This window comes from Brevibacillus brevis, from assembly GCF_900637055.1.
Taxonomy (GTDB): Bacteria; Bacillota; Bacilli; order Brevibacillales; family Brevibacillaceae; genus Brevibacillus; species Brevibacillus brevis.
In genome coordinates this window covers 722,501-780,171 of the sequence record NZ_LR134338.1, presented here as the reverse complement: position 1 = coordinate 780,171, position 57,671 = coordinate 722,501, and the positions used below count along the sequence as shown (strand labels likewise).

Annotated in this window: 52 protein-coding genes and 1 rRNA gene (2 of these 53 running past the window's edge); 7 read left to right on the top strand and 46 right to left on the bottom strand. The window is 49.6% G+C overall.

The annotated features are described in order from the left end of the window. The 18 genes from EL268_RS04105 to coxB form a co-directional block, all read right to left on the bottom strand. Positions 1 to 434 carry the beginning of a branched-chain amino acid ABC transporter permease gene (locus EL268_RS04105; protein ID WP_106656170.1) on the bottom strand. 445 nt of this gene lie to the left of the window's left edge, so only the first 434 of its 879 coding nucleotides appear in the window; its start codon is at positions 432 to 434; the stop codon falls past the left edge of the window. 134 nt (positions 435 to 568) lie between these two features. Next, positions 569 to 1,396, bottom strand: a complete 828-nt coding sequence (gene paaX, locus EL268_RS04100; protein ID WP_016741468.1) for a phenylacetic acid degradation operon negative regulatory protein PaaX — start codon at positions 1,394 to 1,396, stop codon at positions 569 to 571. A gap of 172 nt (positions 1,397 to 1,568) precedes the next feature. Further along, complete coding sequence (locus EL268_RS04095; RefSeq protein ID WP_106656169.1) at positions 1,569 to 1,991, bottom strand: thioesterase family protein; 423 nt, start codon at positions 1,989 to 1,991, stop codon at positions 1,569 to 1,571. Positions 1,992 to 2,018: 27 nt separating this feature from the next. Beyond that, the gene (locus EL268_RS04090) at positions 2,019 to 3,218 is read right to left on the bottom strand and encodes a thiolase family protein (protein ID WP_106656168.1); all 1,200 of its coding nucleotides are present in this window, start codon (positions 3,216 to 3,218) and stop codon (positions 2,019 to 2,021) included. A 33-nt stretch (positions 3,219 to 3,251) separates the two neighbouring features. Beyond that, entirely contained in the window at positions 3,252 to 4,451 is a 1,200-nt protein-coding gene (locus EL268_RS04085; RefSeq protein ID WP_106656167.1) for a thiolase family protein, read from the bottom strand. Then, entirely contained in the window at positions 4,448 to 5,203 is a 756-nt protein-coding gene (locus EL268_RS04080; RefSeq protein ID WP_106656166.1) for a 3-hydroxyacyl-CoA dehydrogenase family protein, read from the bottom strand. Before EL268_RS04080 ends, EL268_RS04085 begins: the two co-directional genes overlap by 4 nt. Next, positions 5,187 to 6,044 carry a 3-hydroxyacyl-CoA dehydrogenase family protein gene (locus tag EL268_RS04075; RefSeq protein ID WP_106656165.1) on the bottom strand — a complete coding sequence of 286 codons (858 nt, stop codon included), beginning with the start codon at positions 6,042 to 6,044 and terminating at the stop codon, positions 5,187 to 5,189. The genes EL268_RS04080 and EL268_RS04075 overlap by 17 nt, the downstream gene beginning before the upstream one ends. 22 nt (positions 6,045 to 6,066) lie before the next feature. Beyond that, on the bottom strand, positions 6,067 to 6,846 hold the full coding sequence (locus EL268_RS04070; protein WP_106656164.1) for an enoyl-CoA hydratase-related protein: 780 nt from the start codon (positions 6,844 to 6,846) through the stop codon (positions 6,067 to 6,069). A gap of 9 nt (positions 6,847 to 6,855) precedes the next feature. Further along, positions 6,856 to 7,629, bottom strand: coding sequence for an enoyl-CoA hydratase-related protein (locus EL268_RS04065; RefSeq protein ID WP_106656163.1), 774 nt, complete (start codon positions 7,627 to 7,629; stop codon positions 6,856 to 6,858). A gap of 33 nt (positions 7,630 to 7,662) precedes the next feature. Beyond that, positions 7,663 to 8,991 (bottom strand): phenylacetate--CoA ligase PaaK, encoded by a 1,329-nt coding sequence (gene paaK / locus EL268_RS04060; RefSeq protein WP_106656162.1) that lies wholly within the window; start codon positions 8,989 to 8,991, stop codon positions 7,663 to 7,665. A gap of 56 nt (positions 8,992 to 9,047) precedes the next feature. Next, positions 9,048 to 9,833 carry an enoyl-CoA hydratase-related protein gene (locus tag EL268_RS04055; protein ID WP_174769457.1) on the bottom strand — a complete coding sequence of 262 codons (786 nt, stop codon included), beginning with the start codon at positions 9,831 to 9,833 and terminating at the stop codon, positions 9,048 to 9,050. Next, positions 9,833 to 10,234: a PaaI family thioesterase gene (locus tag EL268_RS04050; RefSeq protein WP_016741459.1), complete on the bottom strand. Its 402-nt coding sequence runs from the start codon at positions 10,232 to 10,234 to the stop codon at positions 9,833 to 9,835. The genes EL268_RS04055 and EL268_RS04050 overlap by 1 nt, the downstream gene beginning before the upstream one ends. 93 nt (positions 10,235 to 10,327) lie before the next feature. Further along, entirely contained in the window at positions 10,328 to 10,789 is a 462-nt protein-coding gene (locus EL268_RS04045; protein ID WP_106656161.1) for a PaaI family thioesterase, read from the bottom strand. Positions 10,790 to 10,791: 2 nt separating this feature from the next. After that, entirely contained in the window at positions 10,792 to 11,091 is a 300-nt protein-coding gene (locus tag EL268_RS04040; protein ID WP_007723387.1) for an EthD family reductase, read from the bottom strand. Between the two features lie 704 nt (positions 11,092 to 11,795). Next, on the bottom strand, positions 11,796 to 12,113 hold the full coding sequence (locus EL268_RS04030; RefSeq protein ID WP_106656160.1) for a cytochrome C oxidase subunit IV family protein: 318 nt from the start codon (positions 12,111 to 12,113) through the stop codon (positions 11,796 to 11,798). A gap of 3 nt (positions 12,114 to 12,116) precedes the next feature. Then, entirely contained in the window at positions 12,117 to 12,743 is a 627-nt protein-coding gene (locus tag EL268_RS04025; protein ID WP_106656159.1) for a cytochrome c oxidase subunit 3, read from the bottom strand. Continuing rightward, on the bottom strand, positions 12,743 to 14,587 hold the full coding sequence (gene ctaD / locus EL268_RS04020; RefSeq protein WP_106656158.1) for a cytochrome c oxidase subunit I: 1,845 nt from the start codon (positions 14,585 to 14,587) through the stop codon (positions 12,743 to 12,745). The genes EL268_RS04025 and ctaD overlap by 1 nt, the downstream gene beginning before the upstream one ends. 71 nt (positions 14,588 to 14,658) lie before the next feature. Continuing rightward, complete coding sequence (gene coxB, locus EL268_RS04015) at positions 14,659 to 15,687, bottom strand: cytochrome c oxidase subunit II (RefSeq protein ID WP_106656157.1); 1,029 nt, start codon at positions 15,685 to 15,687, stop codon at positions 14,659 to 14,661. A gap of 336 nt (positions 15,688 to 16,023) precedes the next feature. Here coxB and EL268_RS04010 point away from each other — a divergent pair, with 336 nt between their 5' ends. Next, positions 16,024 to 16,860 (top strand): oxidoreductase, encoded by an 837-nt coding sequence (locus EL268_RS04010; protein WP_106656156.1) that lies wholly within the window; start codon positions 16,024 to 16,026, stop codon positions 16,858 to 16,860. Between the two features lie 53 nt (positions 16,861 to 16,913). On the opposite strand, the gene EL268_RS04005 is transcribed toward EL268_RS04010, so the two are convergent. From EL268_RS04005 to EL268_RS03980, 6 genes are all read right to left on the bottom strand, one after another. After that, positions 16,914 to 17,264, bottom strand: coding sequence for a DUF2512 family protein (locus EL268_RS04005; protein WP_106656155.1), 351 nt, complete (start codon positions 17,262 to 17,264; stop codon positions 16,914 to 16,916). Positions 17,265 to 17,311: 47 nt separating this feature from the next. Further along, entirely contained in the window at positions 17,312 to 17,539 is a 228-nt protein-coding gene (locus tag EL268_RS04000; protein ID WP_106656154.1) for a hypothetical protein, read from the bottom strand. 27 nt (positions 17,540 to 17,566) lie between these two features. Further along, on the bottom strand, positions 17,567 to 18,748 hold the full coding sequence (locus EL268_RS03995) for a Ger(x)C family spore germination protein (RefSeq protein ID WP_106656153.1): 1,182 nt from the start codon (positions 18,746 to 18,748) through the stop codon (positions 17,567 to 17,569). 35 nt (positions 18,749 to 18,783) lie between these two features. Beyond that, complete coding sequence (locus EL268_RS03990; protein ID WP_106656152.1) at positions 18,784 to 20,292, bottom strand: spore germination protein; 1,509 nt, start codon at positions 20,290 to 20,292, stop codon at positions 18,784 to 18,786. A 141-nt stretch (positions 20,293 to 20,433) separates the two neighbouring features. Then, a complete protein-coding gene (locus EL268_RS03985) occupies positions 20,434 to 21,078 on the bottom strand; it encodes a SurA N-terminal domain-containing protein (protein WP_106656151.1) in 645 nt (214 codons plus the stop codon). 109 nt (positions 21,079 to 21,187) lie between these two features. Then, the gene (locus EL268_RS03980) at positions 21,188 to 21,607 is read right to left on the bottom strand and encodes a hypothetical protein (RefSeq protein WP_106656150.1); all 420 of its coding nucleotides are present in this window, start codon (positions 21,605 to 21,607) and stop codon (positions 21,188 to 21,190) included. A 218-nt stretch (positions 21,608 to 21,825) separates the two neighbouring features. On the opposite strand from EL268_RS03980, the gene EL268_RS03975 reads away from it, so the two are divergent. Beyond that, on the top strand, positions 21,826 to 22,569 hold the full coding sequence (locus EL268_RS03975) for an ABC transporter ATP-binding protein (RefSeq protein ID WP_106656149.1): 744 nt from the start codon (positions 21,826 to 21,828) through the stop codon (positions 22,567 to 22,569). Continuing rightward, entirely contained in the window at positions 22,566 to 23,705 is a 1,140-nt protein-coding gene (locus tag EL268_RS03970) for an ABC transporter permease (protein ID WP_106656148.1), read from the top strand. Before EL268_RS03975 ends, EL268_RS03970 begins: the two co-directional genes overlap by 4 nt. A gap of 313 nt (positions 23,706 to 24,018) precedes the next feature. Here EL268_RS03970 and EL268_RS03960 read toward each other — a convergent pair whose 3' ends face one another. Continuing rightward, positions 24,019 to 25,743 (bottom strand): methyl-accepting chemotaxis protein, encoded by a 1,725-nt coding sequence (locus tag EL268_RS03960; protein WP_106656147.1) that lies wholly within the window; start codon positions 25,741 to 25,743, stop codon positions 24,019 to 24,021. Positions 25,744 to 25,856: 113 nt separating this feature from the next. Then, positions 25,857 to 26,621 carry a class I SAM-dependent methyltransferase gene (locus EL268_RS03955; RefSeq protein ID WP_106656146.1) on the bottom strand — a complete coding sequence of 255 codons (765 nt, stop codon included), beginning with the start codon at positions 26,619 to 26,621 and terminating at the stop codon, positions 25,857 to 25,859. A 290-nt stretch (positions 26,622 to 26,911) separates the two neighbouring features. On the opposite strand from EL268_RS03955, the gene EL268_RS03950 reads away from it, so the two are divergent. Then, entirely contained in the window at positions 26,912 to 29,035 is a 2,124-nt protein-coding gene (locus EL268_RS03950) for a multicopper oxidase family protein (protein WP_106656145.1), read from the top strand. 60 nt (positions 29,036 to 29,095) lie between these two features. Here EL268_RS03950 and EL268_RS03945 read toward each other — a convergent pair whose 3' ends face one another. The 9 genes from EL268_RS03945 to EL268_RS03905 all read right to left on the bottom strand — a co-directional run bounded on the left by EL268_RS03945 (position 29,096) and on the right by EL268_RS03905 (position 42,738). After that, positions 29,096 to 31,936: a VWA domain-containing protein gene (locus EL268_RS03945; protein ID WP_106656144.1), complete on the bottom strand. Its 2,841-nt coding sequence runs from the start codon at positions 31,934 to 31,936 to the stop codon at positions 29,096 to 29,098. Further along, entirely contained in the window at positions 31,926 to 33,800 is a 1,875-nt protein-coding gene (locus tag EL268_RS03940) for a vWA domain-containing protein (RefSeq protein WP_106656143.1), read from the bottom strand. The genes EL268_RS03945 and EL268_RS03940 overlap by 11 nt, the downstream gene beginning before the upstream one ends. Positions 33,801 to 33,816: 16 nt before the next feature. Then, the gene (locus EL268_RS03935; protein WP_106656142.1) at positions 33,817 to 34,698 is read right to left on the bottom strand and encodes a DUF58 domain-containing protein; all 882 of its coding nucleotides are present in this window, start codon (positions 34,696 to 34,698) and stop codon (positions 33,817 to 33,819) included. Then, positions 34,695 to 35,678, bottom strand: coding sequence for an AAA family ATPase (locus tag EL268_RS03930; RefSeq protein WP_106656141.1), 984 nt, complete (start codon positions 35,676 to 35,678; stop codon positions 34,695 to 34,697). The genes EL268_RS03935 and EL268_RS03930 overlap by 4 nt, the downstream gene beginning before the upstream one ends. A gap of 30 nt (positions 35,679 to 35,708) precedes the next feature. After that, complete coding sequence (locus EL268_RS03925; protein ID WP_106656140.1) at positions 35,709 to 37,430, bottom strand: coiled-coil domain-containing protein; 1,722 nt, start codon at positions 37,428 to 37,430, stop codon at positions 35,709 to 35,711. Between the two features lie 3 nt (positions 37,431 to 37,433). Further along, the gene (locus tag EL268_RS03920; protein ID WP_106656139.1) at positions 37,434 to 38,294 is read right to left on the bottom strand and encodes an ABC transporter permease; all 861 of its coding nucleotides are present in this window, start codon (positions 38,292 to 38,294) and stop codon (positions 37,434 to 37,436) included. Next, positions 38,291 to 39,217 carry an ABC transporter ATP-binding protein gene (locus EL268_RS03915; RefSeq protein WP_106656138.1) on the bottom strand — a complete coding sequence of 309 codons (927 nt, stop codon included), beginning with the start codon at positions 39,215 to 39,217 and terminating at the stop codon, positions 38,291 to 38,293. Before EL268_RS03915 ends, EL268_RS03920 begins: the two co-directional genes overlap by 4 nt. Beyond that, positions 39,214 to 41,589 carry a DUF7408 domain-containing protein gene (locus EL268_RS03910; RefSeq protein WP_232030248.1) on the bottom strand — a complete coding sequence of 792 codons (2,376 nt, stop codon included), beginning with the start codon at positions 41,587 to 41,589 and terminating at the stop codon, positions 39,214 to 39,216. Before EL268_RS03910 ends, EL268_RS03915 begins: the two co-directional genes overlap by 4 nt. Positions 41,590 to 41,772: 183 nt before the next feature. Continuing rightward, a complete protein-coding gene (locus EL268_RS03905) occupies positions 41,773 to 42,738 on the bottom strand; it encodes a proline dehydrogenase family protein (protein ID WP_106656136.1) in 966 nt (321 codons plus the stop codon). 127 nt (positions 42,739 to 42,865) lie between these two features. Between EL268_RS03905 and pdxR (EL268_RS03900) the strand changes: the two genes are divergently transcribed. Further along, positions 42,866 to 44,302, top strand: a complete 1,437-nt coding sequence (pdxR, locus tag EL268_RS03900) for a MocR-like pyridoxine biosynthesis transcription factor PdxR (protein ID WP_106656135.1) — start codon at positions 42,866 to 42,868, stop codon at positions 44,300 to 44,302. 108 nt (positions 44,303 to 44,410) lie between these two features. Here pdxR (EL268_RS03900) and EL268_RS32640 read toward each other — a convergent pair whose 3' ends face one another. The 9 genes from EL268_RS32640 to pdxR (EL268_RS03860) form a co-directional block, all read right to left on the bottom strand. Beyond that, positions 44,411 to 44,557 carry a hypothetical protein gene (locus EL268_RS32640; RefSeq protein WP_164724429.1) on the bottom strand — a complete coding sequence of 49 codons (147 nt, stop codon included), beginning with the start codon at positions 44,555 to 44,557 and terminating at the stop codon, positions 44,411 to 44,413. A 304-nt stretch (positions 44,558 to 44,861) separates the two neighbouring features. Further along, entirely contained in the window at positions 44,862 to 45,416 is a 555-nt protein-coding gene (locus EL268_RS03895; RefSeq protein ID WP_106656134.1) for a glycerol-3-phosphate responsive antiterminator, read from the bottom strand. Between the two features lie 13 nt (positions 45,417 to 45,429). Beyond that, entirely contained in the window at positions 45,430 to 47,100 is a 1,671-nt protein-coding gene (locus EL268_RS03890; RefSeq protein ID WP_106656296.1) for a glycerol-3-phosphate dehydrogenase/oxidase, read from the bottom strand. Positions 47,101 to 47,247: 147 nt separating this feature from the next. Beyond that, positions 47,248 to 48,747: a glycerol kinase GlpK gene (gene glpK / locus EL268_RS03885; RefSeq protein ID WP_106656133.1), complete on the bottom strand. Its 1,500-nt coding sequence runs from the start codon at positions 48,745 to 48,747 to the stop codon at positions 47,248 to 47,250. Positions 48,748 to 48,799: 52 nt separating this feature from the next. Continuing rightward, positions 48,800 to 49,630 (bottom strand): MIP/aquaporin family protein, encoded by an 831-nt coding sequence (locus EL268_RS03880; protein ID WP_106656132.1) that lies wholly within the window; start codon positions 49,628 to 49,630, stop codon positions 48,800 to 48,802. Between the two features lie 230 nt (positions 49,631 to 49,860). Continuing rightward, the gene (locus EL268_RS03875; protein ID WP_106656131.1) at positions 49,861 to 50,283 is read right to left on the bottom strand and encodes a YvaD family protein; all 423 of its coding nucleotides are present in this window, start codon (positions 50,281 to 50,283) and stop codon (positions 49,861 to 49,863) included. After that, positions 50,280 to 50,642: a DMT family transporter gene (locus EL268_RS03870; protein WP_106656130.1), complete on the bottom strand. Its 363-nt coding sequence runs from the start codon at positions 50,640 to 50,642 to the stop codon at positions 50,280 to 50,282. The genes EL268_RS03875 and EL268_RS03870 overlap by 4 nt, the downstream gene beginning before the upstream one ends. 14 nt (positions 50,643 to 50,656) lie before the next feature. Continuing rightward, complete coding sequence (locus tag EL268_RS03865) at positions 50,657 to 51,226, bottom strand: TetR/AcrR family transcriptional regulator (RefSeq protein ID WP_106656129.1); 570 nt, start codon at positions 51,224 to 51,226, stop codon at positions 50,657 to 50,659. A 90-nt stretch (positions 51,227 to 51,316) separates the two neighbouring features. Further along, complete coding sequence (pdxR, locus tag EL268_RS03860; protein ID WP_106656128.1) at positions 51,317 to 52,738, bottom strand: MocR-like pyridoxine biosynthesis transcription factor PdxR; 1,422 nt, start codon at positions 52,736 to 52,738, stop codon at positions 51,317 to 51,319. A gap of 116 nt (positions 52,739 to 52,854) precedes the next feature. Here pdxR (EL268_RS03860) and EL268_RS03855 point away from each other — a divergent pair, with 116 nt between their 5' ends. Next, positions 52,855 to 53,430: a GNAT family N-acetyltransferase gene (locus EL268_RS03855; RefSeq protein WP_106656127.1), complete on the top strand. Its 576-nt coding sequence runs from the start codon at positions 52,855 to 52,857 to the stop codon at positions 53,428 to 53,430. Positions 53,431 to 53,574: 144 nt separating this feature from the next. Further along, positions 53,575 to 54,852 (top strand): erythromycin esterase family protein, encoded by a 1,278-nt coding sequence (locus tag EL268_RS03850; RefSeq protein ID WP_106656126.1) that lies wholly within the window; start codon positions 53,575 to 53,577, stop codon positions 54,850 to 54,852. Positions 54,853 to 54,929: 77 nt separating this feature from the next. Here the strand turns inward: EL268_RS03850 and EL268_RS03845 are convergent, their stop codons facing one another. Together EL268_RS03845 and EL268_RS03840 are read right to left on the bottom strand one after the other, a co-directional pair. Continuing rightward, entirely contained in the window at positions 54,930 to 55,592 is a 663-nt protein-coding gene (locus EL268_RS03845; protein ID WP_106656125.1) for an MBL fold metallo-hydrolase, read from the bottom strand. A gap of 261 nt (positions 55,593 to 55,853) precedes the next feature. Then, positions 55,854 to 57,671: ribosomal RNA gene (locus EL268_RS03840) — 23S ribosomal RNA — on the bottom strand; it runs 1,124 nt beyond the window's last position.

Below are 57,671 nucleotides of genomic sequence, written 5' to 3'. Positions count from 1 at the left end.
GCCAAAATCCAGATACTTTGTTGTGCGATCATCACGCCGCCGATCGAGATCGGCTCATTGCTCGTAATCGGTTCGAGTGCAAACGCATCTTTTCCCCAAATAAAGCTGGCAATGCCGCGAATCAGTGTGGAAATGCCTATCGTCAAAATAATCAAACTAATTGGGTTAGCCTTTTTGACGTAAGCGATTACATATTTCTGCATCAAAACCCCAATCAAGGTGACCATGAGGATCGCGAGCAATGCCGCCAACCCATACGGGAGATTCATGCCAATCAAAGCGACTGTGACCATTCCGCCCAGCATCAAAAATTCACCCTGCGCCAGATTAATCACCTTGCTTACGTTGTAAATCGTGATGAAACCAACCGCTACGATCGCGTAAATCCCGCCGCTGACAAGGCCGTTTGCAACGTACTGCAGCAATTCCGTCATATTCGTGCTGTACCCCCTTTGTATCGCGTCCACCAAACTACAGCCAAGTAAAACGCTTACATTTTAAATAATGGAAAAATGATTGATTGAAAAAGACCCTAGACGTGCTAGGGCCTTTCCTTCGCAGCTTTCGCCTATGCGGATGGCGCAGCTTCATACACGGTCTCGAAGAATCGTACTGCCCCTGGATTCAATAACTGGTAGTAATTTTGGAACAACTGATCCGCCTCTTTGCCCAACCACAGCTCTGGCAACAATTCCTGCGGCAAATCAGGATCGATGAACAAGAACTTGCGGTATTGGTGGACCAGCTTTGTCTTTTCCACGAAGCAATGGCTGTCTGGAACCTCTTCCCCATTGCTAAGTTTTGCTGAAAGCTGCTCGTATTCTTCTCGGTAGGCATCGATGAAGGCTTTGTATTTTTCATTGATTTCATCGATATCCCAGCATTTCTGTACGAGCTGCTTCGGGTTGCTCCAGCCCATATGCTCGGATGTAAAAATCTCGACATACTCTGTAATCTCGTGGGCTTCCGTCAGGTCCTTCACGCGATCACTGAGGTTATTCGGGCTGATCCATGTGCTGGTCGTCAGCATCCCGAAGCCCATCCAGCCCAGCTCCTTGCGCAGTTGATCACGCAGCGCTCGACGCTCCTCTGGGATGTTGTAGCTGGCAATGCACCACTTGCCGTCCCACACATCTGTCTCGACCTTATAAATACGTGCCGCTGCCTCTTCCAGCCGCTTTTTGCCGCGCTCGGATACCGAGTAGAAGCTGCGGTTCCCTACTTTCCGCGATTCCAGCCAGCCTTGGCGAAGCATCCGGGAGATCGCTGCACGAACAGCCGGCTCCGACAGTCCGAATTCCCCCATCAGCTTGGTCAGACTACCAATCCAGATTTCGCTTCCATAATGGCGGACGTATTCACCGTAAATTGTAAAAAGCATGGATTGTGGCTTCACGTTTCTTCTACCCCCAAATCGATTCATACCTATATGCTGTGTGAAATTGTACCATATTCTGTAGGATGTGCGTGAATCGACCGAGAGTATATGACGTTAAAATCGTATAACGTAATTTAAACGTAATTATAGTAAAACATTTTAAAAGAGTCAATTTATTCTGTCATATTTATTAATTCCCATTTACTTCCTGGTTGATCTCTGCTTGCAGGGCCTCAAAACGACGCTTGATCTCGTCCTTTTTGAAGATGGCCTGGACGAACGTCCCGAGTCCTACACGATTACGCGTAGTGTCCGCCGTAACCTCGCACACCACGCGTTTTTCGGTAACCTGCACACAGGTCGCCCGGAATGTGACCTCCTGACCAATCACTGCTGGGCCGACATGCTTGATGTCTACAGCAAATCCCGAGCCCTCTCCATCGGCTTCCAGGTATGGTAAAATGACGCGCCTTCCCGCCCATTCCATGTAATAAATCATACTGACTGTCGACATCACGGGATGCACGACTTGGCCTTCAAAAACAGGCAGCATGTCCTTTGTCACTGTCACAGTAAATTCTTCCGTCGTCCCCGGCTGCAGTCTATCTATCAAGAGTACCTGCCTCCCTATTTGCCCAAGCTACACACGCTCAATAATCGTCGCAATCCCCTGTCCAACTCCAATGCACATCGCTGCCAACCCGTAGCGGACATCACGACGCTCCATTTCATACAGCAGAGTAGTAAGGATGCGCGCTCCGCTACACCCGAGCGGATGGCCCAAAGCAATTGCTCCGCCATTTACGTTGACCAGATCAGGGTTGACCCCCAGCTCGCGTACACTCGCCACTGCCTGCGCCGCAAAAGCCTCGTTGAATTCGAACAGATCAATTTGCTCCAATGACAAGCCTGCCTGCTTCAGTACTTTGCGCGTAGCAGGTACTGGCCCAATTCCCATTACGGAAGGATCGACCCCTGCCACTGCGGATGCGACGATCCTTGCACGCGGCTTCAATCCAGCTGCAAGAGCCGCTTCCTGTTCCATGATGAGCAGGGCGCAGGCTCCATCGTTTAGACCACTGGAGTTGCCTGCTGTGACGCTGCCATCTGCTTGGAATGCTGGTTTCAGCTTTTGCAGCTGTTCGATGGTCGTCTCCGGACGTGCATGCTCATCGTGTTCAAACAGCGTAACCTCGCCTTTGCGCCCTTTCAGCTCAACGGGAACGATCTCTGCATCCCACTTTCCTTCTGCCAAGGCACGTGCGTAATTCTGCTGACTGCGCAAAGCAAACTCATCCTGCGCTTCACGGCTAATACCGTATTGCTCCGCTACCTTCTCCGCTGTTTCCCCCAAGCTGATCGGTGGATACATCTCTTTCATTTTTTCGTTGACCAATCGCCAGCCCAACGTCGTATCGACCAGCTGCTGATTGCCGCGCTGAAAAGCAGTGCCAGGCTTCATCATCACCAGCGGAGAGCGTGTCATGCTCTCTGTCCCGCCCGCGATATAGACGTGACCTGCTCCGGCTTTGATTGCATTCGCGCTTTGGTTCACAGCCTCCAGACCTGAGCCGCACAGGCGGTTCACTGTCACTCCAGGCACCTCGACAGGCAATCCCGCCAACAGAAGTGACATACGCGCGACATTGCGGTTGTCTTCCCCAGCCTGATTGGCACAGCCCATGATGACATCATCTACCGTCTTCGGATCGATAGGATTGCGCTCCAGCAGCTTTTGAATCACCAATGCGCCCAGGTCATCCGGGCGCACATCCTTCAACGCACCACCAATACGGCCGATTGGCGTGCGCACAGCATCTATGATGACAGGTGTACTCATTCTTCCACTCCTCCCTTGCACGAGGGCTTTTTTCTATAGCGCTTCTACTAACGTGGCCAATCCTTGACCGCCGCCTATGCACAACGAAACGATTCCGTATTTCTTTTGGCGACGTCTCAGCTCGAAAAGAATCGTACCTGCCAGTCGGGCACCGCTCATTCCGAGTGGATGACCCAACGCGATTGCTCCACCATTTACATTGGTTTTCAAGGGGTCCAGTCCCAGCTCGCGCATGCAGGCGAGTGACTGGGAAGCAAAAGCTTCATTTAACTCAAACAGGTCGATTTGCTCTACGGTCATGTTCGTTTCTGCGAGCAGCTTGCGGATCGCAGCGACCGGACCAATGCCCATAATGCGCGGATCAACACCAGCACTGACGAAATGAACGATGCGTCCTAAAGGAGCGACGCCAGTCTTTTGCAGCATTTCTTCATTCATCAAGAGCAAGGCCGCTGCACCATCGTTGATGCCGGAGGAGTTGCCTGCTGTGACACTGCCATCTTTTCGGAAGGCCGGACGCAGCTTGGACAATGACTCCACACTGGAATCTCTTCTTGGGAATTCATCCGTGTCAAACAGCGTTTCTTCCCCTTTTTTCCCTTTTAACGTGACCGGAATGATCTCATCGCGGAACAGACCTGCATCAATAGCGTTGATAGCCCGAGACTGGCTCTCTGCTGCAAAACGATCTTGGTCTTCGCGACTGATGCCGAATTGCTCCGCCACGTTTTCCGCTGTATCTCCCATGGTCAGATCGCCATAAAGCGAGACAGGGGCAGAACGTGGTCCGCCAAAAGACTCGATCAGCGTCTGTCCGCCACGTTGATACGGCTGCTCGAATTTTTCCATGATGTACGGTGAACGAGTCAAATTCTCTACACCGCCAGCCAGCATAACCTGACTATGTCCTGCCTGGACGGACTGCGCAGCCAAATTGACTGCTTCTAGTCCGGATGCACACACCCGATTCACAGTCAGTCCAGGTATGGTGTCAGGAAGTCCTGCTTTCAACAAACCAACGCGTGCAATGTTAATAAACGGTCCGGCCGATATGACGTTTCCCATGATGACCCCATCCACAATCTCACCGGATTGTCCTGCCTTCGCAAGCGCTCCATTCAAGACAATCGCTGTCAGGTCGTCGATGGGGGTGTTCTTCAGACTTCCGCCCAGCTTGCCGATTGGTGTACGTACTGCTGCTGCTACGTACACCTCCTTGTTAGTCAAGCTCATGCCTCTACACCCACTTTTTCTTCGTACGTGTAGAAGCCTTGCCCACTGCGTACGCCGACACGCCCTGCCAGCACCAGCTTTCGTAATAGCGGCGCTGTACGATAACGCTCCTCGGCCAGATCGCGCTGCAAGCCTCTCGATATCGCAAAAATCTCATCCAAGCCGATGCGATCGGCCCATTCGAGAGGCCCGTATGGGTAGTTGGTGCCCTTTTTCATCGCGATATCGATATCGGTAGCGGTTGCTGCTTTTTCCATCAGGGTAAAGGCAGCCTCGTTGATAATGAGTGTTAAAATGCGCGGGAACACGAGACCTACCTCGTCGTTTACGTTTTCCGTCTCTTTCCCGAGCGATTGAAAGAAGCCTTCCGTTGCTCGAATCGTATCCAGCTCCGTTTGCAGGGCAGGGGCAATCTCGATCAGCTCCCGTTCAACCAAGGGCACGAGCGTTCCAAATCCGCAAACGCGTTCAGGATGCTGTGTCCAGGACGCTACTTCTGTCGCTGTAACCGCGAGCGAAGTCGTGATGATCGGTACGTTTGGTGGCAACAGGTCATCCAGCTCGCGTACCTGCCTCTTTTTCGCCTGCATATCGACGCTATTTACTTCCACAGCCAATTCGACCAGCTCCGGTTCCTCCATCGCTTCTGCAAGCGTAAGCACCTGGTAGCCTTTTTCGACCATCAGCTGATTCAACTCTGCGTACAGCGGGCTTGTGCCCACGAGCAATACAGCCTTATTTGTTGTAATCATAGAAGCCTTCCCCCGTCTTTCTGCCCAAGCTGCCGGATTGAACCATTTGTTGCTGAATCCGGCTAGGCTTAAATCGTCCTTCGTGGAAGAAGTCGGTATAGACCGATTTAGTTGTGGCAAAATTGATGTCGATGCCAATCATGTCTTGCAGCTCAAACGGACCCATTTTGAATCCGCCAGCCAGCTTCATGATGCGGTCAATCTGCTCCACACCTGCCACATGATCGCCTAGGATGCGCAATGCTTCGTTATAGTAAGGACGTGCTATTCGATTGACGATAAAGCCAGGGGTGTCCGTCACCAGAACAGGAACCTTGCCCAACTCTTGCGCAAATCGATACGCCACTTCCACATTTTCCTCGCTCGATTTTTTCCCGCGAATCACCTCAACCAAGGGCATGACGGGTGCCGGATTGAAAAAATGAAATCCGAGAATGCGGTCGGGATGCGATAGCCCTCCTGCAATCTCTGTAATCGAGATGGAGGAAGTATTCGTTAATAAAAGGGCATCCTCTCTGCAAATCCCGCAAAGCTGGCTGAAAATGCTTTTTTTCAAATCTAGACGCTCTGGCACCGCTTCGATGACGATATCGCAGTCTGCCAACTGCTCTATTTCCGAAACGAGCTGGACCAGCTCTAGCGTTTCAGTCATTTCTTGCTCGCTGATTTTGTTTTTCTCTACGTCTTTTGTCAGGATCGATTGCAAATAGACAAGCGCTTTATCCAAAACCGCCTGATTCGCATCCAACAGCATGACCTGATGTCTTTTGCGAGCACAGACGAGAGCGATTCCCGCTCCCATTGTTCCCGCCCCGATGACGCCTACTGTTTTCGTACTCACTTGGGCTTGCCTCCCTTCGCCTCTAACGGCCTGTAAAACGAGGCGCACGTTTTTCCATGAAAGCGGTGACCCCTTCTTTGTGATCCTCTGTGCTGCCAGCCGCTTCTTGTGCAAAAGCTTCATATTCCAAGGTCTCTTCCAACCCCATCTCAAGACCTTTGTACATCGTGCGCTTGATCAAACCAATCCCCTTCGTCGGCAGTGACGCCAGCTTGCGGGCATACGCCAACGCATCCTCCATGAAGCTCTCGGCAGGGTACACCTGATTGACCAGTCCGATCCGCAGCGCTTCCTCAGCGGATACCTTTTCCCCCGTCATCGCCAGCTCCAACGCCTTGCCGATCCCGACGATGCGCGGCAAGAAGTAGCAGCCTCCTGAATCAGGAACGAGCCCGATGTTGACAAAAGCATTGACGAAGGATGCCTTTTCCGATGCCAGGCGAATATCGCACGCCAGCGCAACACTCATACCTGCACCTGCTGCTACACCGTTTACCGCTGCGATGATCGGTTTCTCTGTTTTTTGAAACTGGAGGATCATTGGATTATAACGATCCCGCAAGAAACCACCGTAATCCACATCTCCTCCCCCAGAAACGTCACTGAGATCCTGACCCGCATTGAACGCGCGCCCTGCTCCGGTGAGAACGATGCAGCGCACATCCGCATCCTTCTGCGCTTGCTTCAACGCATCGGTGATTTCCTTGTTCATGACGGCTGTAAACGCATTGAATTTGTCCGGACGGTTCAAGGTCACCAGTGCTACACCTTCTGACACCTCATAGAGAATCGTTTCGTACATGGCCGCCTCCTAATTTCCCGTAAAACGGGGTTTGCGCTTCTCCAGAAAAGCTTGCATGCCTTCTTTTCGATCTTCGCTTGCCAAAAGAAGATAAAAGCTGTTTCGCTCGTAATCCATTCCCTCTTGCAGGGGGAGATCACCAGCTTTGTACACGGCTTTTTTGATTACCTGTACCGCGAGCGGCGGCTGCTGGGCGATTTGCTTCGCCAGCTTGAGCGCTTCTTGATAGTACGCCTCCACTGGCACTACCCGATTGACCAGTCCGTATTTCAACGCTTCCTTGGCCGAAATCGGTTCACCTGTGAGCAGCATCTCCAGTGCTTTTCGCTCACCTACCACACGCGTCAGACGCTGTGTACCACCAGCCCCAGGCATGACTCCCAGCTTGATTTCCGGTTGACCAATGACGGCTGTCTCCGAAGCGATCACGATATCGCAGTTCATCATTAATTCACAGCCACCACCGAGCACAAAACCGCTGACGGCACCAATAATCGGCTTGGAGATGAGTGAGATGCGATCCCAAACCGCGAACTGATTGCGCTTCATGATGTCGATAGCTGATGCTTCCGCCATTTCATTAATGTCGGCACCCGCTGCGAACGCCCTCGCGTTGCCAGTCAGGATGATCACCCGAATATCCGGGTCGCGGTCCATTTGCTCCAGCTGGTCAACCAATTCGTCGACAAGCTGCAAATTCAGTGCGTTTAGAATCTTCGGTCGATTCAACGTAATGATACCGACACCATCTTCACTGGCTACGCTAATATATTCATAGGCCATGAACTGTCACACCCTTTTTTTACAGGAGCTGGTTTACATAGCTGCCTGTGATTTGTTTCGGTTATCTACGACTCGAATCGCTTTTCCTTCGCTGCGCGTCAAGGAATTTGGCGGTTGCACCCGCAGCACCACGGACACGCCCAACGTATTTTTGATGTGATGGCAAATTTCTTTTACCAATGGTGAGAGAGCAGAGCTGTCATTTCCACTGATCTCATTTGCATATGCTGGTGTCAGCTCACAGTGCACCTCAAAACGGTCGAGAGCACCGTCGCGTTCAATGACGACCTGGTAGTGTGGAGCCAATTGGTTAAACGTAAGCAGAACGGACTCGATCTCTGTCGGGAACACATTGACCCCGCGAATAATGAGCATGTCATCTACACGTCCTTTGATGCGCGACATCCGCATGGTTGTCCGTCCACACTTACAGGGCTCAGGATTGAGGGAAGCGATATCACCCGTGCGATAGCGCACAACCGGGAATGCTTCTTTCGTCAGCGACGTGAATACGAGCTCGCCCTCTTGTCCGTATGGGAGCACTTCTCCGGTATTCGGATCGATAATTTCTGCGTAGAAATGGTCTTCTGCGATATGCAGACCATCCTGCACCTCATGGCATTCAATGGAAACACCTGGCCCCATCACTTCGCTCAGCCCGTAAATGTCCACCGCTTTAATGTCGAGCTCATGCTCCAGCTGTACGCGCATTTCTTCCGACCACGGCTCTGCACCAAAAATTCCGTATTTGACACTCGTCTCACGTGGATCGATTCCTTGCTTTTTCATCTCTTCCACGATGTTGAGGACATAGGATGGCGTTGCTGCAATGCCACGTGGCTTGAAGTCCTCGATCAACGTAATTTGACGGGAGGTATTGCCGCCGGATACCGGCACTGCGACTGCGCCCATGTGCTCGATGCCGTTGTGCAATCCCAAACCGCCTGTAAAAAGGCCGTAGCCATACGCGTTATGGAAAATGTCTCCCGGCTCTCCACCCGCACAGCAAATGGCGCGCGCCACGATCTCCGCCCAATTCTCCAGGTCTTTTTTGGTGTAGCCGACCACAGTCGGTTTTCCTTTTGTCCCGGAAGAGCCGTGAATACGTGCCACTTCCTTCATTTCGACTGCAAACAGATTGAAGGGATAATTTTCCCGCAAGTCTGTCTTTTTCATAAATGGGAGCTTCTGTATGTCTTCGATCGATTGGATATCTTCTGGTTTTACACCAGTCTCATTGAATGCTTTTGTGTGGAAAGGGACGCGCTCGTATACGCGTTTGACCGTTTCTTTCAAGCGTGCCAGTTGCAGTTCTTTCATTTTCTCTCTTGGTAGCGTTTCCATTTCTGTATTAAAGATCATGTCGCTTCCCTCATTCCCTTGCGTGATGACTCGGTAGGAGTACTTATTTGAAAATGTTACTCGCCCTTAAAAACTGGTTTTCGCTTTTCGCGAAAGGCTTCCAATGCTTCCAGACGATCTGTCGTGGGAATAATTACTTCATAGCACATTGTTTCGATATCTAGACCTGTCTGCAAATCGACACTGCTTCCGCGATCAATCGCTGATTTTGCCTGATAAACCGCCAACGGAGCATTTGCCAAAATCTCGTTCGCCAGCCCCATTGCCAGCTCACGCAGCTCTTCTATATCTTTTGCAACTGCATTTACAAAACCGATTTGCTGCGCTTCCTCCGCTTGGATGCGCCTGGCAGTCAGGATCAGCTCTTTTGCCTTGGAAGGTCCGATCAAGCGAGACAACCGCTGCGTACCACCCGCCCCAGGAATGATGCCCAAACTCACCTCTGTCAGACCCATTTTGGCATCTGCGACGGCATAGCGGAAATCACAGGCCAGGGCCAGCTCAAAACCCCCGCCAAAAGCAAATCCGTTGATCATGGCAATGGTCGGCTGCGGAAGCCTCTCCAACGCAGTAAATACATCGCGGATTTTGCGGACATTGCGGCGTACCTGCTGTTCCGTTAGTGTACGACGCTCCTTCAAATCTGCCCCTGCGCTAAATGCTCGCCCTTCTGCCTTCACGATGACCACACGAATCTCTTTTGCATCCAACCGCACCTGCTCAATCAAGTTTCCCAGGCGCTCCAATGTATTGTAGTTCAGCGCATTCAGTTCATCTGGACGATTCAGCGTAATCAGTCCTATATGTCCTTCACGTTCAAAGCGAACACTCTCTTCCATCATCAACGTCCTCCTTGTGCAGGCGGGTTAACACGTGCATACGTACCGGTAGCAAAAGCCACAAGCTTGCCATCACAAGTCACGCGTGCTTCCATCACGATCAAGCTTTTTCCTTGTTTCAATACATGGGATTGTGCCTCTAGTACCTCACCGCGTGCAGGGTGCAGGTATTGAATCTTGCTCTCCACCGTCACACATTGCTGTACGCCATCCACATGAGGTGCTGCCCCATGCCCCATTGCCACATCGGCTAGTGTCGCCGTAACGCCTCCGTGTACGACACCTTCGATGCTATTGAACAGCTCGGGGCGAATTTTCAGTGCTACCTTACAGCCCTGTTCATCTCGATGCACGACTTCTATGCCCAGGTAGTGGTTGAATCGATTACGGATCTCCACTGACATCTTTGCCCCCTTTCTCGTATCGTCTTGAAACAGTGAAAGGAGCCTAAGCACGTGGCTTTTGGCATCCTTTCCCCGTTTTATTTTCGCTGTCAGTTATTCGTTTTCGTCGATTTTGACGAAGTAATCACTTTTCCGGTAAGCCAGTGCATCCAGGGTCGCTACCAAGCCATGCTCCGTTTCTACGCGGATGCGGTACCAGGCTGTTCGATTGTTTTTCTTCTCTTCGGTCGCGGTTGCCACCAAGCGATTCCCTTTCATGGCAGCAGCCAAAAATCCGATATTCATCGAAAGTGCTACAGACGTTTTGCCATAGGAATTACAGGCCGCTGCAAAAACAAAGTCTGCCAGGGAGAAGATGATTGCGCCATGTGCAGTGCCGTGCGCATTCAGCATATGCTCGGCAACTGTGACTTCCGCAGTCGCCGTTCCTTCTCCCAGCTCAATCAGCTTGATGCCCAAAAACTGTGCAAATGGATCTTGCTTTAGCTTCTCACAAATCTCTGCGTAATGCTTCTGATGGAGCGCTTGTTCGTCTATCAACCTTTTCGTGGTCATGATTAAACGACTTCTGCAAAATGCATGGACACAATTGGTCCGGCGAAGCCACGGAGGTCTTTTCCTGCTGCGCGACCTTCAGGAGATGACAACGCTTCCATCAAAGCTTCTTTCGATTCAAAGTACATTTCTGCCATCAGATGCAGGTCGGATTCTCCCATTGGCGTTCCGTAGATTTTGCTCACTTCCATTTTGATTAAGCCAGGCATTTTTTCTGCCAATGGGCCATGTACCTCGAAATAATGCTTGTCAAAAGCATCAATATCTTCGGGCTTGCGATAAATTGCTACCAATTTCACCATCATGATCCCTGCTTTCCTCAGATTATAGTTGCAATGTGTGACGACTAATTCATATAACGTTATTTTAACGCATGTTAATATTTTTATTATATAAAGCCTTTGTGACAGGTGCAAGTATTTTTCAAAAAGCAAGAAAACTCTGTCGGATTGTATCCTCCCTTCTCTCCATGTTTATGACTGGGAAAAGGCTGACAGAATATGCTTCGATGGGATGTTTTCCAGCTTTTGTGGTCGGGGGAAGCCCTGCCACATGTTTTCCAGTCGCCTGTATCCTCACTTCGTTCGGGCGGTCTCCTTCCAAACATGTGACAGGACTTTCGAACAGCTGTGGTTGCCTTCGATTATTCAAAACATTTTTTGGGGAATTTCAGTGAGACTTCCTTGAATCAACTTACTTGATGCTTGATAAAAAGCCACGTGGGAAGAAGCGAATTTCCAGTCCAAGCGCCTCTGGAGCCCGACCCAGCGTAGGGATGAATGGCGGGAATGGTTTTAGCTTCAACCTCTGCTACCACTTCTTCGAAACTGCTACTTTTGAAGCGTTCCCGCCATTCATGCCGGAGCGGACAGTTCCACCCCTTGCGGGGCGTAGGCCGAAGCGTAGACTGGAAATTCGCTTCTTCCCCTCCCCAACAGCACTCATAAAACAAAAACACAAAAAAGAGGACAGACCCAATGTCTGTCCTCTAACATCGCTCTATTTCCTAGATCCACACCCAGAAAATAAAGACGAAGATCGCCAACATAATTACAAACAATCCTGCGAAAATACTGATCCGTGCAAACTCATGACCTTTTTGATCCATGTGCATCCAGACATACAGCTGGAAGAACGCTTGAACAAAGGCCAATGCTACGATGAATGGTACGGTAAAACCTGATGGAATTGCTTCATACGCCACCGCAATGAATGCCAGTGCGGTCAATACGAGAGATCCGATGAAAGCAACAATGTGTCTTTTCGGACCATCGTGTTTGACTTTCGGCTTGCGTACCTCTTCATTATGAGCTTGTGCTCCCATAGATTATCCCACCTTTCCACCGATCATACCCATGAGATATACCACGGTAAAGATGAATACCCATACAACGTCGATAAAGTGCCAGTACAGACATGCCAGGTAGAACTTCGGTGCAGTTACTACCGTCAGGCCCTTTTTCGTCGCAGATACTTGCAAAAGAATGATCCAGCAAATCCCGAACGCTACGTGAGCTCCGTGGAATCCAACCAATGTGTAGAAGGCAGACGAGAATGCACTCGTTGACATTTTCAATCCTTCATTCACATAGTGTACGAACTCGTAAATCTCCAAAGCAAGGAAGCCGAGACCGAGCAATACAGTGATGGTCAGCCATAGCTGAATCTTCTTCAGGTCTTTCTTGTGCAGAGCCAGCGTAGCCATAACACTTGTCATCGAGCTGGTAAGCAAGAGAAGTGTTGCCACAGCAACGAGATTCATGTCAAACAACGATTGGGACGTTGGTCCACCATTTGCCTGATCACGAAGAGCGATAAATGTTGCAAACAAGGAACCGAAGAGAACTGTCTCCCCACCAAGGAAGAGCCAGAAGCCAAGAACCTTATTCTTGCCTTCAAGGGTGGCTTTTTCCGGTTCGTCAGGCAATACTGCATGTGCGTGATTAGTAGCCATTAAGCCTTTACCCCTTTCTCTTCGAGTTCATCTTCATGAATGTGATAACCTGGATCGTCTTTCACAGAACGGGTAAACATGCAGCCGAGTGTAAAGAGCATTCCAATGACTACGACCACATAGTTGTGGTAGATAAAGCCATAGCCTGCTACGAACAATCCGAGAGACATCAGGAATGGCAAGAACGATGGCGATGGCATGTGAATGTCGCCAATCGGCTCCGCAGGCGTCATGCCTTTGTTACCAGCCATTTTCTCCACCCACAACGCATCCAAACCGCGAACGAGAGGCGTTTGAACGAAGTTGTACTCTGGCGGCGGCGAAGGAATCGCCCATTCGAGTGAACGTCCATCCCATGGATCTGCAGGAGCGCGTTTGGAGCTTTTCGCTGCAACGACTACGTTGATCAAGAATAGGATGGTACCGATTGTCATACCAAATGCACCGATCGTACTGATAAAGTTACCCATATCCAGGTTCTGATCTTTGAGGTATGTAAAGACGCGGCGCGGCATCCCCATCAGACCCAGGAAGTGTTGCGGGAAGAAGGTAAGGTGGAAACCAATGAAGAACGTCCAGAAGTTCCATTTACCGATTGTTTCGTTCAGCATTTTACCGAACATTTTCGGCCACCAGTAGTACAGACCTGCAAAGAGACCGAATACGAGACCCCCTACGATAACGTAGTGGAAGTGAGCAACTACGAAATAACTGTCATGATATTGGTAGTCAGCCGGCGGAACCGCAAGCATAACCCCTGTCATACCACCGATTGTAAATGTTGGGATAAATCCTACTGCAAACAGGTTTGCGGTAGGGAAGCGGATTTGACCGCCCCACATGGTCAACAGCCAGTTAAAGATTTTGATACCTGTAGGAACAGCAATCAACATGGTTGCAAGTCCAAACAGTGTGTTGGCAATTGCGCCCAAACCTGTTGTGAACATGTGGTGAGCCCACACCATGAAGCCCAAGAAACCGATCAGCGCAGTTGCAAATACCATGGAGCTGTAACCGAACAGACGCTTTCTTGAGAATGTAGAAACCACTTCAGAAATGATACCGAATGCTGGGAGAATCAAAATGTATACTTCGGGGTGACCGAAGATCCAGAACAAGTGCTCCCAGATAACAACGTTACCACCTGCGTCAGGGTTGAAAAAGTTTCCGCCGAACAAACGGTCAAACATCAACAGAACCAGACCAACGGTAATCGCAGGGAATGCGAAGAGGATCAAACCGGATGTAATAAAGGACGACCAGGTGAACATTGGCATACGCATGAATGTCATACCTGGAGCACGCATGTTGATGATGGTAACCAGGAAGTTAATACCACCAATCAGCGTTCCGAGACCGGCAATTTGCAAACCGAGTACGTAGAAGTCTACGCCGATTCCACTGTATTGATTCAAAGCCAAAGTGGTATACGATGTCCAACCAGCATCAGGTGCGCCACCCAAGAACCAGCTTGTGTTCAGTAGCACTCCCCCGAAGAAGAATAGCCAGAATCCGAGTGCGTTAACAAACGGGAATGCTACGTCGCGTGCACCGATTTGAAGGGGAACAATCGCGTTCATCAAAGCGAAAATGATCGGCATAACCGCCAAGAAAATCATCGTGGTGCCGTGCATCGTAATTAATTCGTTAAAAGTCTTGGCACCAACCAATTGAAGTTCTGGGTACATCAACTGCAAACGAATCAGCAGGGCTTCCAAACCACCAGCCAAGAAGAAAATCCCACCAGCAATCAAATACAGGATCGCAATCTTCTTATGGTCCACTGTCGTAAGATAATCCCACAGCCCCGAGCGATTTGGTGCATGAGAAGCATGTGCAGACACGGGTTTACCTCCTTTTTAAGCGTCACTGCCTATGACGATTGTCAATGCAATAAGTTTTATGAGGTTTTACTTTACTTTTTTTCGCTTACGCTCAATGTCTCCATGTACTCTACAAGCGCTTTCACTTGTGTGTCATCGAGGTTGAGGTTAGGCATTTTGTTGCCCGGCTTCATTTTTTGCGGATCTTTCAGCCACTCTGCAATGTTTTGAGGCGTATGAGCTTTGATACCTGCTACACGTTCGCGATCTGCAAAGTTAGTCAGGTTTGGACCCATCTTGCCGCCTTTACCTGCCACAGCGTGACATCCCAAACAGCTCTTATCGAAGATTTGTTGACCTTCTGCAGCCAGTGGAGAAGTTGCCGTTACAGGTTCTTTTGCCTGAACGCCCTTCATGTTAGCTACCCAAGTGTCAAAATCTGCTTGTTCCATTACTTCTACCTTGAAATCCATCAAGGCATGGGACGCTCCACAGAGCTCCGCACACTTACCGTAGTAAATGCCTGTTTTGTCTGCTTGCAACCACATTTTGTTTTCTTGCCCTGGGTTCGTATCGATTTTACCGCCCAATGCAGGAATCCAGAATGCGTGCTTAACATCAGATGCGCTTAATACGAATTGAACCTTTTTGCCAACTGGCAATACCAAGTCTTGTGCAGTTGCTACTCCAAGATCAGGATACTCGAATTCCCACCAGAATTGGTGAGCAGTAACCTTGACTTGAACTGCTTCCTCTTTTGGATACTCCTTGTGCAGTGCGAAACCGGTAGTAACAGTTGGAATCGCCATGATGATAAGGAGCAAGAAAGGAATTACCGTCCAAAGAATTTCAAGTGCATGATTTCCTTCGACCTGCTTAGGAATGCCTTGCTGTCCGGGACGCTTACGATAACGAATAAGGACGTACGTAAAGATCGTCATAACGACAATGAAGACGCCGATCATGATAGCGGAGGACAGCTTCATCAGGTCAAACTGCATCGCAGCTACCGGACCAGAGGGCTTGAGCGCTGAGAGCTCATCTCTGCCACACCCGGTTAACACTAGCGCCAGCAAACCAAATAGGGAAAGCTGACGCCAATACTGTTGCCAACCCTTCATACCTATGAACCCCTCTTTCTTCGTGTTGGTAACGTTCTATCCACGCCTATAACTAGAAGTTTTCGTACTTTTCAATTTGTATTAAGAAATCGCATTCAATACTTTCCACAACTATAATGCCCAAACAAGAAAAGTATTAGCAGCCATTCCAAAAACAAACAGGAAAGTAAGGGGCAGTATTGCACACTTCTACCCAAGCGTGGTAACCATTTAAGTATACATAAATTTTCCTTAATACAAAGGCTATTTGTTATGATTTTGTTAACAAATTTATGAACAAATTTGTGAACTTTGCAGTTAAATACTACCAAAACACCCAATTCAAAGGAGAAATTCATGCAAAAAAGACCAATTGCACTAGTCACTGGTACCTCAAGTGGCTTTGGCAAGCACGCATCAGTCGCTTTAGTCAAGGCTGGTTTTCAGGTAATTGCTGCTATGCGTGATCTAGCAAATAGAGACCCTCTTGACAAATTGGCGAGCTTACAAATAGATCCTGAGCATCTGGAAGTCATTTCCCTTGATGTTACGTATCCGGAACAAATTCAGGATGCGATCTCCTCTATCATCGCACGGCATGGGCGCATAGATCTGTTACTGAACAATGCCGGCTACGCGTTGGGTGGCTTTGCCGAGGAAGTCTCTTCTGAGGAATGGCGCAAGCAGTTTGATGTAAATGTGTTCGGACTGATCGACGTCACTCGGGCAGTCTTGCCTTATATGCGCCAGCAACAATCTGGACGAATTATCAACGTAAGCAGCATCAGTGGGCGATTTGGTTTCCCCGGTCTCTCGCCTTATGCCGCATCCAAGCATGCAGTCGAAGGCTTCAGCGAATCGCTTCGCCTTGAAATGCTACCCTTTCAGGTTCAAGTCGTCCTTGTTGAGCCCGGCTCCTTTCGTACAGCAATCTGGGAAAAAGGAATGCAAGACCAACAGCTTAATGAAGCCTCTCCTTACGCCTCCCAAATGAAACAACTCATTCGTCACGTAGAAGCGATCATAGAAAAGGCACCTGCTCCCGACGCAGTCATCTCGACGATTGTCCATGCAGCCACCACTCCCAAGCCGCGATTCCGCTACCCGGTTGGCCGAGGCGTGGCGCTCACGATTGCCGTAAAAAATTGGCTTCCGTGGTCATGGATTGAGCGAATCGTGACAAAGCGATCGTAACGTTTTTCCACAAAAAAACACACCCCCAAAGAGTGTGTTTGCACGTTGAACAACTATACACTTTCCGTTCGTCCTGTGCGTATCAGCCATAGATGCTGGATATATTCCGCTACGCCAAAAAATATCGCAACAAAACCGGCCCCGATTGCAGCGATTTGAGCCGTCGGCAAAAACACAATGCTTCCATAAACGATCAAAAAGCCGATAATCAAGTCAAACATGGTCGTCAGCCAAAGACTCCCTGATGTAAGAATCGCCCTATCCAAAAAATATCCGGCGACTGCCAAGACAAATCCGACTCCGACAGACTGATATAGATTTGCGAAATTCACTTCTGGAAAGAGAGCATCTGCCAAAACGACCAACACCGGACTAACGAGCAGCTTCATCAAAAGACCGTCCACGTCTATTTACTCTCCTTTACTGGGGGTGTACTCAGTATGCCCCTCGTTTACTTCAGCCATGTCATGACGCCGTCGTATACCGGCTTGTAAACCATTTCCATCCAATAAACAGGATTGGGGACAACCCCTTCTTCTGCTCCTGCGTACAAGCCAACACTGATGACAAGCAACCCGAGAAAGACAGCGATCTCTTTGCGCTGCCGCTTCCGAATCAATCGGGGCAGCTCGTATGCACAAACCATTATGGATACAACGATGACAGCAAATGTCGACATACAAACTCCCCCTGCCCTATTACACAGTCACTTTTCTTCAAAGGCATTATTGATGGTTCCTAAACGTCTGATTTTCACATCGGCTATGACATGTACAGGCAGCTTGGTAAATTCCTTTTCCCAATTGTCCCCTATCTTCTTCCATACTCTCGGGTATTTTCGATGGATCGCTTCGCCGAATCCATAGATGTCTACTCCATTTTTCTTGGCATTGGCAATTGCTTTTGTCGCCAATGCTTCCAATGATTTTTCCGCCTCTTTTTCCAGCTCCTTGATCGTATCCTTCTCTGTCAGATCTAGCTTGCATTGCACTTCCCCAATATCATTTTCCAAATCGATGTGAACGATGACCTCAGGCGTGCCATTTTTCATCGTTGCCTCTATTCTGGCGTCGGAGCGCATGACTTCCAGCGTCAAAAGTCCTCCCCCCTTGCAGGCCATGCTTCCTACCGTGCTTTTTACTTTGCCTGTAATGTAACTATACGCTTTGCTGTCCGCTTCACTCAGCCAGTTGATCATCTTGTCTCCGCGGAAAGTAGCCAATGTCGTATATTGAAGAAGCACAGGGGTATCTATTTGCTCGACATTTTTTCGTTGGTCTCCCTCTCTTACAGGTCCGGTTAGTCGCACGCCTGTCAAAACCGCTTGTTTCCCTTTGCTGGTAAAGTCGGTAATCAATTGATCCATCGTAACTGCTGCGGTAGGCGCCCATACTTGGGAGGATGTCTCCAAAGAAGCAAACATTTCGGTAGAAGGAATTTGCTCAAGCGGCGTAATCACTCTCAGGATGTTGCGTGCCGTCGTTCCTCTAGCGATGGCAATATAAAAGTCAGTCCGAAACTCATGGTCACGCGAGACAAAATCGACGACAGGAGCGATCCCTTCTCTCGCGACCTCCTCGCCAAATATGAGCATCCGCGTGTGCGCCATATAAATTTTCCGTGGAGAGATCGTGGTCATTTTCCGCACAGCCTCAAAAATCGTCGGAGCGTTCATCGTAAAGAGAGTAACCGGCGAGCGTCCAGGCTTCCCCTTGTTGGCCGCGACCTCGGCAGGGTCTACTACTTGAACCGAAACTTGATAGCCTCCTTGCACTTTATCAATACCGATCCCGACAGCAATCGCCAAATCGTTCAGTTCTTTTCGATCCCAACAACCAGCTAGGATAATAACGAGCACGATGCAGAGAAGAACTTTTATCCCTTTCACTGGTGCCCACTCCTTTACATGCTGTGGAAAGCCTCTTACTTCTTCGGTGGTAATGGCTTTATCCCTCTGGATTGGCGGCGCAAATTGTTTTTGGTAATCGATTCAGGCCGTTTGTCCAAAGCCCAGCGAGGCAAGCGAAAGATCGTGTCTCTTTGCTCTTTCAAGGAAAACGGAGCAAACGATTCCATATACGGTACGCCAAACGAGCGTAGACTGCATAAATGTAGCACTAACGCAAGTATCCCAACAATGATTCCGTATATGCCAAAAGAAGCAGCCAGTACCATCAAGGGAAAACGAAGAATTCTCACGGTAATCGACATGTTGCTCGCTGGGAAAATGAAGCTGGATATTGCCGTAATCGAAACCACAATGACCATCGCTGCCGAAACAATCCCCGCTTCCACCGCTGCTTGTCCGATGACCAGTGTTCCCACGATAGAAATGGCTTGACCTACTGCACGCGGCATGCGGATTCCAGCCTCTCGCAATATCTCAAAAGCCACTTCCATCATGATCGCCTCAACAAAGGCTGGAAATGGCACTCCTTCTCGCTGTGCCGCCAAGCTGATCAGCAGCTGTGTCGGGAGCATCTCTTGGTGAAAGGTCGTAATGGCAATATAGAGAGAGGGAGCAAGCAACGCGATTAAAAAACAGGCGAATCGCAGCATACGAATCAACGTACTAAAATCAAAGCGCTGATAGTAGTCTTCCGCTGAATGGAAAAACTCAACAAAAAGAGAGGGCACGGTCAAAACAAAAGGAGTCCCATCTACAAGAATCGCTACGCGCCCCTCTAATAGATTCGCGGCCACTACATCCGGGCGCTCCGAGTTAGAGATGGTGGGGAAAGGCGTGTAGGCTTCGTCCTGAATCAGCTCCTCAATCATTCCACTTTCCATGATGCCATCGATGCTGATTCGATCCAGTCTATTGCGTACTTCTTCTACAACATCTTCTTCTACAATCCCTTTCATATACACAACTGCGACTTCTGTCTTGGTTTCCTTGCCGATTCGGTTGATTTCAATCCACAGCTTTTCACTGGAAATCCGTCTCCGCAGCAGCGTAATATTCGTGCGAAGTGTCTCCGTGAAGCTTTCCCGCGGACCACGAATGACTGTTTGCGATGACGGCTCGGTGACTCCTCGATCCTTCCACTCCTGCAAACCGATATGAATTCCTTGCGAGCAGCCATCCACGAGAATGATGACACAGCCGGACAGCAACGCTGTAAACAATGTAGGAAAGTCGAATACATCCCCCATATCCCCTACGGTCAGGACGGATTCTTTTAAAAAGGGAACGAACTCGTCTTCGTGTATCCCTTCCCATTCCTTCAAGCGCATTTTGTATAAAAGGCTATCGATTAATACGGCTTGTACCAGATACGAATCGACCATGCCATCCGTATACAAGACAGCTCCCCTAACAGGTTTTAGGCTATTTAGGATTACCTCACGAATCACTATGTCATTGCTGTATCCGAGCGATTCTTTTATATAGTGAACGTTGTCATCTAAGCTGCAACCAATCTGAGCCATTCGGATTGCTCCTCACATCGGCAATTATGACCACAGTTTCTCCGATTGCTCCCATTACTAAACAAAACGGTCATGATCGTTTTCACAGAAAAAGACCTCGCACTCATTTAAGAGGACAAGGTCTTTAGAATAAGTTCTACACTATGGAGCAGGTGTTTGTGCATCACCTGGCAATGGTGCATCGTCAAAGGACGGGTCGTGCCATTCTACTTTGTGTTTTTCCTGAAGCGTATTTAACCAGGTACCGTAGTTCTGACTGCGATTTTGGTCAGTCAGCATCATCTTGATCTGATCTTTCACTTTATCAAACTCAGGTGCCGGTGACCCCAGCTGTTCTTTATTTGTATCATAATAGGTTTTGATTTGCTCCTCGGTAACCGGGAATGCTTTATCCAACAACTTATCCCGTGTCATGAGCACGTGCAACTTATCCCGCAGCTGGGCCTCGGTCATTCCCATACTTTTCAAGTAGTTTTGGAATGCCTCAGGTGAACCTACCTGTTGTTTCATCGAATCAATCTCTTTATCCATATCTTCTTGCGACACCGCGAGGTTTTGCGCCTTGGCTTCCTGCTTGATTAAGGCTTCCGCAACAAGTTCATGTATCATTGGTTTTCCGTACATTTTCTTCATTTCACTGTAAAGCTGATTTTGTGTAATGGAGGTATCGCCAGCCGTTACCAATACAGGGTCATTGCCTTTTGCCCATGATTGATAAAAACCTAAAACAGCTAACCCTGTTAATAATATGGCAACCGAAAGCATGGAAATATCAAACTTCTTCACTTGGATATCCTCTCTTTCTATAATCTGCCCTCCAAGTATAGAAAGAAGTTACGGTAGAAAAATGGAAAGCGTATTACACAACTTTTCCACATTCTAAACATATTATGCGCTACATAAAAAATCGGGTAAAAAAAGAGGAGAGAACGGAGGCGATGACAGGACCTAAAACTGCCCAAACCTGTAAAAAGCGTTCTTGTTTCCTGTCTTTTTCTACTTCCATAAACTGAGCGAGTGCTTCCTTGTCCCGATTATCGTTAGACAGTAACTGCAAAATAATATCTTTGTCTTTTTCCGTCTTCTCTACTTTCGTTTCTAACTCAGTCTGCAGCTTGTTCAAAACTTGCAGTACATCATAACGCACATCCTCCATGCGTCCCAATCGATGTTCAATTCGTTCCAACCACTTCGTGACTACTATCATTTGTCCCTCAAGATGATCGATTCGTTCTTCGAATTTGTCTAATTTCAAATAGATGCGCTGTATATGCTGATCCATATCTTTCTGATTTTCATATGGTCCTGCTGTCATAGATTACACCTCCCCCGTCCGTCCTTTATACTACTTGTTTATGTAGCGGAGAGGAGCATTGCTTGTACGGTTATCCCTCTTTGTTCAGTCTCGTGTAAAAAAAGGCGGCAAACAAATGTATTTCCAAATCCTGAATTCAGCTAAAATAGATGGAAGACTATCTAGCATTTCTCTCAAATAAATGGGGACATGACCGTTTATTCACAAAGGAGGATACCATGACAACCTTGTTGGAGGTAAAAGGGGTAACGGGTGGGTACTCTTACAACCACGCTGTAATTAAAGACGTCTCCTTTCACATACGCGAAAAAGAAATTGTGGCGCTAATCGGGCTGAATGGCGCAGGCAAAAGCACGACAATCAAGCATATCTTAGGACTCTTGGAACCAATCGCAGGTGAAATCAGCATTGCGGGGAAGACTTTTCAATCAGACCCCGAAAACTATCGCTTGTCTTACGGGTATATTCCCGAGTCTCCCATTTATTATGAAGAGCTTACGTTGTGGGAGCATATCGAGTTAATGGCCATGAGCCATGGACTAGACCAGGATGTTTTTTATGAACGAGCACGTCCTCTCTTAAAGGAATTCCGCATGGAAGAAATGAAAGACCGATTTCCCCAGCAGTTTTCCAAAGGGATGAGACAAAAGCTCATGATCATGATGGCATTGCTCGTACAACCGCCTCTGTACATCGTGGATGAACCGATCCTGGGTCTGGACCCTCTGGGGATTCGTTCTCTTCTCACGTGGTTGAACCATTGCAAGGAGCAAGGGGCTGGCATTTTGATGTCCACACATATTTTAGCGACTGCCGAGAAGCATTGTGACCGATTCATCATTTTGCACAAAGGCGAGATTAGAGCACAAGGAACGCTAGAGGAGCTTCGTCGTATTACAGGGCTCCCAGATAGCTCCTTGGACGACATATACTTGCATATCGTAGAGGATGACGGCCAGTGAAAATAGACGTAGATCAATTATTTCGCAAACGGTTCCATGCCTTTTCAGTAGAATTCATTCGGTATGCCCAATACATGGCGAATGGCGGTTTGGCGTTCGTCGGGATCTTTTTGATGGGGTTGCTCGCCTTCTACTACCGCAGCATCATCGCGATGATTCCACCCTGGTTCCCTTTGCCGTATGCCATGGCCCTCGTGATTGCTTTTGTCGTGGTGAGAAGCCCCCTGCGCACGTTTTTGCTGGAAGCGGATTTGCTTTTTTTGACTCCGCATGAAGTAAGACTGGATCGCTATTTCCGCAAGGCGCTCGTTTACAATTTTGCCATTCAGAGCATGGTGGTATTTATCGTCCTGCTCCTGCTCATGCCTATGTATACAGGGGTCGTAGGCGCTCAAGGCGTGCAGCTGTGGGTTTATTGGGGCGTTCCCCTGCTCTTGAAGGGCTGGAATATTTACAGCAGTTGGACGTTCTTACGTTTGCCAGATCAGAAGAAGATCGGATTCTATACACTCGCTCGATTTGTCTTTTCGTATATCCTCCTCGCTTGGGTCTTGAGTGAAGGACAATTCTTACGCTTGGGTATGATCCCATTTGGTGTACTGATCTGCGCTGCGCTCTTGATCTGGCTCCATTCGCGAATGTTGACCTATAAGAAAAAACATTCCGTACAATGGTATCGCCTGCTGGCAATGGAAAACGGCTTGCGTAACCGCTTTTACCAGTTCGTGAACAACTTCAGGGATGTCCCTGCCATGCAGCACCAAGTGAAGTCACGCTCGTGGCTCATTGCCCTGACGAAGCTGCTGCCTTACCGTCAATCAACAGCAGGACGTCATTTGTTTGCCAAAAAATTTATTCGATCCGGTGACTTTGCGGGTATGTACTTCAGACTCATCCTGCTTTCAGGCTTCGTGGTCCTGATTTTGCCAGGCCCATATGCAAAAATCATTGCCGGCCTGCTTTTTCTGTTCATGACGGCTAGCCAGATCGGCAGCCTCTGGCGGCATCAGCAAAAGCGCAACGGGTATTCGATCTTTCCGATTCGGGATAGTCAGTTGAAACAGTCATTCGGCTGGCTGCGCATGGTGCTATTAGGTATGCACGGTGTAGTTCTTGTGATCATTGGGATTTTGTAGTGTAAGCTTGACGTTATATGAAAAGCCGCGTGGAAGAAGTGCATTTCCAGTCCAAGCGCCTCTGGAGCCCGACAAAGCGGAGGGCTGAATGGAGGGAGTGGTTTTAGCTTCAACTCTGCATACTCCTCATCGAAACCGCTACTTTTGAAGCGGCTCCCGACATTCAGCCCGGAGCGGCCAGTTCCTACCCCTTGCGGGGCGGAGGCCGAAGCGTAGACTGGAAATGCGCTTCTTCCCTCCACTACAGCCACAAAAAAACAGCCCTTCACCAATAGAAGAGCTGTTTTTTTCGTTTATAGATAAAGTAGTTTGTCTACAGTCGGAACGTATCCACCTTGCTACGCAGCTCCTGAATGCTGTCTGTCACCTGCTCCGTTTCAGACACGAACTGATCAACGTTTCCACTGACCTCATGCATTGTAGCAGATACTTCTTCCGTAGCTGCTGCTGTTTGCTCCGAGATGGCAGTAACCGTCAACACGGATTCATTCACCTTGTTCTGACCTTGCTTCATCGTCTCTACACTTGCCATGACATTCGCAAGCGACGTCTTCAAGGTATGCGTCATGTCAGACAGGGCTGTAATGCCTTGTGTGACGGAATCCAAACGCTCTGTACCCGCATTGTAGCGATCCAGCGTTGCATTTGTCTTTTCCGTTGCTTGTCTTACCTGATCTTGAATGTCTTTGATGCTCTCCTGAATGACGTGGGTTGCCGCACCTGTCTGTTCAGCCAGCTTGCGAACTTCTCCCGCTACCACAGCAAAGCCTCTGCCCGCTTCGCCAGCACGCGCACTCTCGATGGCAGCATTCAACGCCAACAGATTGGTTTGTCCGGCGATTTGCTGAATCGTTTCAATCACGTCGTTAATTCGGCTCGATTTTTCTTCGAGAATCGCCATTGTATTTTGTACTTCATGAAATTGTTTGTTCGTCTCTGTTCCATCTGCCAAAAACTCTTGCAATACTTTGTAGCTGCTCTCTCCGATATCGGACACCCGGTTGGATACTGCATCCATCTCGTCAATCGCCGTATTCAATTCAGACAGCTCGCTCAAGAATTCTTGAACCGTTTGCACCGTCATCTCCATCGCAGTTGCTGTCTGCTCATTCCCTTGCGCAATCTCCTCGCTGGTGACCACGATATTTTTGTTTTGCTCGCGGACAGAGTTGGCCCCTTCCCGAATGGAATTCGCCATGCTGTCAATATGCTCGGTCGTCTCTTTTACTCCGCCAATGATTTGACGCAGCTGTGTCGTCATCTCACCAAAAGCAACGACAATTCGGCCAATCTCGTCTTTTTTGTTGGCAACTGAAATCTCTGTAGACGTAAGATCGCCAGAAGCAATGCGCATAGACGCCTCTTGTACAACTTGCAGTGGACGCAGCATCTTTTTGATCAAGAAGAATACAGCAACCAAAGCAATAATCGTTACGACAATCATAGCGAGAATGATGCGTGGCATGGTTTCATCCAAAACCTGATCATTAATTAGTTCCACTTTGTCTGCCGCAGTATCCACACCAAGCACCGCAATCACTTGACCAGATGGATCTTCAATCGGTGCGAATGCACTAAGGTAGTCCCCGTACACAGGGTCTTTGACGATTGGCGTACTGTTCGATCCGCCTGCCAGAACAGGAGCAATATCAGCCATACCGGTAGAGGTCGTCTCTTGACCGATTGCAGATGCTCCCTCTGCTCCTTTCTCCGTTCCATCCACCATAATCTTTACTTTTTCATCGTCTGTATGAAGAATATAAACATAAAGGGCACCTGTTTTTTCGGTGTACTCAAGCAGCGTATTTCGGATAGACCAATAGTCGTCAGATTCTTGTGGCTGAGATATAAATTTCGCAATCTTCTCTGAATCAAGCCCTTGGGAGATATGCAATGCTGTATTGATGCTTGAGCGCGAGAGTGTCTTTTCAACGGTGGCTATGCTGTTTTCGTAAATCATGATAATATTGATTGCCATCATGACGGCAATGATCACCGCTACAAGAGCAACGACCCGTGTTGCCAAGCTCTTACTCATCCTGTTTCACTTCTCCTTCGCCGGTTACGATATGTGTATAAAAAAAGCACCCAAAAAGGGTGCTTTTCCTAAACACTCCCTACCAGTCTTATCGACAATCGGTAGTGATTTAATTAGGACTTTTGTCGGGCAATCATGAGAAATCGATGGGTAGGAATATCGATGTACCCAACCGCTTCAATTTTGTGGTGCAGATCGAGCAAGGCATCAGCGTACTTTTCTACAGTAAAGTCGCGAATCTGCCATTCGATAGCCTTCAAGTAGTAAACAATAGCACCTATGTCGTAAAAACGTGAAAAGCTCATTTCCTCTCTTTGCTCCACAATCGTAAGACCAGCTTCCTCCAGTTCGTTCACTGCATAGTCCAGGTTCCAGTGCAAGTAATCTGGCGGAATCGGAGCGCCCAGCAATCGATTCAGGTCGAGATTGTCTTGACCGCCTACTTGCTGCGTAACAAATGTGCCCCCTGGCTTCAACAGGCGCTTCATTTCAGATGGCAAATAAGCTTCATGTCGATTGATAATCAAGTCGAGTGACTGATCCTCAAAAGGCAATATCTCTTCGCCATCTACAGGAAATACACGAACACCCAAGGGCTCCAGATTGGCTTTCGCCACCTCTACATTCGGCTTATAGCCTTCTGTCGCATATGTCTCCACAGGGAACGGCGCAAGCGTAGAAAACAGTTCTCCACCACCTGTTCCCATTTCCAGCATAGAGCGAATCCCATGCATGTTCTTTTTCACGATATTTACGTAGTTCCAGCCAAGTGGTGCATCCTGCATCCTGCCTGTCGCAGTCAATCTGGCAAAATCCCACCCAGCGAATGGTGCCTCCACTTCCTCTTGAAAGCTTTTGATCCAATCCTTATTTTCCATGTCTGCTTCTCCTCTCGTTTATACAGTCTGTTCACTTCCAAACCAGACGAAGCAGGAGGAGCTCGAGCGCGTTGTTATGTTTGTACAAAATCAAAGGACATGAAAAAAGTCCCCTTCCCAATATTCTGATAAACCGAAAATGAATACCAAAATGGTAATGTATATCCTTTATGTAGATCAAGTGCACTTCTCCGACTTAAGGCGGAGTGAAAATACTGCCTCGGTACGTTTGGTCCTCAGCCGTTTCTCTATATCATTAGTATCGAACTGGTAAACAGGAGGAACTGATCATGGCTGATTTTGAAGTGCTTGCCGGGATTCATCAAGGATTGTTTCTGGTCCTTCTCATCGTCATGCTGCTCCCGACAATCATGGCAAACCAGCTCGTTTTCCGTCCGACGAAACGGGCTTTCATAAGCAGTGCTCGCATCACTCTATGTTTTTTATGGTCGGCCCTTTTTGTATTTGGGGGGCATTTGGTAATGACGTGGGTTTTGTTCGAATCCTTTGGTTGGCTTTACATAAAGGATAAGCTGCTTGGCTTTTTACCTTTTATTTTTGTTCCATTGCTTTGTTGCCTGCTCTCTACTTTTCCACGACTGTGGGAGTTGGCCGGGAAAGGCAGCAAGGATTCAAGACAGTCACAAGTAGATACGGAATATACCCGAATTTTGTTACAAGAGAAAAATGTTAGGCCAGCAAAAGCAAAATCGCCGGATCTGGACGACGCATTAGATGCAGAATGGCGAGGAGACGCATCTTGCCCCGAATTGCTCGTTCCGCTGCAAGCTAGCATCTTAGGCTGTCTGATTGCCCTCTTCCTTCAAGTCTTTTTTCCTGCTGTTACGTTGGAACCGTCCATTTTGTTTCTCGCTTGGGGCGTATTATTAGCCGGAGTGTCCCTGCTCTGGATTCGGCAATCGTGGAAGCATCAATACCACTCCACTGCAGAAAACTGGGTAAAACCACGCCGTCTGCTCCGCTTTATCCGTTTTGCCGCGTTTCTCCTGATGACTGCTTTTATTGCGACGATCTGGGGAAATCAAGCGATGATAGCGAGTCGCCTTCCCGATCAACCACCTTTGGAAGGTCAGAATCAAGACGATCACGCTCTCCCCGATTTCGCTTTCCCTGTAAAGGCAAGTGCCCATTCGATACCCTCCACAGGGAAACTTAGAAGTGTCGATGCACCAACAGAACTAAAACAAGGAAACCCTGATCGAACGTTTTCGCTGAACGCACAGAAAACAACCATCCATCAAGCATCAGGCAAAACCGTAGAAGCATGGACCCTGAATGGCCAATATCCCGGACCTGAGCTGCGTATAAAGCAAGGGGAGCTCGTCGAGATCACCCTTCTGAACAAGGATATTTCCGAAGGGATAGACATCCACTGGCATGGCATGCAGACTCCCGCTAGCTATAATCGCCTTGCAAAAGGAGAAAAATCGGTTTATCGTTTTCGCGCAGAACAAACCGGAACGTATTGGTATTATTCTCATCAGCAAATTCCTGAGCAAGTAGTGAACGGGCTGTTCGGTGCCCTTGTGATCGAGCCAGCCGAGGTGACGACTACAGGCGCAGCCATCCGCGACATCGCCATGATTCATCACAAGGACGAAAAGGCAGGCGCGACATTAAACGGCTCACATACGCGAAAAATCGAAACGATTGCTCCTGGCACAACGGTTCGCCTTCGCTTTATAAACGCTGAAAATGCTCCTGTCACTTATTTGCTGCAAGGAACTCCTTTTCAAGTAGTAGCGATTGACGGAACCGAAGTAAACGAACCGAATTTGATTGCCAACCAAGCCTTGCAGCCGGGGGCAGGCGGTCGATACGACATTCAGTTTACGATGCCTAATCGTCCCGTACTATTTGCTCCAGCTGCAAACCAGCAAGACAAAGGGCTGCTCTTAAGTCCAGACGGGTCTGAAGATGCTGTGCCCTTCTTAGATGCAGAGGTTTCTGTCTTTGACCCTGCACGTTACGGCAGTCCGATTGCCCTTCCTTTTGATCTCTCTTCCCATTTTGATCGGGAATATCAACTACTCATTGATGGTCAGTATGGGTTTTATGACGGTCAATTCAAGCGCTTGTCGACCGTAAATGGCGACTTGCTTCCTGAGACACCACTAATGATTGAAGAGGGCGATCTCATAAAGCTGACCTTCGTCAACCGCAGCTTCCAGAATCAATCGATGTATCTCCACGGTCATCACATGCTCATCTTGAGTCGGGACGGCAAAAAGGTTACAGGAAGTCCATGGTGGACGGACACTCTCCAGGTAGCGCCAGGTGAAACCTATGAAGTTGCTTTCCGCGCGAATAATCCTGGTGCATCTATGGAAGGGAATCTGCCTAAAGGTGAGACTGCTTTTGGTATAGCAATCCCGCTCGTGTATGAAGAGTAGCCCAAAAAAGAAAACAGCAGTCCGTAGCGATTTTCGCCAGGCTGCTGTTTTTGTCTGTTACTAAGACTTTTTCCGGTTCTTGGCCGCCAATAGTCTGTTTAGCGTTTCGTCAGGCTGGGTTTGCTTCTCCTGTTTCTCTTTTGCCTGCTCGTTCTTGACTGTTGCTGGCTTCACCCGAGTTCCAGCCGTCCCTACCGGATGAATAAGGGGAGCAGATACGACTTTCTGGTCATCTGTCCGCTCTTCGCGTATCCGTCTTGTCGCAGAGCGCTTCTCGCCGAGGCGAGACAATACTGCCTGTTGTTCAGAATCGGCAGATGTGGACCTGCGCAATCTCCATAGACCAGATAGCCTTGCCCACCATTGATCCGGCAACTGCAGGCGGCGAACGGCGATATCAATCGGCAGCAGCAAAGCCGCCAACATCAGCAACCACTCACTGATTGACTGTGTGTCCCATTTATCAGGAAGCGTGCCACCAAAAGCCTCTTCTGGTTTGGTGATCTGATTCCCTCCACCAGTACTTAGCCACTCTTGAAGTTCTTTCTCTCCATCGGCATGTATTCCGTATTCCGGTGAATAGGAAACGGTCAAGCCTGTCGTTTGGCTCGCCATGACACGGCCTTGATTTTTTTGTGAGATCTGAATCATGTAAGTGCCCGGATCAGCCGTCTCGAATTCACCCTCCATGACGCCTGGGGCAACCGGTTTAAGCTTGATGACCTCGCGCTTCATCTCTTGATTGAGAACAACTGCCTCCATCTCTTGAGGCATGCTTCCACCAGCTGGCATCGTCACCCTCACATTGCCTTTTGCGCCGTTCACGCTCGTAGTCGTCTTCCAAGTGCCTTCTGTAATTTGCGGGAAAGTCCATGCCACGATTTCGTTCCACAGACGGCTGTTTCCTCCCCAAGCCACCCAGTCCGGTGACCACTTCCCTTCCAGATCACTCGTCCAGGCGACAGAACGTCCCAGACCGTACTGCCAACGGGTGAGAATCGGATCATCGTCAGCACTCATCAACGATGATTCGGCTGTTTGCTTCGGTGTCGTTGCTATATACGCACGCACCGGAGGTAATGTCTGCTTCAGCGCAGGCCAAGCTCCCACCCCTGTATAGCCTGGTACTTGAGGCTTCTCCACAATAAACGTACGGCTGGCTAAGGCTGTTTCTTTACTGAAGATTTTCGGGATGGATTCGGCATCGTTTGCAAAGTAATATCTGCCTTTTCCTAACTCGGCAATCATCTCCAGCAGCGACCTATCCGAATCATCACCCAATGCCACTGTTGAAACGGTAATATTTTCAGCCGTCATTTGCTGCAGCAGGCCCTCGTAATCATCGTTGAGCGCAGACTGCCCATCGGTGAGCAAGATCACGTGCTTACGCTGCGTGTTCATCGCTTTTACACGTTCGTAGCCCAGCTGTAAGGCAGGGAAAATATCGGTCCCGCCATCCGCTTGGATTCTGCTGATCTGCTGTTGGATTTCGTCCAGCTTCGTGACGGACTGTGGAGCTACGACATCCCATGGCGTATCATCAAAGGCGATCACTCCGATGTGGTCTTGTGCATTCATCATGGTTGTCGCTCGAATCGCAGCTTCCCTGGCCAGTGCCATCTTATCCGCCCCTCTGGCATCTGCGCTCATACTGCCCGACTTGTCGATGACCAGCTGAAGTCCGAGTGAAGGGAGCTGTTCCTTCCCTTTTAAATCCATGTGAACAGGTAATGCCTCTTCGATTGGTGTCTGGAACCAGCCACCCATGCCGAAGCTATCTTTACCGCCTGTCATGATCAAACCAATGCCCAAATCACGTACAGCGGTCCGCATGCGTTCCATATCCGCATCCGTCATGCTGGTAGCGGGCACATCTGCCAGTACAATGGAGGCAAATTGCTTGTAGCCCTCAAGCTCCTTTGGCAGCAGTGCGAGATCGCGCACCTCTACCTTGATATTGCCCGCTTCCAGCGCTTGAACGAGGTTACTTGCGGCACCTGGATGCCCTTCGGCTACGAGTATGACTGGTGCCCCGGCTACCTGCGTATAGGCTGTAGCCTGATTGTTCGCCGCTACGGTATCTTGTCGCGGCTCGATTTCCACGCGATAGCGATGGAAACCCTGCTGCATCGCTTTTTGCGAAAAAACGAAGCGGTTGTTGCCCTTGCCGATCTGTACCGTTTGCTGGCCCGCCTCGCGATTGCCTTCATACAGGCGAAGGGTTGCCTCGGTCGCTATCGTACTCTCCACATCAACGGTGATGCCGTATTCCTCTCCCGCATACAGTCTTTGCGGTACCTGTACAGATGTAAGAACGACCTCATCCCCGTGAGGCTGCTGCAAGGAAACAGCCTCTACAGCGATTCCTCGCTCCCTCGCCAGTCTCGTCTGCCGTGCCGCATCTCCGTTTGTTTCCAGACCATCTGTCAGCAAGACGACTTTACCTCTGGCATTGGTAGGGATCATGGCAGACGCCAATCGGATTCCTTCTGCCAAATTGGTTGCATTCCGGTTGACATCCACGCCCAAGGGCTGTACCTCTTGGCGTGTCGTCAACGGTTGATCGACTGCCGCCTCCGCACCTACTGCAATGACAGCATACTTATCTGCTGCTTGCTTTTGCCCGATCGCCTCCCGTAAAAAGGAGAGAACACGCGGATCGTCCTTCATGGAAGCCGATCGATCTACAACAAACACAATCGTTTTCGCCTGAACAGGTGTCAGCAGCTGTGTCCCTGCCAACGCCAAAACCAGAAGGAGGAACAAGAGCGAGCGAATGGCTGCAATTGTCCACTTTCTGCCGATTGGCATTTGCTTTTGATGTCGCCACCAGCTAATGATGACGTACGCAACGAGAAGCAATAGCAACAGGAATAGCGGCTGTATAAAGTTAATACCCACGCTGATACACCCTCCATTCCACCAATAACACCAAGAGAGCAAAAGCTGCCAACCAATAGGTCAACTCCTTCGTTCCCAGTGCTCCTGTTGTGTCAGTCGCTGTTGCTTCCTCACTCTCCTTTTGTTCTTCTGCATTCTTCCGGGCTACGCTTACAGACTTTGGTGTAATATTCGATTCTTCCTCATTCATTTGGACAGTAAAGTACGTACTTTTGGTCCCTGTATCTACCCCTTCGTCAAGGCGATACAACCCTGTCAGCTCCGGTAGCTGCATCGTTTTGGAAGTGGCGTCCTCCGCAAGAGACTGCTGGTGTCCATTCGGATACGTCAAGGTACGTGTTGTCGCTCCTGGTGAGAGGGGGATGGTCAAGACCTCTCCCGGATGTGCCGTGGGGATTGGGGCTGTTTGACCAGGAGACAGCCAGTTGACGACATTTTGCATGAAAATCGGAAAAGCAGGACGAAGCGGAAAGTCCGATGCATGCAAATCAAATCCGATGATGACCACTCGTCGACCGTCTATGATCCCCGCTCTGACCAGATCGACATCGCCTGCGCGTACCAATGGCTTCATACCAGGCATCTCGTCCAATACGTATCCTTTGGCGACGTGCACATCCCGCCAATCGACGTGCTTGAGCAGCGGGTCATCCGGGGAAACTGGCCTTGGCTGTTGATCCAGTTCTTTTTCTCCAGCAAGCGGCAACCACTCTGTTTTCTTGTTCGGAGCAATCAACAAAATGTTTCCTTTTGGCAGCTGGTCTGGTACAACTCCGTCAAAAACCCACAAGTCACGCGCTGCCGCCGCAGCATCCGGTGCCTGCTGAATCGTTTCTACCTCAAGACTTCCGACTGTCTGCAATACTTGATGGAGGAAGCGGTTCCCCTCTGGCGAATACAACGCTGCTTTTCCTTTCCCGGCAGCGAATGGCACACTCCACATGACATCATCCTGGGAAAGGCCGTCCTGCTCCGGTTCGATGACTGCACGATAAACGCTAGATACCGCCAGCTTCTGAAATGAAAATGTCTGGGAGCTGCCTGCTCCAATCGCAAAAGAATCGGTATCCAGCAGCTTGTCTTGCTCATCAAAAACAGTGACTTTTCCTTTCGCAGGCATACTGCCATGATTGTCCACCCGCAGCAGTCCCTCTACCCCTTTTTCCGTAGGCTGGGTTACAAAAATACCGATTGACGTATTCTCGCGGGTGCTCCCCATCTGCATGAACTGAAAGCTCCCGGAAAAAGCAGGGACTGAGCCTCCATCCAGCTTGCGTTCCCCGCTTCCGTCCCCCATCCAAACCACTCCACTGCCTGGTTCATTCTCTGCAATGGCTCCCGCTAATGACAACGCAGCGATTTGATCGGATGTCCCGGAAAAAGGCACAAGCTTTTCGATGGCGTGCAAGAGCGGCTCTTTGTCTGCACTTTTGGAAACCAAAACATTCGGCTCACGCCCTGCCTCGATGAGGGTCATCGTCTGGCCGCTTCCCAGCTTCTCTACGAGTGCTTTTGCCTGTGACACTGCTCGTTCCAGCCGCGTCTCGTTCCCTTCCTTCGCCATCATGCTCCCTGATGTATCCACGACCAAAATCGTATGGTCGGATGTGATTCCCTCAGTGGGAACGGCCGGTCGTATCAAAGCCAGCACGAGCAAGCAGGCAGCGAGCAGTTGCAGCAGCAACAACAGGCTGCGCCGCAGTCTTTCCCACGGTTTCACCGCTTCCCAGTTTTGCATCGTGCGCTGCCACAGGAGTGTACTTGGTATGACACGATCCTCTACTTTTCGCTTGAGCAGGTAAAGGACGATGATGGCCGGGATAATCAGCGCAAACCACAAGTTGCCCAAACCCATCCACTGCATGTTGTCTCTCTCCTCTCTAGCGAATCAAGCCGGCCTGACGAAAGACATGGAAGACAATCGATTCCAGCGATTGTTCGGCCTCTACAGACACGCAGGCGATCCCTCTTCCATAAGCAAACGCGGACAGTTCTTGTTGATAATCTCGCAAGCTCTTGTGGTATTCTTCCATCAAAAGGCTCGTCAGGGATACTTCTTTTGCTTGCCCAGTCTCTGAATCTATCAACCGCAGCTCTCCTGCATACTCGGGCGCAAGCTCTTCTTTGGAAAGCACCTGGACCAGCGTGACCTCTTGTCTGGCCGCCTGCAAATACGCGATGCCTTCCGTATAGCCTGACTCGAACAAAAAGTCCGACAGCACGATGGAAGTTCCAGCTTTGCCGCTGACAGCCCCGGGCTGGCGCATTGCCGTTTGAATATCCCCTGCTCCCCCTTCTTGCAGGGAAGATAAGAAGCTGAGCAAGCGATGCGCCTGGCTCTTTCCTTGCAGCCCGGTAAGTGCTGCCGTCATTCGGCTGTCAAATGCATAGACCGACACATGATCGAGGTGGCACAGAGACAAATAACCAAGTGCCGCGGCAATCTCCACAGCACGGACCATTTTGTTCGGTTGCCCGTAGCTCATCGAACGACTGCAATCGATATACAAGTTCACATGAAGCTCTGTTTCATCCAAGTACTTTTTCAAAAACAGCTTGCCTGAACGGGCATACGCATTCCAATCGAGCTGCCGCAAATCATCGCCGGGAACATACGCCCGAAAGTCTGCGAACTCCATGGAGCTGCCCAGCTGTCTCGCCCTTCGTTTTCCTGCCTGGCTGCCGCTGACCGCTTTGCGACTAGCCATCTGCATTCGCTCCAGTCTGGCGAGCCATGACGGATCAAGCAGGTGTTGATTCATACCTTCTGCGTCCCCAGTTCGTCCAAAATATCCATAATGACGCGGTCTGGTCGGATGCCGTTCGCCTCTCCTTCAAAATTGAGGAAAATACGGTGGCGCAACGCTGGTAGAGCAACTGCTGTCACGTCCTCGTACGCCAGATTGTATCGCCCAGCCAATAATGCACGTACCTTTGCCAAGGAGACAATTGCCTGCACGCCACGCGGCCCCGCACCGTTTCGCACATATTTGTTCACCGAAGCAATCGCCTGTTCCCCCGGATGCGTCGCTAAAAGCAGCTTCACGGCGTAATCCAGTACCGCATCGGCAACCAGCACTTCACGCGCTGCCTGCTGAATCTCAGCAATTTGCTCGGCTGAAGCCACTTTTTCCACGGTGATCACTTGGCTCGTGGTCGTTTGCCGCACGATCATTTTCAGTTCTTCTTCCGTCGGATACGGGACATCGATCTTCAATAAAAAGCGGTCCATTTGCGCTTCTGGCAACGGAAATGTCCCTTCCTGCTCCAGCGGGTTCTGTGTCGCGAGAACGAAGAACGGCTCTGGCAACAGACGAGTCACTCCCCCAGCTGAAACCGTTCGCTCTTGCATGGCCTCCAACAGGGCGCTTTGCGTCTTTGGCGTCGCCCGGTTGATTTCGTCAGCCAGCACGACATGAGCGAAGATCGGACCATGTTGGAACTGGAAGGACTGCTGTCCCTTCTCGTCGACCAACAGGATGTTCGTTCCAGTAATGTCTGTCGGCATCAGGTCCGGTGTGAACTGAATCCGCTGAAACGACAGCTCGAAGGCTTGGGACAGTGTCCGAACAAGCAGCGTTTTGCCCAAGCCGGGTACGCCTTCCAAGAGCGCATGCCCACCTGCAAACACGGCCCACAGAAGTTGCTCGACCACATCTTTTTGTCCTACCAATACCTTTCCAATTTCCTGCCTGACAAGCTCTACTCGCTGCAAGCAATCCTCTAGCGTTTGCTGCGCCATCGCCGTGTCTCCTTCCTGTTGTTGAATGATCTAAGGCTCTATTTTGCTGAAATAATCCTTCACGATCTGTTGATAATCGCCGGGAATACTGCCTTTTTCCATACTCTCGCGGGCAAATTGCTCATATTGGCCGTACACTTCCTCGTACGGCAGCGTTCCACCCGAGGAAACTTGTGTGTTTCCGCTTTGCTGCGACTGGGAAGGTCCTGACCCGAGTGGACCTCCGACTGTATCAACAGGTCCGTTTTCTCCACCTATGCGCTCTGCCGGGACGGTAACGAGCTCGTGTTTGCCTTTTCCTAACCCGGCCCCGCCGCCTTGACCGCTTCCTTGACCACCAGAGCCATTTCCATTTCCATTGCCGCTTCCATTGCCGTTGCCGTTTCCGTTGCCATTCCCCTGCCCCGAGCCATTGTTTCCGTTCCCAGGCTGGTTTGCCGGGTTCGCCCCTTGATTGGGATTAGCACCTGCTCCCGGTGTTGCCGCAGTTGGCTGATTCCCGGGTGTCCCCGATGCTGGAGTCGCCTGGCCTGTTGCTGCCGTTCCTGCCCCTGCTCCACTCGCTCCAGCATTTCCTGCTTGTGCGCCTGCACTGGCAAGCGTCATTTGCGACTGATTGAGCGAAGCAGCGGCATGTATAGCTGCGAGCATGGCTTGCTGAGATTGCTGGATGCCCGTCATAGCTTGCATCAAGCTGTTCTCGAGCGCAGTCATCGCTTGAGGCACTTGTCCTTGGGCTGTTTGCTGGGCTGCCTCCGCCAGTTGTTTGGCGATATCCTCCAGCTCCTTCGAATCGGCAGACTCTGCCTCTTTTTTCAATTGCTCTGCTGCACTTGCGAGTTCGCGAGCGATCTCTTCCCGCTCTTTTTGCGGCATGCTTTCCATGGCTTTTGCCATTTGTGCCAAGGCCTCGGTCATCGCTTGTCGATCTTTCGCTTCCATCGCGCCAGCCAAAGCTTTTGTCCCTTCTTGATTACCCAAGCTGCGCTGGAGTGCTTGCAGTGCTTTTTCTTTGCGCTGCTCTGCATCTCTGACCTTCTCCAATTGTTTTTCCGCAGCGCGCAATGCATTTTGCCGTTCTGCCGGGTCGTCTGCTTTCGCCATAGCCTTTTTTGCCTGCTCCAGCATTTCCTCCAGCTGCTTTTTCTGCGCGTCGGTTAAGCCTGTATTCTTTTTCACTTCCTGCTTGATTGCCTCTACTTCTTCCTCAACCTGCGCGACTGCTTTCTTTTCCTCTGCCATCTGGGCCAGCCGCAAGTCTTGAGGATTCGGCCAAAGAAACAGCACCAGGCATACCAATAGCAAGCTGCTTGTGACATACACCTTTCTTTGGACCAGCGACCAGATGCGGACGCTCTCTACGATATGCGGCAAATTTTTACGCAGATGCTGCAGGGCGTCTTCCCTCTGCATACCCGCTACCATCGACTGATTCTCTTGATTCTCCCATGCTGTGACGACTCGCTGGGCCAAACCATTACCGTCTGCCACTTGCGCACATTGGAGCCAGGTAGGGCGTATCCAAAGCGCACGCACCAGACCTGTGAGGACAACAAGCACTGGCAGCACAACCGCGATCCATTGGTAAAACGGAATCGGCCAGACGCGGGCAAGGAGGAGGAGCACCAGACTCGCCCCGATTCCCCACAAACCATAGACCGTTAGCTGCTGTATCCATACACGCAAGCCCAGTTGCTTTCGAATGGGTGCAAGCAGTGACTTCAGCTCGTCGTTCGCTTTAGCGGTAAACATGGCTTATTGCTCCTCTTTTACTTTGCGAAATCTCGGTTTCACTGGCTGAATGAGATAGATGGAGAGTAAAAGGCAGAACAGTGTAATGATCCCGAAAAACAGGCAGTAAACCGCGTACGGGTCCACATTCCCAATTCTGATCTGCGGCCCTTCTTCAAAAATGTTCAACATTGCAAACAATGGATTGAAATTATGCAGGAGATCTGGCCAGTCCGGCATGGTCGCGGATGACATGGCGCCCGACCGGCGCTGGTACCGAATGAACTCTTTGATAATTTCCGCCAGTATGCTCGATCCGATCGCATATCCGAACACCACGGCATAAGTGACGACCGTAGCGATACCAGTCCGTTTGATCAGCGTGGACATGAGCACACCAATGCTGCCGATGCCGAACATCGTAATGACGTAAAAGCCAAACACCTTGATCACTTGTGCAGGTGAAATTCCTCCATACAAAAAGACGATGGCATAGAGCGGGATGGTCGCAATGACCAGAAAGGTCATGAAGCTGAGCGATGCCAGCCATTTGCCTAAAATCAATCGTGTGGCGCTGACATTCGTGGTCAACAGCACACTCAACGTCTGACGTTCGCGCTCACCGGAAATCACACCTGCCGTCAATCCCGGCACGACGAAGCAGATCATCCCGAGCTGAAACACAGACAGCATCATGAACAGCTCGCGTGTATCATTCGGGTTGTAGTAGCTGCCGCCGTTTGTCATAAAGAAAATCAGCGTGAGCGTCATTGCACCCAAAACGAGCAAATAGAGCAGGATGATCCACGGTGACCGATTGGTCCGCATCCGCATTTTCCATTCATTGAACAAGACAGGGTTGCGAAATCGTCTCAAGTCGCTCATGAGCCCACCCCTTTCGTAATTTCCAGGAAGATTTCTTCCAAATCACCAACTGCCTCATTAAACGCGGCAACAGGGTAGCCTGACACCGCAAGCTCCCGCAGCAGCTCAACCTGTTCTTCGTCATTTCCTGAAAAGCCTGCAACGACCCAGTTCCCTTCGCGTGTCACCCTAGTAATGACGGGCATCTCACGCAAGCGCGTCATTGCTTCATCAACCCGATCCAACAGGCGAATACGCAATACCCGCTGTTCTTGCATTTTCGAGTAAATCTCATCGACTCGTCCAAAGGCAACCAGATTGCCTTCCTCCACAATCCCGATGACGTCGCACATCTCCGCTAGCTCAGGCAATATGTGCGAGCTAATGATAATCGTCTTGCCCATGTCCCGCAGTTCCTTCAAAATCTCCCGCAGCTCGATGCGAGCACGAGGGTCCAAACCAGAAGCTGGTTCGTCCAGAATGAGCACTTCCGGATTGTGAACCAGCGAGCGGGCCAGTCCAAGGCGCTGCTTCATCCCTCGCGACAACGAGTCGACGTAGGCATCCCGCTTGTGCGTGAGATTCACCAGCTCTAATAACTGCGGAATGATTTGTTTTCGCTCTGCTCCCGGAATATCGTAGTTCGCCGCGTAAAAATCAAGGTACTCTTCTGCTGTCAAATTGTCGTAGACACCAAAAAAGTCTGGCATGTAGCCAATCAGCTTGCGCACTTCCTTTGGATGCTTGGTCACTTCGTAGCCGCCTACGTATGCTTTCCCACTGGTCGGCTCCAATAAAGTCGCCAAAATGGACATCGTCGTCGATTTTCCTGCCCCGTTCGGACCGACGAAACCAAAAACGGTACCCTTGTCAATTTCGAGCGAAAGTCCTTTTAGCGCTTCCATTTTGCCGTAGCGCTTGCGCAAATTTTGGATCTGGATCACTTCTTGCTCACCTTCCCTTCCACACTGACACTTGGAACCCCAATGTGGCGTTCATCCTCAAACTGGTGGGCAAATTTGATGCGGACAATGCCGTCGCCCGAAACATAAGTAGTGGTCTTGTCGCTTGTCATCACGTTGTTCATGAATGCTTTTTCAAATGGTTCGAAAGCTTTTGTCTTCCAGTTGTAAACCTCTTTTTGAAATGTCGTATTGTCCTCTGACCAGGTATACAGGTACAAATTGCTGATGGCAAGATCCTGTCCTTCCTGATTCAGATTGATGTCAAAGGTAATATCCCCGGCAGGAAGTCTAAAGCCATCGCCGAAATCATCTACCGGAACTGAGCTGCCCGACATCGTCACATCAAACGACCCCGTTGGATAATAAATGTGTCCGTCCTTGGATGGATTCACTTGCAGCGTCGAAGTGACCATCGCAATGCTGCTGTTCTCCGTATTTTCGTTTTCTACGACAGCCTCTACAACTTGCTCTTCGGTCCAGCCCACGAGTTTTACCACTTCAGACTGACCACCACGTCTGTCCATCATGTCCAGCATTTCCACAATGAGTTGCTCACGGGTTTCTCTTTCATAGCCATTCGATTGCATGTGCTGCGGCAGAGCATGCCCCATATTCATCCGATGTTGGTTCCGTCTTGCTTGTTGTTGAGGAGCAAACGGCAAGTTCACTTCGATACTGCTGCCAGCCGCCAACTGTGAAAACTCTTGTACCTGCATACCCGTAGAGATCGTCACGTCTCTTAGCGAGTACTTCGTATGGTTCGTCACGGTTCCTTTCAGTGCACCGTTCTCATACGACAGGTTCGATTCTATTTTTCCTACGTCCGATAAGGATTGCTCCGTCGCAACCTTACGCATCGACCAGAATTCTACATCTCGGAAATCAATATGGGTCTGATCTGGCTGTATGGAAATCCACGTTTTCGGAATTTGATCGAGATAATCTCTTTCAGTGACAGGTTGGGTCATACCCTCCCCCTTTATAGTCAAACGATAGTCGTCATTACTCGGTACGAATAATGCGGTTACGCTCAATGCATTTGCCTGTCCGTTGTTTTGCAGCTCAATATAGCCCACCTGGTGCAGCTTTACACCCACCCCCCGCTGGATGGCACCGATCGAGAAGATTCCGATTCCCGCCAACACCGAAAGGGCAGGGACGATTACCCACATGTAGCTTTGCTTGCGGCCTCTCCGCAAAATATAGAAAAGAACTGGCCCTGCAACCAGGGCATAAATTCCGAAAAATACGGCGAACCAGCCAACCTCTGGAATTTTCAAGGATGGGACTCGATCAGCAGCATCCTGAAGCGGCCATACGTTGTCAATCATGCTTCTATTTGAAGCGTTGATGGAAGAACCAAAAGCCTTTACTAGTGTATCCGCCCAAAAGCGGCTGTTTCCTGCCCAGCTGGCTACTGGTTCCGCCGCCAAATCATAGGCGACGTACAATACTTTTCCGGCTCCCACGTTATGGACAGCCATCAGCGGAATATTTCCTTCGCTGTACAGAACTTTCCCTGCCTTCACAGTCCCATTGCTTACCGTAAAGGGGGATGTCAGTGCAATTGGATTGGTCTTATCCGCTTTTAAACTGGAAAGTGTCTGTACGCTCGTCACTCCAGTCACTTCTACTGGCGACAAGTCAGCCAAAACGCCTCCAGCTTTCTTGTACTGCGCTCCTCCGGCTAAAATCAGTATCCCGCCAGAATTCGTCCAATCCCGAACCGCTTTAATCTGTTGTTCATTCAATGCATCCAAAGCAAAATTATTGATAACGAGCATATTGAGCATCTGTAGCTGAGTACCTGTCACTGGCATATTGTCTGCCTTCATCGTCAAGAGCTGGACCGGGTTATGAATAGAGCCTTTCGGCAGTACACCCAGGAAGTTAGCTGTGTCAGGATTTTCTGCCAGCACCCCGATCATCAGCGTATCTTCGCTGTATGAAACGCCGGTTACCGGAGTTTGTGCGATCATCTTGTTATTTTGCATCAAGGCCACAAAAGAATTGCCATGCAGCTCTGATCCAGGAACGATAATCGTTACCTGCTTGGTCACTCCGCTTGCAATCGAAACCGGCTGATAATTGGCAACTTCGAAGCGACTGTCTCCCCGTTCTCCCGTGGCGACAAAAAGCTCGCCTTCGATATCTGCCCCTCCATTTCTCACCGTGACCACAACGGGTACCATCCCCGTGTCCCTGTACTTTCCTTCAATTCCGACTGTTACTCCTAGCTGAATGTTTCCCTCTGCCAAGGCTGTCCCCGTCAATCCTAAAGGAACACCTGCTACCAACAGGAGGAACGCACAGAAAGCCAGGAGCCACCGCTTGCACTGCGCCGTTTTCATTCGTTCAAAACCTCCACGGTCCATTCTTTTTTTCTGCCTATCTTTTCTTCTCATACAGTTATTGACGTTATTTCCAGACAAATAGCTACATTTTTTTCAAAATGAAATCAATTGGTCACCAATTGCGAGAGTGAAAAATAGAAAAAACGTCAGCGTTATGCTCTGACGTTTTTCGCAATCCTTCTATGACATGCCATACCCTACATCCTGAAGTCTCGCCGGATCAAACATATCGGCTATCGCCTGATGCACATGAGGCGGGTGCTCCGCCAATCGATGACACAAGTACAAGTACCACTCTGTCCCATATGTGAGGTACAAGCGCAACTGAACTCCTTTTTCTCGCAAAGCATGAGCCAGTTCTGGGCGAACCCCGTATAACAGCTCGACCTCTACATTCGGCCGATGCAAATAGTCCTGACGGGCTAGCTCGTCCACAATCGCTTGGTCATGGGTAGCGAGTGAGCATTCGCGTCCAGATTGCACACATATGTCAGCCAGCTCCAGGTACCGTTCGTTCAACTCCACTGAACGCGCCAATGCGATTTCCTGAGGTTCCTTAAATGCACCTTTGACCAAGCGAATTTTCCCCGGGAGTTCGAGTACCCGTTTCACATCATCCAGCGAGCGGTGCAAATGCGCTTGAATCGTAATGCCCACATTTTCATGTCGATGTACCAAGCGCTCATACATGCTTATGATCGCCTCTGTTTTCGTCGATTCCTCCATGCTGATCATCAAATACTGGCCGCTATGTCTCGCCCGTTCCGCCAGCTCTTCTACGTGAGCAAAAGCCAGTTCTTGATCCAGCAACAAGCCGAGATGGGACAGATCAAAGGAGATTCCGACTGGTGTATGTAGTTGGAAGCAATCCGCAATGAGCGCCAAAAATTCCTGCTGCGCTTCATGTACAACCTGCAAGTCCAGCATATTTTCACCAATGTGCTCAACGGATAGACGATAGCCCATTTTTTTCAAGCGTTGGGCTACTATCATTGCATCCGCACGCGTTTCGCCTGTCACATAACGTTTCGCAGCAGTCAAAAGCAACGGATATAACAAGGGCGATGTTCTGACTGCTTCCTTGATTCGTTCATCACGGGCGATTGTACGCAAAATCTCGGCGGTTCTTCTCTCTTCTGGCGTCATCCTTCTCTCTCCTTTGGCAGTGGCATACCTCTTCTCTTCCTTCACCCTACCATGGTACGCTTGTGGAGATTAGGTCCAGTTTCCAACTTTTTCGAGAGGACCAGTTACATAAGGAGGCTCACACGCCTTGCTTTGGATGACCATTGACCGAGAGAAACCCATTCCGTTAATCAGACAAATCTATTCTGAATTGCGCACGAAAATTTTGAGCGGAGAACTGACAGCCGGATTCAAGCTTCCTTCAACCCGCAAAGTAGCCAGTGAACTGCACCTCTCTCGCAACGTGGTGTTAGAGGCGTACGAGCAGCTACTAGCCGAGGGCTACATTGAGAGCAGACGTGGCTCTGGGTATTTCATTGCTTCTGGCATTTATTTGGAACAGCACGCCCGGGTGACAGAGGCTGGGTTCCCGAAAGTAGATCAGTACTTCAACGAAGCCGAGAGCACGCTGATCGATTTTCGCTCCGGTGTTCCTGCTCTGGAGCACTTTCCTCGCAGCCTCTGGGGCAAAACCGTCCAGCGTGTCTGTCTGGAAGCGCCGCTGTCAGCCTTTGGCTATAATCGCCCCGAGGGACGCACGGAGCTGCGCACGATTTTGTGCCGCTATTTGTATCGAACGCGCGGCGTGCAATGCGAACCCGAGCAAATCATTATGACATCCGGCGCTACTCAGGCGCTCACCCTAATTGCCAACGTGCTTCTGCGTCCTGATAGTCAAGTAGTCATCGAGGACCCGATCACGCACGATATCCAGCGTATTTTCACGAGGACAGGCGCTTGCTTACTGCCTGTTCCGACAGATGCCTACGGGATGGATATGGAACAGCTGCCGTCATTAACTGCCCATCGCCCCCGCTTCGTATTTGTCACACCCTCTCATCAGTTCCCGCTCGGCGGCACCATGCCCATCCAACGCAGACTTCAACTCATTCGTTATGCACGGGAAGCGGACTGCTACATTGTCGAGGATGATTACGACAGCGAATTTCGCTACGAGACTGCTCCCATCAGCTCCATCCAGGGACTCGCCTCGGAGCGTGTCATCTACATCGGTTCCTTTAGCAAAATCCTTTCTCCCGGACTACGCCAGGGATACCTCGTCCTGCCAAAAGCATTGGTAGCTTCCTATCAGCAAGCAAAATGGCTCTCCGATTTGCACGCCCCTTCCATTGATCAGCTTGCACTAGGGGTTTTTATCGAGGAGGGGCATCTAGAGAAATACGTGAATCGCGTAAAAAAGCTGTACAAAAAACGCCGACAATGCTTGATTGATGCTCTTCAACTTGCTTTTGGTAATGGTGTGCGCATTTGGGGGGAGGCTGCTGGTCTGCACATCGTCGCTGCTTTTCCAACGGTTCGCTTCACACCTGACGTCCTGACTGCACTGGAGCAAGCCGGAGTGCGTGTCTACCCGGTTGAGGAACACACCATTGTCAAAGACAAGCATACGGATAAAATCATTCTCGGATACGGCAATACCAATGAGGAACAGATCAAAAAAGGGGTCGAGCGGATCAAGGCTGTTTTAACGAATATTGCGCTGGCGAGAACAAAACGAGCATAGTCAAATTTTAAAGCGAGAATGCCTGCATCTGTTGATTCACCATGTTTCCACCGTTTCACAAAAAAAGAGCCAAATCTCGAATGCTCCACAAGATTTGGCTCAAGACTATTACACTTCCGTTTTTATCTTCTGAAAAAATAGAGGATGATTAACGCCAGCGACCACAGCATCTAGGATGGCAATGCCGACAGAAATCTGGACATCTGCGTCGACGATCTCGATCCCAATCTCGTCCTCGATCCCAGTCTCGACCACGACCCCAATCATCTCTTTGCCATGGATAATAGGAAGACTGCCCAGACCGACTGGAATACGATGATGGCCAATGTCCGCTTGGATAATTCACGCAACCGCCTTCTTTCCTCTTATTTTTTGTTGACTATATGTGTATATGCACGGTGACGTTCATCCGCATAGACTAATGACCTCCATACCGAATAAAAGGGTATCTACCTATGTCCTCTATCACCGCCATCTACCTATTTTCTTTCCGGACACACACCAAAAAACCGGTATTCCTACGAGCAGGAATGACCGGCTTTTGACAACTCTGATGCCCTTATGATTTCGTCCACAGTTCTCTGCGAGACGTTGTTACAGAAGTTGCACCCGCTTGAATGGCGCGATCTACATCTTCCATCGTACGAATAAATCCTCCCGCGATGACCGGAATCTTGGTTCGTACAGTGATTTCTTCGATCAGGTGGGGAATGATTCCTGGCAAAACCTCGACGTAATCCGGTTTGGTTCTCTCCAGCTGGGTAAGGCTGCTATCTAATGCCATCGTATCAATGAGAAAAAGTCGTTGGATGGAAATGAGCCCTTTTTTCTTGGCGGCAAGAATGGCACTGTTCCGTGTGGTGATGATTCCTTCGGGCTGTGCTTCTTGCGCAAGAAACTCCATCGCATATTCATCAGACTTCAAGCCGTCAATGAGATCGGCATGGATCAGCAGTTTTTTCCCGAACGCTCTGGCCCGTTTTCCCAGGGGCTTTACTTGCGCTACATGGGCATTCAGCAAAATAATGCGCTCGTAGCTGCTTTCCATGAGTTCATCAAATTCTTTTAATGTCCGAGCTGCAGGAAGTATGACTTGATTGATCTGGTTTGCCAATCACGAATCACCCCTATTGAAATGTTTTCGCAAGATGATATTCCTCTTCAAACGCTTTTATTTCATGTTCTTTCCTCTCATCTGACCATTGCAGCTCATGGGCGAGCTCTTCTCCCACCATTCGATACACAGGCTCCAATGTATCTCTCTCGAAGAATAGTCTTCCACTGCGACGAATCAGAAAATCACTCATGGTCATGACCATTTCTTCCTCTACAGCGTAGCGTAGTTCTGCTTTCAGCAGTGCTTCGATTGGAGACACATTTTGAGCATTTTGTGTCAAAAGCTCCAGGCACATCGTTACGATTTGCTCACTGTTGCTGCCATATTTCCCAACCAGAACGCGGATTTGTTCCTCGGTGATTCCCCATTGGCGAAGCCGTTCTGCCTGTGCTTTCACAAATACAGGAATCTTGGCTGCGGAATCAAATTTCCCGCCAGCGAGGACGATTTTGTCTGTCTGACAAGCTCCAAATGCCCTGCCCTCTTCTTCGTTCAACTGCTTGACCACCACATCGACAATGCGCTCGGCCATCTTGCGGAAGCCCGTCAATTTTCCACCTGCGATCGTAATCAGCCCGCTTTTGGAGTAAAAAATCTCGTCCTTGCGTGACAATTCGGATGGGGACTTGCCATCTTCATGGATCAGCGGTCTGAGTCCTGCCCAGCTGGAGCTGACATCCTGTTCCGTCAGCTTCACAGAAGGGAACATCTCGTTCGCGGCATTCAATACATACTCCATGTCTTCTCTCGTCACCGTTGGACGCTCCAGCACACCTTTGTAGTTCGTGTCAGTGGTACCGATATACGTACTGTTATTGCGCGGAATGGCAAACAGCATGCGCCCATCGGATACATCGAAATAAACGGCCTGCTTCAACGGCAGTCTGTTATATGGCACGACCAGATGGACACCTTTTGTCAGGTGGAGGCGTTTGCCGTACAGGGAGTGGTCTTTTTCTCGAAGCTGATCCACCCATGGACCTGCTGCGTTGACGATTTTTTTGGCATGAAGGGAGTACTCCGTGCCCGTAAGCAAATCCTTCGCGCGAATACCGATGACCTTACTGTTTTCATAAATAAAGCCAGTGGCTTCGGTATAGTTCACGCAGAGCGCTCCATGCGAGCTTGCTGTTTTCATGACCTCAATCGTAAGCCTAGCATCATCTGTCCGATATTCAAAATAGAGCCCGCCGCCCTTGAGAATATCGCGGCGCAAAAGCGGTTCTGCCTCCACGGTTTTCTGCTTGTTCAGCATGATGCGTCGTTCTTTTCGTTCGACTCCAGCCAACACATCGTAAACATACAACCCAACGGAGGTTGCCAGCTTGCCATAGGTACCATTTTTCACGATTGGCAAAATCATTTTTTCAGGGATGACGATATGTGGCGCATTGCGATACAAAATAGCTCGCTCCCTGCCTACTTCCCGCACCAGCTGCACATCGCCCTGCTTCAAATAGCGCAATCCTCCATGAACGAGCTTGGTAGAGCGACTGCTGGTTCCCGCAGCGAAGTCCTGTTTTTCCACGAGTCCAACGCTTAGACCTCTCGCGGCTGCGTCGAGGGCAATACCTGCTCCCGTCACCCCACCGCCAATTACCAAAAGATCGAGTTGTTGGTTTGCCATTTTATCCAGACAAGCCTGGCGTTGACTTGATGACAATGCATGTTGATCCTTCATCATTCTTCTCATCCTTTCTAAAAGAAAAAGACAGCCAATATCCAAAAGAAGCAATGCAATGTCATTGCTCTTCTGATACTGGCTGTCTCCGTAGTCTCCACAGCATGATTAACTTATCTCTAACTTTAGACCTCTTTTACGCAAAAATCAATGCCTAATCTTGTAACCCATCGTTGCCGTAACCGCTTGCTTCCAGCCTGCGTACAGCTCCTGGCGCACTTCCTCCGCCATATCCGGTGAGAAGGAGCGCTCCACCACTTTGTTATTTACAATATCTTCCTTGCTTCCCCAATATCCGACGGCAAGCCCTGCCAGGTAAGCTGCTCCCAGCGCGGTCGTTTCATTGACACGCGGACGCTCTACCTCTGTATTCAGGATGTCGGACTGGAACTGCATCAAAAAGTTGTTCGCCACGGCTCCACCGTCTACCGCCAGCTTTTGCAGCCGGATGCCGGAATCAGCCTCCATCGCTTCAAGCACATCCCGCGTCTGATAAGCCAGAGACTCCAGCGCTGCCCGAATCAAATGATCTTCCGTCGTTCCACGGGTCAAACCGAAAATCGCGCCTCTAGCTTCCATATCCCAATAGGGAGCTCCCAAGCCAACAAAGGCTGGAACCATATAGACACCATCTGTGCTGTCAACAGCGAGTGCGTGCTTTTCCGAATCCGATGATTTGTCGATCAGCTTGAGGCCGTCACGCAACCATTGAATCGCCGCACCAGCCACAAAAATACTGCCTTCCAGGGCGTACTCTACCTTGCCATCCACTCCCCAGGCAATGGTCGTCAACAACCCGTTTTTGGATGCAACTGCCTTTTCTCCGGTATTCATCAGCATGAAGCAACCTGTTCCGTATGTGTTTTTGGCCTGCCCTTCCGCAAAGCATGCCTGCCCAAACAAAGCGGCCTGCTGGTCTCCGGCAATCCCGGCAATCGGAATCTGGAATTCGATGAGCTTCTCGTCTGTGTAGCCGTACAATTCGCTGGAAGGACGGACAGCTGGCAGCATGGCTTTCGGGACTTGCAGCATGTTCAACAGCTCGTCGTCCCACTCCAGAGAATGAATATTAAACATCAACGTGCGCGAAGCATTGGAATAGTCGGTCACATGGACAAGGCCATTGGTCAGCTTCCAAATCAGCCACGTATCGATGGTGCCAAACAAGAGGTCGCCTTTCTCGGCTCTTTCCCTTGCTCCCTCCACATAATCGAGCAGCCATTTCACCTTTGTACCGGAAAAGTAGGCGTCAATCAACAGTCCTGTCTTTTCCCGAACCGTTTGCTCATGGCCTTGCTCTTTCAACTGGTTGCAAATATCGATGGACTGTCTGCTTTGCCATACAATGGCATTGTGGATGGGCTTACCCGTGTGCTTATCCCATACCACGGTTGTTTCCCGCTGATTGGTAATCCCGATTCCAGCGATTTCTTCCGGTTTCACATGATTCTCCAGTAAAACCGCTTTCAAAACCTCCAGCTGCGATTCCCAGATTTCCTCGGCATTGTGCTCTACCCAACCCGGCTTCGGATAGATTTGCGTGAATTCCTTCTGGGCAACACCGATAATGGCACCTGATTTATCGAATAAAATAGCGCGAGAGCTCGTGGTTCCCTGATCGAGGGAAAGCATATATTTATTGTCCATGACAACTTCCTCCTTCACTCATATGGAATCGCCTTCATTTTTACCTTTATGTCTAGGAACGTGCACTTTCGGATGCGAGTCGCTCCTTGCTGCCAATTGATTTTTTGGTTGTCATTCCGACCACGATGGCAATCACCATGAAAGCCGCTAATGCTATTACACCTGTCAGCGAATGATCTGTAAACGTCCATTTGTAAAAAAATGCTCCACTTACTGCTCCCATGATAGGTCCAACAACAGGAATCCATGCATAGCGCCAGTTGGACTTTCCTTTGCCGTGGATAGGCAAGAGAGCATGAGCGAGACGAGGTCCCAGGTCCCGGGCCGGATTGATCGCATAGCCGGTAGTCCCGCCCAGAGATAAACCAATTGCGACAATCAGGAAGCCAACGATAAATGGATTCAGTCCTTCTGCAAATTTATTCGCTCCGATCGCCAGTAGACCGAGCACTAAGAAAAACGTACCTAAAATTTCGCTGAAGAGATTTGCGACTGTATTCGGAATCGCGGGACCCGTTGCAAATACTCCTAATTTGGCTCCGGCATCATCCGTCTCACGCCAATGCGGGTAATAAAAGATCCAGACGAACGTCGCCCCCATAAATGCCCCAATCAGTTGAGCCGCCACGTAGCCCGGCACATGCTCCCACGGGAATTGACCGATGCTGGCCAGTGCAATCGTAAGTGCCGGATTCAAATGCGCTCCGCTAATGCTTCCTACTGCATACGCTCCGCACGCAACTGCCAGCCCCCAGCCCAGCGTAATCACAATCCAACCGCCGTTTTGGGAATACACCTTTTTCAAGTTCTGCCCGGCGCAAACACCTGCCCCCAAGATAATCAAGATCATCGTTCCGATCAGTTCTCCTACATAAATAGACATGCCCCACCCTCCCCCTTATTGGAAAAACGCATTTGGAAAAAACGCAAACCGATTCCCGTAAAGCGCTTACATTCCGCCAACTCCTTTGTGGTTTGTCTAGAGAGAAAATAAAAAAGCTAATACTCGCAAACCAAGAGCGAATGCCCTCATTTTGCAAATATTAGCTGATCTCCCAATCTCCACAGCACTATTAACTTAAGACCTACTATATAGCTACTGCACAAAATTTGTCAAGAATCCCTTTCCTTCACTTTTGCCAGTTCTCGCATCAAGCCCGGCAAAAAGAATAACGGGTAAATCAGCAGGTACAGGTTCGGAATCCACCAGGACCAATCGTAATCTGCCTTGAACGCCCAAAATGCAATTGCCTGCAAACCCGAACAGGACGTCAAAACGAGCGACAGCATGGCGAGCGGCTTCCAGATATGCCGTCCTCTGCGATAGGCGTACAGACTGGCAAAGCCCGTGATGGAAATGAAGATATCCAATGGAAAAAAGGACAGGTTCCAGGCGAGCAAATTGGGGTCGTAGTAATCCTGATACAGGTATTCCACAGGGAGAAGCTCCAAAAATGTAATGAACCAGTATACGACAAAAGCCACATCGGTGACCCAGAAGAACACTAGCATTGCTTTCACATTTTTCTCACTCATTTCGCCTCAGCTACTCCTGTATCTTTCGAAGATTGCGCGTGAGAAGTGTCCCCCAGATTCAACAGTACACAGCCCACGATGATCAGTCCGACAGCAATCAGTTTTTTGACAGTGAAGGCATCCTTGAAGACCACCACACCAATGACCGCGATGATCGCCGTGCCGAGACCCGACCAGATGGCATAGGCAGTCCCAACCTCCATTTCCTTGAGCGCCAGGCTCAGCGACGAGAAGCACAAAATATAAAAGATAAACATCATCACACTGGGAACAGGCTTGCTCAGCCCGTCAGATAGCTTCATCGATGTTGTTCCAGCCACCTCTAGTAAAATGGCCATTAATAGATAGACCCAACTCATTATGTTCCTCCTACTTACTTGTTTGAAGACGAAGTATCTACGATGCCGCCTAGTAAAATATCGATGACCGCATCCAGCGCATCGCCAATCGTCAGATGGTGCTGGTTCGCCAACTGCTGATCAATCAGCTGGTTGAGCGTTCCGGTATACATCTGGATCAAGATTGGAAGCTGGATACGACGAAACACGCCCTCCTCTACCCCTTGCTCCAAAATGATTCGGACATGCTCCCACTCCTGTTGATTGAACTCGTCGATCAGCTTCCATTGCTCGGGATAGTAGCGCTTCAGCTCGTACCACACACGAAGGTCGGTTCGTGAGAAGTTGTTCGGAACGAGTGCCAGGAGCTGTCGCATCTTCTCTACCAAATCGAGATCAGGATCATGCAAAATCTGATCTTCCGCTTTACGCAAGTCCTCGATGTTTTCTTCAATGACTTTGGTGATCAAGGCCTCTTTCGATGGAAAGCTCGCATACAACGTCTTGGTGCTAACGCCTGCGCGCCGAGCTAAATCGGACATGGTGAAACGGACGCCCTTGGTCTCAATCTCATGATAGGCGCATTGTAGGATTCGCTCCTGCATGTTCTTGCCCCCTCTCGAAAACAAGGAAAATATTTTGTTTTTCATATTTTCCAAAACGTACTCTTAGCATAACGGCCTGCACATTTATTGTCAACAATCGCCAAACCACGCTTGGCTCAGTGCCTTGATACCGGGGTCGATTTTTTCCAATGAAATGCCCGCGAAGCCGAGGAAAAACTCTTTTGGCACAGGATTAGGCGGCACCAGCCATGTAAACGATGCAGACGAAGCTCTCACGCCTGCCTGAATCGCCAGCTTTCTCAACTCTTCTTCGCTTCGTTCGCTGTTTACCCGCAGCAGAACGTGAAAACCCGCATCGGCTCCGATGACTGTCGCTCTTTCGCCAAAATGCTTGTGCACAGCCAGCAGCAGCGCATCATGCTTTTTGCGGTACAGCTTGCGCATTTTGCGGACATGCTTTTCGAAATATCCTTTTTCCATAAAGGCTTCCATCGTTCGCTGATGCAGTCGGGATGAGGATGGTTCCAGCAGTGTCTCGCGCAGAAGGTTGTAGTACGTATCCAGCAAAGATTCTGGCAAGACCATGTACCAAATGCCTAGTGCAGGCGCCAATACCTGCGCAAAGCTCCCCATATAAATGACATTCGCATGCGGGAGCAAGCCTTGCATAGACGGAATCGGTCTGCCATGGTAACGAAACTCTCCGTCGTAATCGTCTTCGATGATGTACCCTCCCACACATTTGGCCCATTCGAGCAATTCCAGTCGCTTGAATATGGGCATGATCATCCCGCGCGGGTATTGATGAGCCGAAGAAACGGCAGCCAACCCAACCTCTGACTCATAAAGCTCTCTGACGCTAATTCCATCCTCTGTCAGTGAGATCGGCACCACGTCGTAGCCGTGCTGGCGAAACGTATTGGCAAACAGCAAATACCCCGGATTTTCTACGCCGATGCGTTGGAACTGCGGTTTTACCATCAAACAGATCAGGGACAGCAAGCCAAACTGGTCCGCCCCAATCACCACTTGATTCGGTGAACAAGCGACACCCCTGTACCTGCGCAAGTAGTCAGCGATTTGGCTCCTGAGTCCAGCCTCCCCTTGCGGATCTCCATAAAAAAGATTCTCCTGCTGCTCGATGTGAAGCGTCTCATTGTACAAGCGACGCCAAATCATGGTTGGAAATAACGAAAAATCATTGCGGGAGAGATGAAAGTCATAGACGTATTCCCGCTCGTCACGCAGCATGGGACGCTGGATGGTTTTTGCGCTCGTACCAGCACCCGGCTTCACCTCTGGATCAGGCAATTTCTCCACATAGTACCCACTGCGCGGTTTGCTTTGGATAAAACCTTCTGCCAGCAGCTGTTGGTATGCCATCTCCACGGGTGTTGTGCTTAAGCCCAGCAAGTCAGCCAGCTTGCGAACGGATGGCAGCTTGCTACTCACCGCCAAGCGTCCTGTGACGATTTCCTTTTTCAAATAAGCATAAAGCTGTACGTATTGCGGCTCGTTGTCGTTTTCCTGCCAGTTTGGGGTCAAGAGCATCTCGATTTTCCCCTCCATCTGTCCTTTTCATTTTTACAAAACTGCATATTTCCAAGTATACACTTGCTCGTTATCCTAAGAAAAAGAAGTTTTGAACGAACAGGAGGACAACGACTATGTCTATGACACAGCAAAATACAAGTGCAGCGGTTCGCTTTTTGGAAGGAGAACGTGTCTTTTTGCGACCGATCGGCACAGAAGATACCGAATTATACTTCCGCTCCTTGTTCAACAAGGAAACGCGCATGCTGACTGGTACACAAAAGCATTTCACGCGGGAGCAAATCCACCAGTACATCGCGAACAAAGGCCAGGACTCTTCCAGTGTCCTCTTATTGATCTGCCTTTGTGAAAATGATCAGGTGATTGGCGACGTCCAGATCGGGGATATCGATCGGAATAATCGCAACGCCTTTATCCGAATTTCGATTGACCAAAATGCCCATCAAGGCAAAGGCTACGGAAGCGAAGCACTCCTGCTGATGCTCGATTATGGTTTTGGCATCCTCAATCTGCATCGCATCGAGCTAAACGTATTCGCATTTAATGAACGTGCCATCCACACGTATGAAAAGCTCGGCTTCCAGCGTGAAGGCGTACAGCGACAAGCGCTTTATTACAACCATGCCTATCACGATTCCATTCTCATGTCCATGCTGGCAGATGAGTATCGCGCAAAATATGTAAAGTAACAAAGAGAAAATGCACCCGGGGATTCTCAAACCCAGGTGCGTTTTTTTAATCTAAGTAAACGACTTCATAAAGGAGTATAATAGGGGAAATGGTAGGAAAATCCACTCCCGAACAAAAGATCAACGCAAGAAAGAGAGAGTGACATGAAGAGAAAACTCCTATTCACTATCAGCTTGTTCATCATCCTGAGTGTATTGACAGGGTTCCACCCCGCATCAGCCAACACCTTGCAGCAGTCATTGCAAGCAAACCTTGTCCCTGTTTCAAAAATGGAACTTCCTGCCAAAACTATCATCGGGTTTGGAGAAGCTACGCATGGCAACAAGCAATTCACTACGCTGAAGTTAGATATTTTTAAGCATCTGGTAGAAAAACAAGGTTATCGCGTATTTGCCATTGAAGGCGATTTTGGCGGTGGACAAAAGGTCAATGAATACATTTTAGGCGGAAGCGGAACTGCGCAGGATGCCGCAAAAGCCATCGGATTTACGATTTACCATACAGAAGAAATGACCGCGCTTCTCTCTTGGATGCGCGCCTTTAATGAGCAGCGAGCTGCAAAAGATCAAATTCATTTCTACGGCTTTGACATGCAACGCTATGACCATAACAAAACCGGGCTATTCTCCTATTTGAAAAAGGTTGATCCGACACTCGCAACCAAGTATGAGCAGCTGCTTACGAATCTGAATGATAAAACGGTGTATGATCAAAAGGTCGCCCTCGTACAGGAAGCACTCTCCCACATAAAAAGCTTGATGGAGCAGATGAAACAAAACCAATCCGTTTACATCGCGAAAAGCTCTGAGAAAGAATATGAGTTGGCTACTGCCTTCGCAGAAGCGATCAAGCAAAACGCTACACTGCGCGGAACAAACGCGAACTATAGCAACACCCGTGATTACTATATGGCGGACAAAGTAATGTGGATTTTATCCTTTGAAAAGAAACATTACGGTCGCAACAACATGTTCATCGCCGGACATAATGGACACATTGAAAAGACCTCCACTTCCGCAGGAATGACAACCTGCATGGGGGCACATCTCGCAAAAGCCTTGTGGGACCAATATTACGCAATCGGAAGTGAATTCTACGAAAGCACCTTCCTTGCGAAGGACGCCACTACCAATGAGCGCAAAGCGTTTACGGTAAAAAATAGTGGCAATAACCGGCTAGCTGTCCTATTTGCACAAACAGAGATGGCGGATGGATTCCTTGATTTTGCCAAGGCAAAGCATCATCAGGATTTTTACACCTATCTAAATAAAGCGCAGTCAATCAGTGCAATCGGTGATGTTTTTAGTGGATGGTATGGAAAAATGGAGAAGCTGTATACGTTGCAGATGGTTCCAGCAAAAGCTTTTGATGCGATCCTCTTCATACGAACTGCTACTCCTTCGGTTATGATTAAGGATTAACGGGTAAGGTCATTTGCCTGGCATAGAGAAAACGGCAGCCGATTAAACAGGCTGCCATTTTTTGTGAGTATGGAGTATCATTCCTGACTAAGTTCTACGATCTGATCCTTCACATTTCCGTTACTGAATCCCCCGTGGTAACAAACCACAGCTGCAATGTCGAGGTCTACATACTTTTTTAAAGAGAGACGAGCTGCTTTCATATCCGGTGTGGTCGGGGCATGAATGCCCCCGAGAATCCCGTTTACACTGTACATCGAATCCCCTGCAATGAGAGTCTTGCTTTGCGTTAAATACAGGCTGATATGACCGGGAGTATGCCCAGGAGTATGGATGACGCGAATCCCGCCGCAAAATGGCAGTTCCTGACCGTCACGCAAGGTATGGTCCACTCTGCCTTTCGGGGGATTCTCAAGGTGCGCGTCTTTTAAAAGCGGTATCTCCCCCTGAATATACGGTTTATCCAGTTCGTGTGCATAAACGTGAACATGATCCCCGCACTCCTGCAAAATCTCAGGAAGACTGCCGATATGATCCATATCCTGATGCGTCAAAATCACAGCTTTTAGCTTGTCGAACGATACTCCTACCTTTTCCATGGCCATGCGTAAATCTTCCATTTGTCCTGGGAATCCGGTGTCAATTAAAAGAGCCGTTTCCAGGTCCCACAAAAGAACGGGGTGAATGATACTCCCATGAAAATCTAGTTGAAGCATTTCTACTCCGTTTGAAATTTCCATCAATCAGACCTCCGTAAAATCCGTTTTTTACGTAAGGTTATATTATTATGTTAGATTCGTTATTGTCAACATTTGTAAAAATTTTCTTTATAGTCCCTCGAGATAACAATCCAGAAGAAACGAACTTCGGTCGGATTTCTATATTTCAGTGGATACGGGGAACATGTTTGTTTCCGAACCTATCATAAAAAAAGCCATTCCTTTAAGGAATGGCTTCTTCATTCATTCAAAACTGGATCTGCATGATCAGTTGCTAAGTGTGTGGATAAGTCCTCGACCGATTAGTATTCGTCAGCTCCACACGTTACCGCGCTTCCACACCGAACCTATCAACCTCATCGTCTATGAGGGGTCTTACCAGCTTGCGCTGTGGGAAGTCTCATCTTGGAGGGGGCTTCACGCTTAGATGCTTTCAGCGCTTATCCCGTCCGCACATAGCTACCCAGCTGTGCCACTGGCGTGACAACTGGTGCACCAGCGGTGCGTCCATCCCGGTCCTCTCGTACTAAGGACAGCTCTCCTCAAACTTCCTACGCCCGCGACAGATAGGGACCGAACTGTCTCACGACGTTCTGAACCCAGCTCGCGTACCGCTTTAATGGGCGAACAGCCCAACCCTTGGGACCTACTTCAGCCCCAGGATGCGATGAGCCGACATCGAGGTGCCAAACCTCCCCGTCGATGTGGACTCTTGGGGGAGATAAGCCTGTTATCCCCAGGGTAGCTTTTATCCGTTGAGCGATGGCCCTTCCATGCGGAACCACCGGATCACTAAGCCCGACTTTCGTCCCTGCTCGACTTGTAGGTCTCGCAGTCAAGCTCCCTTCTGCCTTTACACTCTACGAATGATTTCCGACCATTCTGAGGGAACCTTTGGGCGCCTCCGTTACCTTTTAGGAGGCGACCGCCCCAGTCAAACTGCCCACCTGGCATGGTCCTCTCGCCCGATAAGGGCGACGAGTTAGAAACTCCGTACATCAAGGGTGGTATCCCACCGACAGCTCCACAGAGGCTGGCGCCCCTGCTTCTCAGCTTCCCACCTATCCTGTACATGATGCACAAAGTTCCAATACCAGGCTACAGTAAAGCTCCATGGGGTCTTTCCGTCTTGTCGCGGGTAACCTGCATCTTCACAGGTATTATGATTTCACCGGGTCTCTTGCCGAGACAGCGCCCAAGTCGTTACGCCTTTCGTGCGGGTCGGAACTTACCCGACAAGGAATTTCGCTACCTTAGGACCGTTATAGTTACGGCCGCCGTTTACTGGGGCTTCGGTTCAAAGCTTCGCTTGCGCTAACTCATCCCCTTAACCTTCCAGCACCGGGCAGGCGTCAGCCCCTATACTTCGCCTTGCGGCTTCGCAGAGACCTGTGTTTTTGCTAAACAGTCGCTTGGGCCTTTTCACTGCGGCCCCCTCGGGCTATTAACCCTACCGAGGCGCCCCTTCTCCCGAAGTTACGGGGCCATTTTGCCGAGTTCCTTAGCAAGAGTTATCCCGCGCACCTTAGGATTCTCTCCTCGCCTACCTGTGTCGGTTTGCGGTACGGGCACCTTGTTCCTCGCTAGACGCTTTTCTTGGCAGTGTGAAATCAGGGACTTCGGTACTTAAATTTCCCTCGCCATCACAGCTCATGCTTAACGGTGTGCGGATTTGCCTACACACCACACTCACTGCTTGGACGGCCATCCAGTAGGCCGCTCACCCTATCCTCCTGCGTCACGCCATTGCTCAAGCGGAACAGAGGTGGTACAGGAATATCAACCTGTTGTCCATCGCCTACGCCTTTCGGCCTCAGCTTAGGTCCCGACTAACCCTGGGAGGACGAGCCTTCCCCAGGAAACCTTAGGCTTTCGGTGGACAAGATTCTCACTTGTCTTTTCGCTACTTACACCGGCATTCTCACTTCCAAGCGCTCCACCGCTCTTTCCAGTACGGCTTCACTGCTGCTTGGAACGCTCCCCTACCCAAGTGGAAACCGTAAGGTTTCTCACCTGCCATAGCTTCGGTGATACGTTTAGCCCCGTTACATTTTCCGCGCAGAGTCACTCGACCAGTGAGCTATTACGCACTCTTTAAAT

What these genes read in the sequence shown, in the direction of transcription:
- EL268_RS03940 (WP_106656143.1), bottom strand. Translation starts at nt 33,800, where the DNA reads ATGCAGTGGATGGGTTTGGGCAACTTGTGGTTTGCGCTGATTATCCCG.
- EL268_RS04000 (WP_106656154.1), bottom strand. Translation starts at nt 17,539, where the DNA reads ATGTCGACATTTGCTGTCATCGTTGTATCCATAATGGTTTGTGCATAC.
- EL268_RS03875 (WP_106656131.1), bottom strand. Translation starts at nt 50,283, where the DNA reads ATGAGTGAGAAAAATGTGAAAGCAATGCTAGTGTTCTTCTGGGTCACC.
- EL268_RS03850 (WP_106656126.1), top strand. Translation starts at nt 53,575, where the DNA reads ATGAAGAGAAAACTCCTATTCACTATCAGCTTGTTCATCATCCTGAGT.
- EL268_RS03975 (WP_106656149.1), top strand. Translation starts at nt 21,826, where the DNA reads ATGACAACCTTGTTGGAGGTAAAAGGGGTAACGGGTGGGTACTCTTAC.
- EL268_RS04080 (WP_106656166.1), bottom strand. Translation starts at nt 5,203, where the DNA reads ATGATTACAACAAATAAGGCTGTATTGCTCGTGGGCACAAGCCCGCTG.
- EL268_RS04050 (WP_016741459.1), bottom strand. Translation starts at nt 10,234, where the DNA reads ATGTCAGTGGAGATCCGTAATCGATTCAACCACTACCTGGGCATAGAA.
- EL268_RS03930 (WP_106656141.1), bottom strand. Translation starts at nt 35,678, where the DNA reads ATGGCGCAGCAAACGCTAGAGGATTGCTTGCAGCGAGTAGAGCTTGTC.
- EL268_RS03990 (WP_106656152.1), bottom strand. Translation starts at nt 20,292, where the DNA reads ATGGCTCAGATTGGTTGCAGCTTAGATGACAACGTTCACTATATAAAA.
- EL268_RS03920 (WP_106656139.1), bottom strand. Translation starts at nt 38,294, where the DNA reads ATGAGCGACTTGAGACGATTTCGCAACCCTGTCTTGTTCAATGAATGG.
- EL268_RS03925 (WP_106656140.1), bottom strand. Translation starts at nt 37,430, where the DNA reads ATGTTTACCGCTAAAGCGAACGACGAGCTGAAGTCACTGCTTGCACCC.
- EL268_RS04025 (WP_106656159.1), bottom strand. Translation starts at nt 12,743, where the DNA reads ATGGCTACTAATCACGCACATGCAGTATTGCCTGACGAACCGGAAAAA.
- EL268_RS04090 (WP_106656168.1), bottom strand. Translation starts at nt 3,218, where the DNA reads ATGAGTACACCTGTCATCATAGATGCTGTGCGCACGCCAATCGGCCGT.
- EL268_RS04065 (WP_106656163.1), bottom strand. Translation starts at nt 7,629, where the DNA reads ATGGCCTATGAATATATTAGCGTAGCCAGTGAAGATGGTGTCGGTATC.
- coxB (WP_106656157.1), bottom strand. Translation starts at nt 15,687, where the DNA reads ATGAAGGGTTGGCAACAGTATTGGCGTCAGCTTTCCCTATTTGGTTTG.
- EL268_RS04040 (WP_007723387.1), bottom strand. Translation starts at nt 11,091, where the DNA reads ATGGTGAAATTGGTAGCAATTTATCGCAAGCCCGAAGATATTGATGCT.
- EL268_RS03960 (WP_106656147.1), bottom strand. Translation starts at nt 25,743, where the DNA reads ATGAGTAAGAGCTTGGCAACACGGGTCGTTGCTCTTGTAGCGGTGATC.
- EL268_RS03845 (WP_106656125.1), bottom strand. Translation starts at nt 55,592, where the DNA reads ATGGAAATTTCAAACGGAGTAGAAATGCTTCAACTAGATTTTCATGGG.
- pdxR (WP_106656128.1), bottom strand. Translation starts at nt 52,738, where the DNA reads ATGCTCTTGACCCCAAACTGGCAGGAAAACGACAACGAGCCGCAATAC.
- EL268_RS04055 (WP_174769457.1), bottom strand. Translation starts at nt 9,833, where the DNA reads ATGATGGAAGAGAGTGTTCGCTTTGAACGTGAAGGACATATAGGACTG.
- EL268_RS04085 (WP_106656167.1), bottom strand. Translation starts at nt 4,451, where the DNA reads ATGAGCTTGACTAACAAGGAGGTGTACGTAGCAGCAGCAGTACGTACA.
- EL268_RS04010 (WP_106656156.1), top strand. Translation starts at nt 16,024, where the DNA reads ATGCAAAAAAGACCAATTGCACTAGTCACTGGTACCTCAAGTGGCTTT.
- EL268_RS04030 (WP_106656160.1), bottom strand. Translation starts at nt 12,113, where the DNA reads ATGGGAGCACAAGCTCATAATGAAGAGGTACGCAAGCCGAAAGTCAAA.
- EL268_RS04045 (WP_106656161.1), bottom strand. Translation starts at nt 10,789, where the DNA reads ATGACCACGAAAAGGTTGATAGACGAACAAGCGCTCCATCAGAAGCAT.
- EL268_RS03865 (WP_106656129.1), bottom strand. Translation starts at nt 51,226, where the DNA reads ATGCAGGAGCGAATCCTACAATGCGCCTATCATGAGATTGAGACCAAG.
- paaK (WP_106656162.1), bottom strand. Translation starts at nt 8,991, where the DNA reads ATGATCTTTAATACAGAAATGGAAACGCTACCAAGAGAGAAAATGAAA.
- EL268_RS03870 (WP_106656130.1), bottom strand. Translation starts at nt 50,642, where the DNA reads ATGAGTTGGGTCTATCTATTAATGGCCATTTTACTAGAGGTGGCTGGA.
- EL268_RS03935 (WP_106656142.1), bottom strand. Translation starts at nt 34,698, where the DNA reads ATGAATCAACACCTGCTTGATCCGTCATGGCTCGCCAGACTGGAGCGA.
- glpK (WP_106656133.1), bottom strand. Translation starts at nt 48,747, where the DNA reads ATGGACAATAAATATATGCTTTCCCTCGATCAGGGAACCACGAGCTCT.
- EL268_RS03880 (WP_106656132.1), bottom strand. Translation starts at nt 49,630, where the DNA reads ATGTCTATTTATGTAGGAGAACTGATCGGAACGATGATCTTGATTATC.
- EL268_RS03955 (WP_106656146.1), bottom strand. Translation starts at nt 26,621, where the DNA reads ATGGAAAATAAGGATTGGATCAAAAGCTTTCAAGAGGAAGTGGAGGCA.
- EL268_RS03980 (WP_106656150.1), bottom strand. Translation starts at nt 21,607, where the DNA reads ATGACAGCAGGACCATATGAAAATCAGAAAGATATGGATCAGCATATA.
- EL268_RS03950 (WP_106656145.1), top strand. Translation starts at nt 26,912, where the DNA reads ATGGCTGATTTTGAAGTGCTTGCCGGGATTCATCAAGGATTGTTTCTG.
- EL268_RS03855 (WP_106656127.1), top strand. Translation starts at nt 52,855, where the DNA reads ATGTCTATGACACAGCAAAATACAAGTGCAGCGGTTCGCTTTTTGGAA.
- EL268_RS03905 (WP_106656136.1), bottom strand. Translation starts at nt 42,738, where the DNA reads ATGACGCCAGAAGAGAGAAGAACCGCCGAGATTTTGCGTACAATCGCC.
- EL268_RS03910 (WP_232030248.1), bottom strand. Translation starts at nt 41,589, where the DNA reads ATGAAAACGGCGCAGTGCAAGCGGTGGCTCCTGGCTTTCTGTGCGTTC.
- EL268_RS04070 (WP_106656164.1), bottom strand. Translation starts at nt 6,846, where the DNA reads ATGTACGAAACGATTCTCTATGAGGTGTCAGAAGGTGTAGCACTGGTG.
- EL268_RS03890 (WP_106656296.1), bottom strand. Translation starts at nt 47,100, where the DNA reads ATGAAGGATCAACATGCATTGTCATCAAGTCAACGCCAGGCTTGTCTG.